General features: G+C 56.2%; 52 protein-coding genes, 1 tRNA gene and 1 pseudogene (1 of these 54 running past the window's edge). 24 read left to right on the top strand and 30 right to left on the bottom strand.

Annotated elements, in window-relative coordinates; all coding sequences use genetic code 11:
* The 5 genes from JWG43_RS12020 to JWG43_RS12000 all read right to left on the bottom strand — a co-directional run.
* Positions 1–584: the 5' portion of an ABC transporter permease gene (locus JWG43_RS12020; protein WP_205243178.1), read on the bottom strand. The gene continues 616 nt to the left of window position 1, outside the view; the window shows 584 of its 1200 coding nt (coding positions 1–584); the start codon lies at positions 582–584; its stop codon lies beyond the left edge, outside the window.
* A gap of 7 nt (positions 585–591) precedes the next feature.
* Complete coding sequence (locus JWG43_RS12015) at positions 592–1800, bottom strand: ABC transporter permease (RefSeq protein WP_205243177.1); 1209 nt, start codon at positions 1798–1800, stop codon at positions 592–594.
* Between the two features lie 4 nt (positions 1801–1804).
* Positions 1805–2482 carry an ABC transporter ATP-binding protein gene (locus tag JWG43_RS12010; protein WP_205243176.1) on the bottom strand — a complete coding sequence of 226 codons (678 nt, stop codon included), beginning with the start codon at positions 2480–2482 and terminating at the stop codon, positions 1805–1807.
* Complete coding sequence (locus JWG43_RS12005; RefSeq protein ID WP_338033263.1) at positions 2479–3642, bottom strand: efflux RND transporter periplasmic adaptor subunit; 1164 nt, start codon at positions 3640–3642, stop codon at positions 2479–2481. Before JWG43_RS12005 ends, JWG43_RS12010 begins: the two co-directional genes overlap by 4 nt.
* Before the next feature lie 81 nt (positions 3643–3723).
* A complete protein-coding gene (locus tag JWG43_RS12000; protein ID WP_205243175.1) occupies positions 3724–3867 on the bottom strand; it encodes a hypothetical protein in 144 nt (47 codons plus the stop codon).
* A 642-nt stretch (positions 3868–4509) separates the two neighbouring features.
* Between JWG43_RS12000 and JWG43_RS11995 the strand changes: the two genes are divergently transcribed.
* The 6 genes from JWG43_RS11995 (at position 4510) to JWG43_RS19930 (ending at position 10582) form a co-directional block, all read left to right on the top strand.
* Complete coding sequence (locus tag JWG43_RS11995) at positions 4510–7179, top strand: bifunctional acetate--CoA ligase family protein/GNAT family N-acetyltransferase (protein WP_205243174.1); 2670 nt, start codon at positions 4510–4512, stop codon at positions 7177–7179.
* Positions 7180–7263: 84 nt separating this feature from the next.
* Complete coding sequence (locus JWG43_RS11990) at positions 7264–7455, top strand: ferredoxin (RefSeq protein WP_205243173.1); 192 nt, start codon at positions 7264–7266, stop codon at positions 7453–7455.
* 262 nt (positions 7456–7717) lie between these two features.
* Positions 7718–7993 carry an Lrp/AsnC family transcriptional regulator gene (locus tag JWG43_RS11985; RefSeq protein WP_205243172.1) on the top strand — a complete coding sequence of 92 codons (276 nt, stop codon included), beginning with the start codon at positions 7718–7720 and terminating at the stop codon, positions 7991–7993.
* Between the two features lie 298 nt (positions 7994–8291).
* On the top strand, positions 8292–8468 hold the full coding sequence (locus JWG43_RS11980; protein WP_205243171.1) for a hypothetical protein: 177 nt from the start codon (positions 8292–8294) through the stop codon (positions 8466–8468).
* A gap of 24 nt (positions 8469–8492) precedes the next feature.
* On the top strand, positions 8493–9602 hold the full coding sequence (locus JWG43_RS11975) for a lytic transglycosylase domain-containing protein (RefSeq protein WP_205243170.1): 1110 nt from the start codon (positions 8493–8495) through the stop codon (positions 9600–9602).
* 398 nt (positions 9603–10000) lie between these two features.
* Positions 10001–10582 (top strand): ferredoxin-thioredoxin reductase catalytic domain-containing protein, encoded by a 582-nt coding sequence (locus JWG43_RS19930; protein WP_205243169.1) that lies wholly within the window; start codon positions 10001–10003, stop codon positions 10580–10582.
* 167 nt (positions 10583–10749) lie between these two features.
* Here the strand turns inward: JWG43_RS19930 and JWG43_RS11965 are convergent, their stop codons facing one another.
* Positions 10750–10941: a hypothetical protein gene (locus tag JWG43_RS11965; protein ID WP_205243168.1), complete on the bottom strand. Its 192-nt coding sequence runs from the start codon at positions 10939–10941 to the stop codon at positions 10750–10752.
* Positions 10942–11124: 183 nt separating this feature from the next.
* On the opposite strand from JWG43_RS11965, the gene JWG43_RS11960 reads away from it, so the two are divergent.
* The 6 genes from JWG43_RS11960 (at position 11125) to JWG43_RS11935 (ending at position 17731) form a co-directional block, all read left to right on the top strand.
* Positions 11125–12069: a YbgA family protein gene (locus JWG43_RS11960; protein WP_205243167.1), complete on the top strand. Its 945-nt coding sequence runs from the start codon at positions 11125–11127 to the stop codon at positions 12067–12069.
* Positions 12070–12235: 166 nt separating this feature from the next.
* Positions 12236–12652 (top strand): DUF2177 family protein, encoded by a 417-nt coding sequence (locus tag JWG43_RS11955; protein ID WP_205243166.1) that lies wholly within the window; start codon positions 12236–12238, stop codon positions 12650–12652.
* A gap of 208 nt (positions 12653–12860) precedes the next feature.
* Positions 12861–13679 carry a DUF1295 domain-containing protein gene (locus tag JWG43_RS11950; RefSeq protein ID WP_205243165.1) on the top strand — a complete coding sequence of 273 codons (819 nt, stop codon included), beginning with the start codon at positions 12861–12863 and terminating at the stop codon, positions 13677–13679.
* 226 nt (positions 13680–13905) lie between these two features.
* A complete protein-coding gene (locus JWG43_RS11945) occupies positions 13906–15180 on the top strand; it encodes an FAD-dependent oxidoreductase (RefSeq protein ID WP_205243164.1) in 1275 nt (424 codons plus the stop codon).
* The gene (locus JWG43_RS11940) at positions 15177–17156 is read left to right on the top strand and encodes a DUF1365 family protein (RefSeq protein WP_205243163.1); all 1980 of its coding nucleotides are present in this window, start codon (positions 15177–15179) and stop codon (positions 17154–17156) included. The genes JWG43_RS11945 and JWG43_RS11940 overlap by 4 nt, the downstream gene beginning before the upstream one ends.
* A 2-nt stretch (positions 17157–17158) precedes the next feature.
* Complete coding sequence (locus JWG43_RS11935) at positions 17159–17731, top strand: DUF2878 domain-containing protein (protein WP_205243162.1); 573 nt, start codon at positions 17159–17161, stop codon at positions 17729–17731.
* A gap of 128 nt (positions 17732–17859) precedes the next feature.
* On the opposite strand, the gene glmS is transcribed toward JWG43_RS11935, so the two are convergent.
* The gene (gene glmS, locus JWG43_RS11930) at positions 17860–19698 is read right to left on the bottom strand and encodes a glutamine--fructose-6-phosphate transaminase (isomerizing) (RefSeq protein ID WP_205243161.1); all 1839 of its coding nucleotides are present in this window, start codon (positions 19696–19698) and stop codon (positions 17860–17862) included.
* 414 nt (positions 19699–20112) lie between these two features.
* Here glmS and pyrE point away from each other — a divergent pair, with 414 nt between their 5' ends.
* The 3 genes from pyrE to JWG43_RS11915 are packed head-to-tail and all read left to right on the top strand — an operon-like array spanning position 20113 to position 21333.
* Entirely contained in the window at positions 20113–20679 is a 567-nt protein-coding gene (gene pyrE / locus JWG43_RS11925) for an orotate phosphoribosyltransferase (protein WP_205243160.1), read from the top strand.
* The gene (locus tag JWG43_RS11920) at positions 20676–20846 is read left to right on the top strand and encodes a dual CXXC motif small (seleno)protein (protein ID WP_205243159.1); all 171 of its coding nucleotides are present in this window, start codon (positions 20676–20678) and stop codon (positions 20844–20846) included. Before pyrE ends, JWG43_RS11920 begins: the two co-directional genes overlap by 4 nt.
* 10 nt (positions 20847–20856) lie before the next feature.
* A complete protein-coding gene (locus JWG43_RS11915; protein WP_205243158.1) occupies positions 20857–21333 on the top strand; it encodes a PilZ domain-containing protein in 477 nt (158 codons plus the stop codon).
* 63 nt (positions 21334–21396) lie between these two features.
* On the opposite strand, the gene hflX is transcribed toward JWG43_RS11915, so the two are convergent.
* The 7 genes from hflX to JWG43_RS11880 all read right to left on the bottom strand — a co-directional run bounded on the left by hflX (position 21397) and on the right by JWG43_RS11880 (position 29251).
* Positions 21397–23139, bottom strand: a complete 1743-nt coding sequence (gene hflX, locus JWG43_RS11910; RefSeq protein ID WP_338033262.1) for a GTPase HflX — start codon at positions 23137–23139, stop codon at positions 21397–21399.
* A complete protein-coding gene (asnS, locus tag JWG43_RS11905) occupies positions 23093–24466 on the bottom strand; it encodes an asparagine--tRNA ligase (protein WP_371925190.1) in 1374 nt (457 codons plus the stop codon). Before asnS ends, hflX begins: the two co-directional genes overlap by 47 nt.
* Positions 24467–24587: 121 nt before the next feature.
* Entirely contained in the window at positions 24588–25436 is an 849-nt protein-coding gene (locus tag JWG43_RS11900) for an LpxI family protein (RefSeq protein WP_205243156.1), read from the bottom strand.
* Complete coding sequence (lpxA, locus tag JWG43_RS11895; protein ID WP_240193548.1) at positions 25429–26316, bottom strand: acyl-ACP--UDP-N-acetylglucosamine O-acyltransferase; 888 nt, start codon at positions 26314–26316, stop codon at positions 25429–25431. Before lpxA ends, JWG43_RS11900 begins: the two co-directional genes overlap by 8 nt.
* 92 nt (positions 26317–26408) lie before the next feature.
* On the bottom strand, positions 26409–26861 hold the full coding sequence (fabZ, locus tag JWG43_RS11890) for a 3-hydroxyacyl-ACP dehydratase FabZ (protein ID WP_205243155.1): 453 nt from the start codon (positions 26859–26861) through the stop codon (positions 26409–26411).
* Positions 26858–27925, bottom strand: a complete 1068-nt coding sequence (gene lpxD, locus JWG43_RS11885; RefSeq protein WP_205243154.1) for a UDP-3-O-(3-hydroxymyristoyl)glucosamine N-acyltransferase — start codon at positions 27923–27925, stop codon at positions 26858–26860. Before lpxD ends, fabZ begins: the two co-directional genes overlap by 4 nt.
* Before the next feature lie 156 nt (positions 27926–28081).
* Positions 28082–29251, bottom strand: a complete 1170-nt coding sequence (locus JWG43_RS11880; protein ID WP_205243153.1) for an exo-beta-N-acetylmuramidase NamZ domain-containing protein — start codon at positions 29249–29251, stop codon at positions 28082–28084.
* 485 nt (positions 29252–29736) lie between these two features.
* Between JWG43_RS11880 and JWG43_RS11875 the strand changes: the two genes are divergently transcribed.
* The gene (locus JWG43_RS11875) at positions 29737–30504 is read left to right on the top strand and encodes an outer membrane protein (protein WP_205243152.1); all 768 of its coding nucleotides are present in this window, start codon (positions 29737–29739) and stop codon (positions 30502–30504) included.
* Between the two features lie 253 nt (positions 30505–30757).
* Here JWG43_RS11875 and JWG43_RS11870 read toward each other — a convergent pair whose 3' ends face one another.
* The 7 genes from JWG43_RS11870 to JWG43_RS11840 form a co-directional block, all read right to left on the bottom strand.
* Positions 30758–31234: a PilZ domain-containing protein gene (locus tag JWG43_RS11870; RefSeq protein WP_205243151.1), complete on the bottom strand. Its 477-nt coding sequence runs from the start codon at positions 31232–31234 to the stop codon at positions 30758–30760.
* 285 nt (positions 31235–31519) lie between these two features.
* Positions 31520–31816, bottom strand: a complete 297-nt coding sequence (locus JWG43_RS11865) for a DUF2332 family protein (RefSeq protein ID WP_205243150.1) — start codon at positions 31814–31816, stop codon at positions 31520–31522.
* The gene (locus JWG43_RS11860) at positions 31813–31956 is read right to left on the bottom strand and encodes a hypothetical protein (RefSeq protein WP_205243149.1); all 144 of its coding nucleotides are present in this window, start codon (positions 31954–31956) and stop codon (positions 31813–31815) included. The genes JWG43_RS11865 and JWG43_RS11860 overlap by 4 nt, the downstream gene beginning before the upstream one ends.
* A complete protein-coding gene (gene mtgA / locus JWG43_RS11855) occupies positions 31949–32716 on the bottom strand; it encodes a monofunctional biosynthetic peptidoglycan transglycosylase (protein WP_205243148.1) in 768 nt (255 codons plus the stop codon). Before mtgA ends, JWG43_RS11860 begins: the two co-directional genes overlap by 8 nt.
* A gap of 52 nt (positions 32717–32768) precedes the next feature.
* Entirely contained in the window at positions 32769–33767 is a 999-nt protein-coding gene (locus tag JWG43_RS11850) for a DUF4340 domain-containing protein (RefSeq protein ID WP_205243147.1), read from the bottom strand.
* Entirely contained in the window at positions 33764–36679 is a 2916-nt protein-coding gene (locus tag JWG43_RS11845) for a Gldg family protein (RefSeq protein ID WP_205243146.1), read from the bottom strand. The genes JWG43_RS11850 and JWG43_RS11845 overlap by 4 nt, the downstream gene beginning before the upstream one ends.
* Complete coding sequence (locus JWG43_RS11840) at positions 36676–37608, bottom strand: ABC transporter ATP-binding protein (RefSeq protein ID WP_205243145.1); 933 nt, start codon at positions 37606–37608, stop codon at positions 36676–36678. The genes JWG43_RS11845 and JWG43_RS11840 overlap by 4 nt, the downstream gene beginning before the upstream one ends.
* Before the next feature lie 387 nt (positions 37609–37995).
* On the opposite strand from JWG43_RS11840, the gene JWG43_RS11835 reads away from it, so the two are divergent.
* The 3 genes from JWG43_RS11835 to JWG43_RS11825 are packed head-to-tail and all read left to right on the top strand — an operon-like array spanning position 37996 to position 42980.
* Positions 37996–39195 (top strand): efflux RND transporter periplasmic adaptor subunit, encoded by a 1200-nt coding sequence (locus tag JWG43_RS11835; protein WP_205243144.1) that lies wholly within the window; start codon positions 37996–37998, stop codon positions 39193–39195.
* Between the two features lie 3 nt (positions 39196–39198).
* On the top strand, positions 39199–42345 hold the full coding sequence (locus JWG43_RS11830; protein WP_205243143.1) for an efflux RND transporter permease subunit: 3147 nt from the start codon (positions 39199–39201) through the stop codon (positions 42343–42345).
* On the top strand, positions 42345–42980 hold the full coding sequence (locus JWG43_RS11825) for a TetR family transcriptional regulator (RefSeq protein ID WP_205243142.1): 636 nt from the start codon (positions 42345–42347) through the stop codon (positions 42978–42980). The genes JWG43_RS11830 and JWG43_RS11825 overlap by 1 nt, the downstream gene beginning before the upstream one ends.
* 59 nt (positions 42981–43039) lie before the next feature.
* Here JWG43_RS11825 and JWG43_RS11820 read toward each other — a convergent pair whose 3' ends face one another.
* The 4 genes from JWG43_RS11820 to JWG43_RS11805 all read right to left on the bottom strand — a co-directional run bounded on the left by JWG43_RS11820 (position 43040) and on the right by JWG43_RS11805 (position 48631).
* Complete coding sequence (locus JWG43_RS11820; RefSeq protein ID WP_205243141.1) at positions 43040–44647, bottom strand: cation:proton antiporter domain-containing protein; 1608 nt, start codon at positions 44645–44647, stop codon at positions 43040–43042.
* 52 nt (positions 44648–44699) lie between these two features.
* Positions 44700–45275, bottom strand: a complete 576-nt coding sequence (locus JWG43_RS11815; protein ID WP_205243140.1) for a hypothetical protein — start codon at positions 45273–45275, stop codon at positions 44700–44702.
* Between the two features lie 54 nt (positions 45276–45329).
* A complete protein-coding gene (locus tag JWG43_RS11810; protein ID WP_205243139.1) occupies positions 45330–46178 on the bottom strand; it encodes an aldo/keto reductase family protein in 849 nt (282 codons plus the stop codon).
* A 290-nt stretch (positions 46179–46468) separates the two neighbouring features.
* Positions 46469–48631: an adenosylcobalamin-dependent ribonucleoside-diphosphate reductase gene (locus JWG43_RS11805; protein WP_205243138.1), complete on the bottom strand. Its 2163-nt coding sequence runs from the start codon at positions 48629–48631 to the stop codon at positions 46469–46471.
* Between the two features lie 718 nt (positions 48632–49349).
* Between JWG43_RS11805 and JWG43_RS11800 the strand changes: the two genes are divergently transcribed.
* From JWG43_RS11800 to JWG43_RS11785, 4 genes are all read left to right on the top strand, one after another.
* Positions 49350–50216, top strand: a complete 867-nt coding sequence (locus JWG43_RS11800; RefSeq protein WP_205243137.1) for a thioredoxin domain-containing protein — start codon at positions 49350–49352, stop codon at positions 50214–50216.
* Between the two features lies 1 nt (position 50217).
* Complete coding sequence (locus JWG43_RS11795) at positions 50218–51246, top strand: PhoH family protein (RefSeq protein WP_205243136.1); 1029 nt, start codon at positions 50218–50220, stop codon at positions 51244–51246.
* Between the two features lie 2 nt (positions 51247–51248).
* A complete protein-coding gene (locus tag JWG43_RS19925; protein WP_205243135.1) occupies positions 51249–52427 on the top strand; it encodes a pyridoxine 5'-phosphate synthase in 1179 nt (392 codons plus the stop codon).
* Positions 52428–52546: 119 nt separating this feature from the next.
* Positions 52547–52632, top strand: a tRNA-Leu gene (locus JWG43_RS11785).
* 597 nt (positions 52633–53229) lie between these two features.
* On the opposite strand, the gene JWG43_RS11780 is transcribed toward JWG43_RS11785, so the two are convergent.
* The 4 genes and pseudogenes from JWG43_RS11780 to JWG43_RS20255 form a co-directional block, all read right to left on the bottom strand.
* Positions 53230–53886, bottom strand: a complete 657-nt coding sequence (locus JWG43_RS11780; RefSeq protein WP_205243134.1) for an ABC transporter ATP-binding protein — start codon at positions 53884–53886, stop codon at positions 53230–53232.
* Positions 53883–55049 carry an ABC transporter permease gene (locus JWG43_RS11775; protein ID WP_205243133.1) on the bottom strand — a complete coding sequence of 389 codons (1167 nt, stop codon included), beginning with the start codon at positions 55047–55049 and terminating at the stop codon, positions 53883–53885. The genes JWG43_RS11780 and JWG43_RS11775 overlap by 4 nt, the downstream gene beginning before the upstream one ends.
* On the bottom strand, positions 55046–55408 hold the full coding sequence (locus JWG43_RS11770; protein WP_205243132.1) for a DNA-binding protein: 363 nt from the start codon (positions 55406–55408) through the stop codon (positions 55046–55048). Before JWG43_RS11770 ends, JWG43_RS11775 begins: the two co-directional genes overlap by 4 nt.
* A 703-nt stretch (positions 55409–56111) precedes the next feature.
* Positions 56112–56270 (bottom strand): annotated as a pseudogene (locus JWG43_RS20255) (type II toxin-antitoxin system HipA family toxin); the annotation flags it as partial.
* A 679-nt stretch (positions 56271–56949) separates the two neighbouring features.
* Here JWG43_RS20255 and JWG43_RS11760 point away from each other — a divergent pair.
* Positions 56950–57240: a hypothetical protein gene (locus JWG43_RS11760; RefSeq protein ID WP_205243130.1), complete on the top strand. Its 291-nt coding sequence runs from the start codon at positions 56950–56952 to the stop codon at positions 57238–57240.
* An 89-nt stretch (positions 57241–57329) separates the two neighbouring features.
* Here the strand turns inward: JWG43_RS11760 and JWG43_RS11755 are convergent.
* Positions 57330–57671: tetratricopeptide repeat protein (locus tag JWG43_RS11755; protein ID WP_205243129.1), on the bottom strand; the 342-nt coding region annotated here is incomplete at its 5' end.

The following is a 57671-nucleotide window of genomic DNA, read 5'->3' as shown; positions in this document are numbered from 1 at the left end:
ACCTGTCCCTTGGATTCCATCACTCCGATCACCCGGGCCGGTTGATTGCCTACCTGAATCCGCTCTCCCAGAGGATTGCGATCAGGAAAAAGTTCCTCCCGGACTTTATGGCCAAGAACGACAAAGGGCCGGGCGGTTCGCGGATCGTCCGGAGGCAGGAAACGACCGCTCTGTACCCGCATGCGAAAAGCCCGGTCCATCTCCGGGCCGACTCCGTATACCGTAATCCTTCGCGTACGACCTTCAGCCTTGACCTCGGCATTCCCCTGCACCACCGGCACCACCGCTTCCACGCCGGGAATCCGGCGTAGCGCTTCACTGTCCTCCAGAGTGAGTAAACGTTCCGAACCAATCACCCCCAGCGAAGTCCCCATGGTGGTCACTTTTCCCGGGGTAACAGCGATCAGGTTGGTACCGAACTGCGTGAACTCAGCGAGAACATAGCGCTGCAGCCCTTCGCCCATGGAGGTAAGCAGAATGACCGCGGCAATTCCCACCGCGATCCCTAACCCGGTGAGAAAAGAGTGCAGACGCTTGGCACGGATGGAGGTGGTGATGAACCTGATATGATCGATGATGTCCATGCGGATCTCAATGCCGCGCCAGGGCCTGAATCGGATCAAGCCGGGCCGCCCTTCGCGCCGGGAGCAGGGCGAAGACAAATCCCGTCCCCAGGGCCGTGCCCAGGGCAGCACCAATGGCCCAGAGCGGCGGGGTGGTCTGCAGGGCGGGATACAACTGCACCGTCAGCCAGGCACCGGCAAAACCGAGCCCGATACCGATCAGACCGCCAATGCTTGCAAGCAGCAGCGCTTCGGTCACCACAAGCACCATGATCTGGAGTTTCCCTGCTCCCAGGGCCTTGCATAGACCTATCTCGGCGGTACGCTGATTCACGGCCATGAGCATGACATTCATGACCAGGATACCGGCCACCACCAGGCTGATGGCAGCGATTCCGGCCACGGTGAGGGTTAGGACGGCAAAGATGGTATCAAAGGTGGCCAGGACCGCGTCCTGAGTGATAATGGTGACATCCTCCTCACCGTAATGCCGTTTGGCGATGGTCGTGGTGATGAAGCGCTGCAATCGGTCGATGGCGTCCATGTCCCTGGCTTCGATGAGAATACGGAACAAACCCTCGGTATTGAGCAGCATCTGGGCAAAGGCCACCGGCACGATCACCATTTCTTCGGTATCCAGTCCCAGAGAGCGACCCTCGGAACCAAGGATGCCAATCACCCGACAACGGAACCCGCCCAAGCGCACCAGTTCACCCAGAGCATTCTCCCGCCCGAACAGTTCCCGGTTGACCCTGGCCCCGATCACACAGACCGGGCGGGCGATTTCCATATCCTCGTCCGGCAGAAAAAAGCCCCGATCCATGCGCAGGTGATGAATTTCAAGCAGGGGGGCCGTAGAACCGATCACCGGCACCTGCCGTTCCCGTCCTCGCCAGCTGATACGCATCTCACCGATATTGATGGGAGCCAGTCGCCGGACCAGATCACCCCTTTCCAGAGCCCTGGCATCACCCAGAGTAAGGTCACGGGGTGTTTCCCCGACAATGGTCGCAGCAGTGCCTGATGCGGTCTCCGCCCGCCCCGGAATGACAATCACCAGATTGGTGCCCAGGGAGGCAAACTGATCAACTACGTAAAGCCGGGCGCCATTACCGACACCGGTGAGCAGAACGACAGCCGCCACCCCGATGCTCATGGCCAGAAGCATGAGCAGGGTGCGAACCCGGTTGCCATCCAGACTGATCAAAGCAAAAGCGATGGCATCCAGGGGCCGCATGGACCTACTCCCTGCCTGTATCGGCGGCTATCCGCCCGTCAACAACCCGGATACGTCTGCCGGCCCGGCCACCGATCTCCGGATCATGGGTGACAACAATCAGCGTCAACCCATTGCGGTTGAGCTCTTCCATCAATTGGACGATCTCTTCACCAGCGGTGCGATCCAGGTTGCCGGTGGGTTCATCGGCGAGCAGTACCGCGGGTTCGTTGATCACCGACCTGGCTATGGCGACCCGCTGGCGCTGACCTCCGGAAAGCTCGTCCGGGCGATGATGCTGTCTGCCCTCCAGGCCGAAAGCGGCGATCAGACGATCGCTTCGCCGGGACCGTTCCCGACGGGGCACCCCGGCCAGAAGCAGGGGCAATTCAATATTCTGCTGGGCTGTGAGACGGGGGATAAGATGAAAAAACTGGAAAATGAACCCGATCTTGCGGCCGCGAATGGCTGCCAGTTGGGTGTCATTGAGGCTGGTGACATCCTCGCCGTCCAGGAAATAGGTACCGCTGTTGGGAGTGTCAAGGAGACCGATAATGTTGAGCAGAGTTGACTTGCCCGATCCCGAAGGGCCCATTACTGACAGGTATTCTCCCGGCTCGATGATCAGTGAAACCTGATCCATAGCCCGCACTTCCTGTCCGCCCACCGAAAAAATACGGCTGACCTCGAGCAATTCAATCATCGCCCTGCCACTGCCAGACTGTGGTTCTCCACCTCCACCAGAACCCCTTCGGCAAGCCCTCGACGATCAATGGAGGTCACCACTAATTCACCAGGATCCAGGCCGGCAACAACCTCGGTAAACCTCCAGTTGAAAATGCCCGCCTCGATGCGGCGACGCTCGACCCGACGGGTTTCCGGACGGAGCACATACACAAAACCGTCCTGAAGAACCGCCTCGGTGGGAATGCGCACCACCTCGCCGCGGGCATCGAGAATGATTTCGACGTCGGCGCTGTAGCCGGCAAGGAGGTTGTCAGGAGCAGCATCTTCAAGAAACTCGGCTTCAACCTCGACTGTGCGAGCCTGCTTGGCTACTTCCAGGACATAGGGAGCGATACTCCGCACCCTCCCCGGGAAACTCTGCCGGGGAAAGGCATCCAGGCTGATGCGCACGTCCATGCCCTCCCGGACCTGAGCAGCGTCAATCTCGTCAATGGGAGCCGCAACATACAGCGCGTCCATACTGATGAGATCGACGGCCGGCAATGTGGCGATGCCCGGCGGTGACGGGGTCAGGTATTCACCGATCTCACCGTTCACTTCGGCGACTATTCCGGCAAAAGGAGCAATGAGAATGGTTCGCTCCAGGGTGGCCTCGGCAGCCGCCACCCTGGCAGCCGCCACCTCAATCCGGGCTGTAGCCGCCTCGCAGGCCGCCTTTTTTCCCTGAGCAGAGATCATTGCCTCATCGTAGGCGGATTCGGAGACAACACGATTGCGATGGAGAACGGCCTGACGGTCTGCCTGCCGTTCGGCCAGCTCGGCCATGCGACAGATTTCCCGAGCCGAAGCCTGGACCGCCGCTGCTTCCGCTGCAGCCAGTTGCCGTTCTGCCTGCAGATCCTTATTCCACAAGGTGAGCAGCACCTGTCCGGCTTCGACGATATCAGCCTTGCGGACATGCAGAGTATCGATCCGGCCGCCGATGGCCGGAGTCAGATTGGCCCGTTGACGCGCCTTGACCGAACCGGCACGGGTATTGGCCACCACAGCCTCCACTGGCCCGACAGCCACGGTCTCAACGGTGACATGGATCGGTTTTTCGGCGGTCAGAGAGCGATAGCCGAAGAACAGTCCGGCAGCCGCGACCACCATAAGGACAATATACGCTTTTTTCACGGAAATCCCGCAGTGAGAGGAATGCGCAGGATTCGGAACAGGGCCAGTGATCGTTCACAAACGGCTCTATCCCCCCCTGGTTCATTTCGTCACCTCGGCAACACCTCTGACCACGTCGATCATGGTTGCCCGGCCTTCCACCTCACCTGCCGTCTTTTCGTGCAGAAGCTGCCGCCGTGGACGAAAGACAAGGGAAAGATTAGCACCCTGGCCGCATTTTGTCATCTGAAGAGCGTACCAGGGTGTGCCTGGATCGCAACATCCTTTGTACCAAGGTGGCGGCATCAGGATCAAGGATAATGCCCCGAAGGGCGGCTGGTGAAAGGTATTGCTAAGGATTCCGCTGCAATTATAAGATGAATACAGCAAGATAAAGCCAAAACAAGATCCAGCCGTCACGGATTCAAGGTTCAGGAAAAAATCTGTAATGTACTTGTACTTCTGGAAAAAAAAGGGTAGTGAAATGTGCCGTCATTGACCTGCACAAATACCCGCCGCCTGACCCTGCAAGGTATCTCCTCACCCCCCTGATGAACGGTTCTGTCGTCAGCAAAGAGGGTCAGAACACCTGAGTGTTGACCAGCTCTTCATCTACGAAGGACAGGCTGCACTGCAGAGAATTGACATGTTGTCCGACGACTTGCTTATCGGTATATGAGGTACCGGCAAATGCCCCGAAGGGCGGCTAGTGAAGGTTATTATCAAGGATTCCGTTGCAATTATAAGCTGATGACAGCAAGATATATCCAAAACCAGAGTCCAGCCGTCACGGATTCAGGAAACGGTTCCAGTTTCCAGGTCAGGCAGCCGTTTGCTGGCCCCCGGTAAGATCGACAAAAGCACCATCAGATACGGACGAGGTCAGCCATGGATCATCTTTTCAACCCAAACAGCGTCGCGGTGATCGGTGCCAACGACAAGCCTGGCTCCATTGGCTCGGCGCTGATCAATAACCTGATCGAAGGTGGCTTTTCAGGAAAGATTCACCCGGTGAACCCCCACTATGAGCAGGTCCACGGCCTGAAAGCGTTCAGCACCATCGCCGAGATCGAACCGCCTCCGGATCTGGCCATTATCGCCACGCCCATAGCCACGGCCCCGGGCATTGTTCGCCAATGTGTCCGCTCAGGAACCCGAGGGGTGATCATCATCTCCGCCGGGGGCAGGGAATCGGGCGAGGCAGGAAGGCTGATTGAGGAGCAGATCCATGGCGCAGTGGAAGGTTCCGGGGTGCGGATCATTGGTCCCAACTGCCTGGGTGTCATCCGGCCGGCAAAACATCTCAACGCCACCTTTTCCGGCAGCATGCCGGCAAAAGGCAACCTGGCGGTTATCTCACAGAGTGGAGCTATCTGTACCTTCATTCTCGACCGGGCAGCCCAGGAAAACACCGGTTTCAGTCACTTCGTCTCCATTGGCTCCATGCTTGATGTCGATTTCGGCGACTTGATCGATTATCTGGGCAATGACGGCTCGGTACGATCGATCCTGCTCTACATGGAGAATTTGACCAATATCCGTAAATTCATGAGCGCGGCCCGTGCCGTTGCCCGCATTAAACCAATCATCGTGCTCAAGGCCGGAAAGAGTAAGGCCGGCGCCCGTGCTGCTTCCACCCATACCGGTGCCATGGCCGGCGAAGACGCGGTGTATGACGCTGCTTTCAAACGGGCGGGAATTGTCCGGGTACCCTCTCTGGCCCGTCTCTTCGACTGTGCCGAACTCCTGGCCAAACAGCCCCGTCCTCCGGGAAAGCGACTGGCTATCATCACCAACGGCGGTGGCCCCGGGGTCATGGCGGCGGACACCCTGGCTGAATACGGCCTGGAACCGGCGCCGATGCCCGAGGAGACCATGGCTCAGCTCAACGAGATTCTGCCATCCTACTGGAGCAGGGGCAACCCCATCGACATTCTCGGCAACGCCACTGTCGAACGGTTCAGTGCAGTTCTGGACATCTGTCTGGCGAGCAAAGCGTTTGACGGCGTGTTAATCATCATGGTGCCCCAGGCCCTGACCGACCCCGAGGAGGTCGCCAAAGCACTGACCCAAATGGTCCGGCGCAGACGTTTTCCAGTCTTTGCCTCCTGGATGGGCGGCAAACAGATGGCCGGCGCTATCGATATCCTCAACCAGGCCGATATCCCCACCTACGAAACTCCCGAACGAGCTGTACGCGCCTTTCTCTACATGGTGGAATACACCAGAAACCAGGAACTGCTCTCCCAGGTGCCGCCCAAGCTGAGCACAGACCTGTATTTTGACCGCGATTTTGTCTTTCGCACCATTTATGAATGTTTCGAGCAGCAGATCGACCTGCTCTCGGAGGTGCAAAGCAAAAAAATTCTCGCAGCTTACGGGATTCCTGTAAACGAAACCCTTCTCGCCACCTCTGCCGACGAGGCAGTGGCCATGGCACAAGAAATGGACATGCCGCTGGCCATGAAGCTGGTATCGCCGGATATCACCCATAAATCCGATGTCGGCGGCGTTCAGCTCGACCTGCGCAACGAAGAGGATCTCCGCCAGGCCTTTGCGCGGATCATGGACAAAGCCAGGGATCTGTATCCGCAAGCCCGAATCACCGGCGTCTCCCTGCAGCCCTATCTGGCCAACCCCGATTTCGAACTGCTCATCGGCAGCAATACCGACCCTGATTTCGGCCCGGTTCTCCTTTTTGGCTCTGGCGGCGTCTTTGCCGAGGTTCTCAACGACCGAGCCCTGGGGCTGCCGCCGCTTAACCGGCTGCTGGCGCGGCGGATGATGGAAGAAACCCGCATTCTTCCTCTGCTCAAAGGCTATCGCAGTCACCCGCCTGCCGATCTCGAAAAGCTTGAAGAATTGTTGATCCGACTTTCTCAACTGGTGATCGATTTCCCCGAAATCGTCGAGTTAGACATGAATCCAGTGATCGTCAAAAACGGCATCCCCTGCGCTGTTGATGCCCGGATCAAGCTGGCCCGATCAAAAAGCGGCACTTCAAATCTCCATCTTGTGATCAGTCCCTATCCTCAGCACCTGGAGCGGCACGATCTTACCGACCTGAAGAGACCGCTCTTTATCCGACCAATCAAACCGGAGGATGCCCCGCTTTTTGTTGAACTGTTCAACGTGCTCACTCCCACCAGCATCTACTACCGTTTCTTCAGCGTCGTTAAAACACTCTCACCGGAAATTCTCGCCCGCTTCACCCAGATTGACTACGACCGCGAAATCGCTTTTGTCGCTCTGGACGAACGCGAGGTCCAGGAACGGATGCTCGGAATCGCTAATATCGTTGGTGAACCGGATGGCAAACGGGGCGAGTTTTCAGTGCTGATCGGCGACCCGTGGCAAGGGACCGGCATTGGCGCCAAACTGCTGCTCCAGTGCCTGAGAATCGCCAGGGAGCGGGGCATGGAGATAGTCTGGGGGACCGTGCTGGCTGAAAACAGCTACATGATCGCCCTGAGCAAGAAGCTGGGATTCACTGTCCAGCAAGGTGAGGATTCTTCCGAATATAAGTTGACCATCGATTTAAAAAGTGCCAGATTATAACTCATGTCTCACCATGCAATCAGTTGCCATTCCGGAGAAAACGGATGACAACGTGTTCATACCAACCGAAAAAGGAGAACTCCCATGGCAAAACAAGTAGTCATTGACCAGGATGAATGTTTAGGCTGCGAAGTCTGTGTTGAGCTGTGTCCGGACATTTTTGGCTTTAATGCCGACGATGCCAAAGCATACGTGATTGACGCCGACAGTACGGATGCAGCGTGCATCGAAGAATCGATCGCCTCCTGTCCTGGAGAATGCATTAGCTACGAATGATGTCCGCGTCCAAAACCGCTGCCATCAGGCGGGCACCGGAAAGACCCGCATGACACCGCTGGCTGTATCTATCCCGACATGCGCCTGGATCCGTGAGCGGACGCCCCGAAGGACGGCTGGTGAAGGGTCTTGTCAAGAATTCCGCTGCAATTACAATCTGAGTACAGCAAGATATATCCAACAAAAGAGTCCAGCCGTCACGGATTCAGGATGCGGTATTGCTTTCTAAGCCGGTGCCAACTCATCAATGTAAGGTGCATGAATGGTCACTTCCATTATTCTCATCAATGCGGAACGCAACAAAATCAATACGTTGGCCGAACAGTTACGGGAAATAGCAGGCATATCGGAAGTCTATTCAGTGAGCGGCAAGTATGATCTGGTTGCCATTATCCGGGTGAAAACCAACGAGGATCTGGCTGATCTGGTCACCAAAAAAATGCTGCTGCTTGAAGGTATTATCAAAACCGAAACCATGCTGGCCTTTCAGGCCTATTCCCGTCACGACCTCGAGGCCATGTTCGCAGTCGGCATGTGAGGGTGTTCGGAACAATCTTCCAGCCGAAAAGCCCACCCAGATGCGTCATCGTTGACCAAGCCCTGGATCCGTGAGCCTTCGTCCGTGCGTCAGCTGTATTGGCTGTGACCGTTTGATGAAAGGAGACTTTTATCAGACGGGTACGGGCAATGAAGATGGTGTGCGGATGAAGGCCCCGAAGGGCGGCTGGTGAAAGGTATTGCCAAGGATTCAGCTGCAATTATAACCTGATTACAGCAAAATATCCAAAAAAGCGTCCAGCCGTCACGGATTCAGACACGTCTAAGCACAGGACTGCATGGCCTGGAAACATGCAGCGCTGACTTCCATTGCTTTTGCGGATCTTATTCCGGCACTCTCCGTGAAAAAGCGTGCCTGCCTGGCCACGAAAGCGCATACCGGGCAGCGGGATCAATCCGGTGATCATTACCCCCGCTGCCTGCAGTATTTACAGCAGCACCATGCCCGTAGGTGAGCGTACAACCTAGCAACTCGTTCGATGAATAATACACCGGTCGCCCTTTCCAAATCTTCGCCCGCAAAACAACCGGCTCCGACTGATCCAGAAAACCGGGCCAAGCGACCACCTCGGGCCACAGGAAAAAAAAAGAGGATTAAAGGACCACGAACAAAAAAGAAACCCGGCAACACCCGGCAGCTTCTGCTGTTCACCAGCCTGGAAATGGTCGGCCTGGTCAGCACGGCACTCATCGCTATAATGGTGCTCCTGGGCTATTGGGCCGACAGGTTTTCCGGGACCCGGTTTCTTACCAGCCAACTGCCGTTCGCCTTTGGCATACTGGCCCTTGCCGTATCAGCGATCCTGTTCACCAGTCTCTGGCAACGATTGCGCAGGTGGCTGCTTGCCAGATCGCTGATGTTGCCGGCGGCCCTTGCCCTGGGCATTGCTCTGGTGGCGGGAACTTTTGTCATCCAGGGGCACTTCTTTCACGCCTTCGGCCATTTCCGTACCCTGGTCGGCGGCAAGGAGGAGGCCAGCCGGAGGACACTGGCACATCAGGTCTATGCCACCTACCGCCGTCACGACAGCAGCCAACTGCAATTGCTCATTGACCGGTCCATGCCCTATAGCGAGGATATCGAACAGGCCGCCCGGGCCTTTGGCCTTGACCCCGACCTTCTCTTGGGAATTGCCGCCGCCGAATCCTCCTTTCTGCCGCGGCCAAGCAGCGATGGCGGTCAGGGACTTTTTCAGATCACCCGGGTGCCGGAGGTGGTGATGATCCAGGCGGGCAGGCACCTCGGAGTCGCCTCCCCCTCGGTGATGGATCATCGCCATAACGGCTTTATTGCCGCCGCAACCTTCAAGTATTACCTGGGTCAGATGAAAAACGATCTCTTCCTTGGTCTGCTCGCCTATAATATCGGTCCGGCCAACGGTGGATTGCGCTTCATCATGCAACAGTATGGTGCCACCGATTTTGTCACCATCCAGCCCTACCTGCAGACACTCCCCCGCGACTACCCTATCCGGGTTCTGTCCTACGCTCTTGCCTTTCGCCTCTATCGCCAGGAAGGCTCTCTGCCGGCCTATGAAGAAGGCCTCAACGCGATCCGCATCCAGCATATCGGCATTCCCGGTTTTTAATATACCCCCACCTGGTTCCGTAAGCGGCTAGTGCAGGGTATTATCAAGGATTCCACTGCAATTATAATCTGACTACAGCAAGATATATCCCAAAAAAGAGTCCAGCCGTCACGGATTCAGGTCCCGTGGATGGTCTCCACAGACCAATTCGACCGTACAGGCTGCGATGTGGTGAACCCGGAGAAAAAACTTCGCTGGGCGTGATATTCTTGACTTTTGCAACAACAGAAAGTAGCTGTGCACTATGGCATACTTGATGAAAACCAGGATAACGGACCATTGCTTGGCACACCATCCGCTCCGGTGAATCCATTCTTTCTGATCTTTTTTCGAGACAAACCGGGGGCCGGTTTTCCCCAAGTCGATTCACACCCCAATCATTGAATCAAGGCTGCTTTATGACAACCAAAAAAATCAAGCTCTACAGCCTCACTACCTGTGCCTATTGCCAGGCCATTAAAAAAATGCTGAATGACCTTAAGGTGGCATATGAATATGTCGATGCCGACCTGTTGACCGGCAACGAGCAGGAAGCCTTGCTGGTGGAATTAGGTCGAGTCAATCCTCGTCGCTCCTTTCCGACCATTGTTGTTGATGGTGCCCCCATCACCGGGTACAAGATACAAAAAATCAAGGAGGCTATCGGGGTACGCACCGCGGTGGACGAGCTGTACGACCGGTTGCGAGCCGTACAGGAGCCCAAAGGGTACTTTTTCCATCCCGACCGGGAGAGAACCTTTGATCTTCTGCGCGGACTGTTGACCAACAAGGACCGGTACGGCTACATGGCCTGTCCGTGCCGTCTGGCCAGCGGCAATCGCCAGAAGGATGCGGACATCCTCTGCCCCTGTGTCTATCGGCAAGCGGATGTGGCGGAATTCGGGGCCTGCTACTGCCAGCTCTATGTGTCCCCGGACTGGAACGAGGCGGAAACCCATCCCGAATTCATTCCGGAACGAAGGCCGCCACAGGACCTCTGATCACAGGGCAATGCCTCAATCCGTGACGGCTGGACGCTTGTTGCGGGGATATCTTGCTGTAATCAGATTGCCATTGCAGTTCATTTCCTTGCACGCCATGGTCAAAAAACACAAAGGCCTGCCCCCTTGCGGGGGCAGGCCTTTATACTGCCGATATTTCAGAATGCTTACCAGCGCTCAGTGCCAACAATCTGGCTGACATCCATGCATTTGGATTTTTCTTCTTCCGTCAATTCTTCCTTTGCCTTGATCCCTTTCACATCCTTGAGATAGCAGGCATACTCCTTGCCGTCCTTGTCGCGAATCCATACCATAGACTCATATCCATAGCCAGAGGTGTCCATCTTTTCTTCAGTCATGGTTGTTCTCCTTTTTGTTTGTGTATTTGTGTTACTGGTCTTGCCGATTGCTATGCGTGTCATTTTATGTATAATGGGAAAAATTTCAAGATCCAAATAACACTTTTTATCATAACCGAAAGATAACCGAAAGCTGATTCCCCTCCATAATCTTGGAAAAACAAAACCATAGCAAAGAAAAAGATGGATCCTTTGAAAATCGGTGTCAGTGCCTGCCTGCTTGGTGAAAATGTCCGCTACAACGGCGGGCATCAGCTCAATCACTTCATCCGTGATATCCTCGGTCAATACATGCAGTTTGTTCCGGTCTGCCCGGAGGTGGAATGCGGCCTGCCCATTCCCCGGGAAACCATGCGCCTGGTCGGCGATCCCGACAACCCGCGCCTGTTAACCAGCCGCTCCGGTATTGATCACACCGAGCAGATGCAATCCTGGATTGAAGACAAACTGCAGGAACTGGCCCAGGAAAAGCTCTGCGGTTTTATTTTCAAGAAAGACTCCCCCAGCAGCGGTCTGTATCGGGTCAAGGTCTATTCGGATAAGGGCATGCCCCAACGAAGCGGCAGCGGTTTTTTTGCCCGGGCCTTCACCCGTTTTTTTCCCCTTCTTCCCGTGGAAGAGGATGGCCGTCTCAATGATCCGCGACTCCGGGAAAATTTCATCGAAAGCGTCTTTGTCTACAAGCACTTCCAAGATCTCCTGTCCGCACCGCGCAGCCGAGGAGCCCTGGTCGACTTCCACACCCGCCACAAACTGCTTTTTCTTGCCCGCAGCCAGGACCTCTATCGCCGCATGGGGCGCTTCATCGCCAACCTGCCCGAATCTCTCGAGGCAGCCTATGACGACTACGGCCAACTCATGGCCGAGACCCTGAGGGTTCGGACCACGATGAAAAAACACTGTAATGTCCTGCACCATGTGCTCGGTTACTTCAAAAAGCAGCTCTCAGCCGACGAAAAACAGGAAATCCTGGAGCTCATCGAGGCCTACCACCGCGGTGATGTCCCTCTGATCGTCCCCATCACTCTGCTCAACCATTATGTCCGCAAATACGAGCAACCCTATCTGCAAGGCCAGTATTATCTCCACCCCCATCCCCTGGACCTGCGCCTGCGCAGCCAAAGTTAATGCTCACCGGCCTCGACCCCTTTCCCAGGGAAGAATGAATGACGAGTCGCTTGTTTTTCCACTACTCTCACCTTATTGTCCGATCATGTGTTGAGAGCTGTTTCTCTTCGGCCGATCAACAAACCAGCCTTGGAAACCGTTTTGCTGCGATAGAGGAGGCATGACCATGAGCGGCTTTTTCTGGATCAAACTCTACCTGCTGACCATCCCTGTTTTTTTTGCCATCGACATGCTCTGGCTGGGCTATGTGGCCCGGAATTTCTACAAGAATCAACTTCATGCCTTTCTCAGCCCCGAGGTCAACTGGACCGCCGCCTTTCTCTTTTATTTCATCTACATTGCCGGCATCCTCTTTTTTGCCGTCCGCCCGGCCCTGGAAGTTGGCTCACTGGCCAGGGCCTGCCTGCTCGGCGCCCTGTTCGGCTTTTTCACCTACGCAACTTATGACCTCACCAATCTGGCCACCCTCCGTGACTGGCCCATTACGGTTGTCGTGGTCGATATTGCCTGGGGCACGTTGCTTTGCACCCTGGTGGGAGGTTCCGCCTACCTTATCGGCTCATGGCTTCTGTCAGGGGTGTGAAAAAGCTGCTTAAACTGCTCAAACTGCTGATGAGTACTGTGATTTGGCGCCAATTCAAAAACGGCTCTCATTCCCTGACTTCCTGGCACTCTGTCCACTCTACTTTACGGAAGAATAGGCATATACCCGTGGTTCAATTCGTCAGCCGTCACGGATCCAGGAAATTAATTCATATTCGGATAGCCACTATTCAGAGAGGAATGTGATCATGACCGCTGTTTTCATCACCGCTGCCCTGCTGCTTCTTGCCACCATGAGCTGCATGTACCTGGTGGGTCTGCTGGCCAGGGACAACAGCCTGGTGGACATTGCCTATGGGCCGGCCTTTATCATTGCCTGTTGGGGCGCCTGGCTGCTCACTGATGCGACGGGACATTTCCGATCCCTGTTGCTGCTGATCCTCATCACTCTCTGGGGCCTGCGCCTCGGCCTCCATATCGGGTACCGCCATCGGGGCCGGGGAGAGGATTACCGTTACCGTAATTTTCGCGAACAATGGGGAACAACCCTCCCCTGGCGTGCCTTCCTGCAGATCTACATGCTTCAGGGGACAGTAGTGCTGCTCATCGCCACTCCAGTTCTGTTGACCATTGCCGATCCCGGTTCCGATCTCCGCTGGAGCGATTTTCTTGGTCTTGCGCTCTTTGCCGTCGGCTTTTTGTTCGAAGCGATAGGTGACTGGCAATTACTGCGTTTCAAACAAAATCCGGCCAACCGCGGTCGGATCATCGAGGAAGGATTGTGGCGTTACACCCGGCATCCCAATTATTTCGGTGAAGTCGTGCTCTGGTGGGGAATATTTTTCATCGGCCTGGGTGCACCAGCCGGCTTCTGGGGGCTGATCAGTCCGCTGTTGATCGCTTTTCTGCTCCTCAAGGTCTCCGGCATCCCCATGCTCGAGGCTAAATATGAGGGGAACCCTGAATTTGAAGCGTATAAAGCACGAACCAATGCCTTTTTCCCCTGGAAACCGCGTCCGCATCAGGATGTTTTTCCTTCTCCCCATACCCCGGACCGGGATTCGTGAGCCTTGGCCGGAACACCAGCTGTGCTGTCTGCAACCGTTCGATGAAAGGACCCTTTATCGGACGGGTACGGGCTGGATGCAGCTAGAAGATTGCCTAGGAACGAACGTCCCGAAGGGCGGCGGGTGAAAATTCTCTTTAAGAATTCTGCTGAAATTATGATATAATTACAGCAAGGTATACACAAAAAATCGTCCAACCGTCACGGATTCAGTCGGAGGTTCAACGGTGTCAACCCACCAGGAAAACAAAGCAAACATCGCTGTGATCGGCGGTGGCGTCGCCGGAATCGTCGCAGCCCATCTTCTCCAGGACAGCTATGAAGTTACCCTGTTTGAACAAAACGAGTACCTGGGCGGCCATACCCACACCATCACCATTACCGATGGCCCGGATGCCGGCACGCCGGTGGATACCGGCTTCATCGTTTTCAACCAGGCCACCTATCCACTTTTCATCAGTTTTCTCCATGACCTGAAGGTGTCATCCCGGGAGACCGAGATGTCTTTTTGCCTCGATTGCCGGCAAACCGGCCTGGTTTATGCAGGCAACAACCTCAATGGACTTTTTGCCCAGCGGGCCAATCTATTCAGGCCCCGATTTTATCGTTTCCTGCTTGAAATCGGCCGCTTCAGTCGCCTGGCTCTGGCTGATCTCGCCAGCCAGGAAGATCTCGGCACCCTGGAAGAGTATGTCCATCACCACCGCTTCATGCCCTTTATGGTGGAGAACTATCTCAAACCCATGGCCGCGGCTATCTGGTCGACACCTGCCGGTCAGGTAACGGCTTTCCCGGCCCGCTCTTTTCTCCTCTTCTTCAAAAACCACGGGCTGCTCTCCCTGCGCAACCGACCGGCCTGGCGAACAGTCAGTGGCGGCAGCCACAGCTACGTCAAGGCCTTTACGGATCGTTTCACCGGCACCATCCGTCTCAACAGCGGGATCCGCCGGATCCATCGTTCCGCCGAAGGGGTGGATGTGGAGTGTGCCGACCATACCCAGCGCTTTGATCGGGTTGTCGTCGCCACCCATGCTGATCAAGCGCTGCGGATGCTGGCCGACCCCTCCGAGAACGAAAAACGATTGCTCGGCGCCTGGGAATACGAAAGCAACACCACAGTCCTCCATACCGACACCTCAATCCTGCCCCCCTTGCCCCGGGCCTGGTCCTGCTGGAATTTCCGCAGGGAGGCCGATCATGGCGGGCAACAATCGGTCTACGTGACCTACCATATGAACCTGCTCCAGGGCCTGAAAACCCATAACCAGTACCTGGTGACCCTGAACCGGCCTGACGGGTACGATGATTCCCGGGTCATCGCCACCATGCTCTACCACCATCCCACCTACACCAGGACCTCCATGGCAACTCAGGAAGCCCTGCCGTCCCTCAACGGTGAGCGCAACACCTGGTTCTGCGGCAGTTACTTCGGCTATGGATTCCACGAAGACGCCGTCCGTTCCAGTTATCAGACGGTGGCACATCTACTGGCAAAACGATGAACGCGCACCTCTATACCGGTCAGTTACGGCACACCCGTACCCATGCGGCTGAGCACGATTTCACCTATCGGCTCCATCTCTACGCCCTTGACCTGGCTGATCTGGACCAGCTCGATGACAATTCCTTCTGGTTCGGCCACAACAAGATACGGCCCCTGGCCCTCCACGACAAAGACTACCTTTTTCCCGGTCAGGAATCGCTGACGGCCAAGGTGGAACGGGCCCTGCGGGAAAACGGGATGGCTGCCTCCCCTGCCCGCACTGTTCTGGTGACGGCCCTGCGCCAGTTCCATTATATTTTCAACCCGGTCAGTTTCTTTTACTGCTACGATACCGGGGACCAACTGTTCGCTGTCCTGGTGCAGGTCAACAACACTTTTGGCGAAAGCCATCTCTATGTGCTGCGGCCCACCGCGGATGGACAGCCCCTGCAGACCGATAAAACTTTTCACGTCTCCCCTTTTTTTCCCCGCACCGGCCAGTACCGATTCCGGCTCTCTCCCCCAGGGGACAAGGAACTGAGACTGGAAATAAGCTATTATCTCCAGGGACAGCAGGCCCTGGTGGCCACCTTCACCGGCACAGCCATCCCCCTGACCCCGGCTGTCCTCGCCCGCACAATCCTGCTTCACCCGCTGCGGGCAGTGAGCACTTTTCCCCGCATCCTCTGGCAGGCTGCGCGTCTTTCCCTGCAGAAAAAACTCACCGTCTATCCCAAACCCGACCCCAGCTCGCCCCTGACCATTCGCCAGGCACCCCCCTCTCGCCTGGAGCGGCTGGCAACCTGGGTCGTGACCCGATTTTTCAGCCAGCTTGACCATGGCAGGATGACCCTGATCGATCCGCAGGGACAGCGCTTGACTTTCGGTACTGCCGATGGCCAACCGCAGGTGACCATGGTCGTCCATCGTCATCGATTCTTCACCCGGGCCATGCTGGCGGCGGATATCGGCTTTGGCGAGGCCTATACCGACGGCGATTGGAGCAGTCCGGATCTGGTGGCTCTGCTCACTCTGCTTTCCCTCAGGGAAGAAGCGGTCAACGACCGTCGCCTGTGGCCTGCTCTGGTCGGCAGGATGGTCAATTTTCTCCTCCACCTCCGCAGGAAAAACTCACCCAGTGGCAGCCGCCGCAACATCAGCGATCACTATGATCTTGGCAATGCCTTCTACAAGATCTTTCTCGACCCGACCATGTGCTACTCGAGCGGGATCTTCAAGACGGACAACGACAATCTCCATCAGGCCCAGATCAATAAAATCGAGACAATCCTTGCCAGGGCCGGAATCGGTCCGGAGGATCATGTGCTTGAAATCGGCTGCGGCTGGGGAGGGTTTGCCCTGGAAGCGGTCCGTCGAACCGGTTGTCGCCTGCTGGCCATCACGGTTTCGCGCGAGCAGTTCGATTGGGTCTGCCAACGGGTGCGGGAAGAGCAGTTGGAGGAGAGGATCGAGGTGCAACTCACCGATTACCGCCATGTCGAGGGGCGACAGTTCAGCAAAATCATCTCCATTGAAATGATCGAGGCGGTGGGCCATCGGTACCTTCCGGAGTATTTCGCCGCGCTCGATCGGCTGCTGGCCCCCGGAGGTCGGATTGTCCTCCAGGCCATTACCATGCCGGACCAGAAATACCGCGCCTATCGCCTGGGTTCGGACTGGATCCGCAAGCACATCTTTCCCGGCGGCCACCTGCCCTCCCTGGGGGCAATGACCGCAGCCATGGCCAGGAACACCCGTCTCAACATCGTTGCCATGGAGGACATAGGTTTTCACTATGTCCGCACCCTGGCCCTGTGGCGTGAAGCGTTGCTTGCAGAGCGTTCACGGGTGCTGGAACTGGGATTCGATGAAAACTTTCTCCGTAAATGGGAGTATTACTTCAGTTATTGCCAAGCCGGTTTTTATAACCGTCTGGTGCGCAACTACCACCTGACCCTGGCCAGGATGGGAGAACAGGGAGCAGCAAAGATCTGACCATGAATCGCAGCACGGTAACCTCACTGATCAATTACAGTCTTTTTCAGACCGGCTGGTTTGCCTGCGTGCTGGGAGCGGCCGCCGGATGGCCCTGGACGGCAGCCGGAGCCGGACTCCTCCTGGCTCTGGTCCATCTGGCCCTGGCCCGCCGCCCCGGGCAGGAAGTGAGGCTTCTTGCCTTCAGCCTGACCCTTGGCCTGGCCGTGGATACCTTTCATGTCCAGACAGGCGTACTGGTCTTTGCCGGCGGCATTATCCATCCAGCCCTGCCTCCGGGGTGGATTCTGGTGCTGTGGCTGCTGGTCGCAACCACCCTCCATTACTCACTGTCCTGGCTCAACAATCGCTACACCTTCGGTGCCATCCTCGGTGCCGTGTCCGGTGCGCTAGCCTACTGGGCCGGTGTCCGCCTCGGCGCCGCCACGTTTGGCGCTGACCTTGTCCCCAGCCTGGTGCAGATCGGCCTCAGTTGGGCCGTGGCCATGCCGCTTCTGCTCCTCATCGCCACCCGAACAGCCGCCGATGGCAAAGCAGCCGGGTACCGTCTGTTCACAAAGCACCTGAATCCGTGACGGCTGGACGCTTGTTTTAGATATATCTTGCTGTAATCATGTTTTAATTGTAATGAAATCTTTGGCAATAAATTTCACCAGCCGCCCTTCGGGGTATCCGCTCACGGATCCAGGCTCTTGGCCTGACCCTACTCGACGGTGACGCTCTTGGCGAGATTCCGCGGCTGATCGACATCACACCCCCGGCGGTGGGCAATCTCGTAGGCCAGCAACTGCGCCGGAATGGTATACAACAGCGGATTCAGATCCTCCAGCACCTCGGGAAGATAGAGAACATCCTCGGTGAGCGAGGTCAGGTGGGTGTCGCCGGCGGTGCCGACCAGCACCAGACGCCCCTGCCGGGCCTTGATTTCCTCGATATTGGACACCGATTTCAAGTAGGTGCTGTCTTTGGGCACCAGGGCCACCACCGGCATATCGCGATCAATCAGGGCAATGGGACCGTGCTTGAGTTCTCCGGCGGCATACCCCTCGGCATGGATATAGGAAATCTCCTTGAGTTTCAGGGCGCCCTCCAAGGCAATGGGGAAGTTGAGCCCTCTGCCGACAAAGAGAAAATCCCGGGCGTCGTAGTAGCGCTCGATAAGATCCCTGATCTCCTCCTGCAGACGCGGCAGCTCCGCGTTGATCACCCCGGCGATGTCGATCAGGCCACCGCCCAGATATCTACGGGTCGCCGGATCAATGGTCCCACGGAGCTGACCCAGATACAGGGTGAGCAGAAACAGGGCGGTCAACTGGCAGGTAAAGGCCTTGGTGGATGCCACCCCGATTTCCGGGCCGGCATGGGTATAGAGGACACCGTCCGCTTCCCGGGTCATGGTGGAACCGACCACGTTGCAGATGGTCAGCACCTTGGAGCCGAGCTGGGTCGCCCGGCGGATACCGGCCAGGGTGTCGGCGGTTTCCCCGGACTGCGAGATGGCAATGGTCAACACCCGCTCATTGACCAGCAGGTGGCGATACCGGAATTCGGAAGCGATATCCACCTCCACCGGAATACCCGCCCACTTCTCTATCCAGTATTTGGCGACCAGAGCCGCATGCCAGGAGGTACCGCAGGCCACCAGAGCTATCCGCTCGACAGCCTTGAGCGCCTGGTGATCCAGGCCGATTTCCGGCAGATCAACCACCCCGGTGTCGGCAATGATCCGACCGCTGATGGTGTTGAGAATGGCCTGGGGCTGTTCGAAAATCTCCTTGAGCATGAAATGACGGTATCCGGCCTTTTCCGCCATGGCGGCATTCCAGTCAATGGTGGTGACCGGTTTGACCAGTTTGGCCCCGTCATCGACCTGCAGGATGGTGTACTCGCCTTTGCCCAGGACCACCAGCTCTCGATCATCGAGAAAAATGACTTCCCGGGTATAGGGCAACAGGGCGGGAATGTCCGAGGCGATGAAACAGGCATCCTCGGTGACGCCCATGACCAGGGGACTCTGGTTGCGAGCGGCCACCAGCAAATCAGGCCGGCCAGCCCAGAGCACCCCAACGGCGTAGGAACCTTCAACCCGGGACAGCGCCTCCCGCACCGCCGCCACCAGATCGTCCGTCAAGGCATCTTCAATCAGGTGGGCCAGGACTTCGGTATCGGTTTCCGAGGTGAAGAGGTGCCCTTTTGCCTGTAATTCAGCTTTAAGGGCACTGTAGTTTTCGAGAATACCATTGTGAACCACGACCAGGTCACCGCTGCAATCTGTGTGGGGATGGGCGTTGTCTTCGGTGGGCGCACCGTGGGTTGCCCAGCGGGTATGCCCCAGCCCGGTACTGCTGGCCGCGCCGACATGCTCATCCACCACGGCTTCCAGATTCGCCAGTTTTCCCTTGGCCCGGTACCGGACCAGACGGTTATTGAGGTGATACACAAGCCCGGCGGAATCATAGCCGCGATATTCGAGACGACGCAACCCCTCAAGAAGAATGGGCACCACTCTTCTGTTTCCGACATAACCGACTATTCCGCACATATCGAAATCCTCAATAGTATTCCAGTGAAAAAAGGGACCAAGGCTAATTTCAGTATCCACGAGCCGCCAGGAAAATGCAAGCCGGAACACTCTCCAAATTATTCTCCTGCCGACAGGAACCGAGGCCGATTATTCCGCCCCCCAAAAATTCCGGGTTTTGTATAAGCATAGGCCTGAATCCGTGACGGCTGGACGCTTGTTTTGGGTATATACTGCTGTAATCATTTTATAATTGCAGCAGAACCCTTAGAGATAACCTTCACCAGCCGCTCTTCGGGGCGTCCGCTCACGGATCCAGGATAGGGAAAAAACAGCTCGTCCTTTCATACCAATTGCAAAATCGTTTTGCCAAACCCGGAAAAAAGGGTATTTTATTACTATATTATTAAGACATAAGACAGGCATGAAAATAACATGAACGAACGACAACGGTTGCGAGAACTGCTTATCCAAAAATCCTACCGTCAGGGGACCTTCACCCTTACCTCGGGGGCAACCTCGGATTTTTATGTGGACGGTAAACAGACCACCCTGGACGCTGAAGGAGGCTATCTCTGCGGCCGGCTCCTTTTTGATCTGATCCGCCGGCACCCACGGCCAATTTGCGGGGTCGGCGGCATGACTTTGGGGGCCGACCCGCTGGTGACCGCGGTCTCCCTGGTCAGTTATCTGGAAAAAGCACCCATTCCGGCCTTCATCGTTCGCAAGGAAGCCAAAGGTCATGGCACCGGCAAGTACATTGAAGGAAAAAACAACCTCGTTCCAGGCAGCCTGGTCGCGCTGGTGGAAGATGTGGTCACCACCGGCGGCACCCTGCTTAAAGTGATCGAACGGGTGGAAAATGAGGGCCTCAAGGTCGGGCTGGTCGCCACCATTGTCGACCGGCAGGAAGGAGGAGCCGACACCCTTGCCGCCCATGGCTATCCCCTGCAGGCGGTGTTTACCCGGGAACAACTCATCGGCAAGGAGCAACAGCAGTGAAGTGCGGAAAGTGCAGTGAAGTACTCGTCGTCCAACGCCGCTGTCGTCAGATCCGTCTGCAATGCACTGGATGCAGGCGGGAGTACCAGATCCACGAAGTCGCCGCCGACCTTGATCCGCAAACCGAAGCGGAACTGGAACGCTACACCTGCATCATCTACGACTGATCGGCAGCTGATGACGATTTCCGCTCTCAAAGCCCATGTGCGCACCAATGGCACGGCAACTCTCATCTGCCCCGCCTGCGGGGCAGTGCGCAATGTCTCCGCGGAACGATTCCGCCATGGCCGCCATGTCATCACCGCCCGTTGCCGTTGCCGGCACGTGTACAACATTCTGCTTGATTTTCGCCGCCACTACCGAAAAAAGACGAACCTGCCCGGCACTTACGAGATTCTCAGTGAAGGCGGGGTTGGCGGCGGCATCATCCACATCATCAACATCTCCCGCGGCGGCTTGGGATTCACTGTCTCAGGTCTGCATCGGATCGAGAAAGACCAGCTCCTCCTGGTCGAATTTCAGCTCAACGATAAAAAACAAAGTGTCCTGAAAAAACGAGCGACTGTGAAATCTGTCCAGCAGAACGTTATCGGCTGTCAGTTCATGGAGGATGCCGCCATGGAAAAAGCCCTGGGTTTTTTCCTCCAGACCTGATTAATCCAGACTCCCGCTCACCTCATCCCATCCGCGCCGGTGTTCCTGGGGTCGCTCTCCTTTTCATTCCCGCCGGTCCACTGACTCCCGCAACATGGTCCATGCTCTGGTTAACAACGGAGTCAGCGTTTCAGCCCGCAGAGCACTGACCACCACCCCTTCCTCGTTGCTCGGTAATTGTCCGTAATCCTCGGGATCGACCAGATCAAGCTTATTGAACACTTTGAGACAGGGAATGGTATCCAGTTCCAGTTTGGTCAGCAGCGACTCCACCACCTCCACCTGACGCGGCCAGGCCGGGTTGGATACATCGATGACATGAAGCAACAGGTCGGCTTCGAGCAATTCCTCCAGTGTTGATTCAAAAGCCTTGAGCAGATCAGCGGGCAGATGACGGATGAAGCCAACGGTATCGGTGATGATCACTTCCATGTCCTGGGGAAAACGCAGCCGCCTGCTGGTGGGATCCAAGGTGGCGAACAGCAGATCCTCAGCCTGGATATCACTTTTGGTCAGGGTGTTGAGGAGCGTGGACTTGCCGGCATTGGTGTAACCCACCAGAGAGATCACCGGTACATCACGCTTTCGCCGTCGACTTCGTCGGTGGTAGCGCTGATTCCCCACACCCTTCAGTTCCTTGCTCAGGCGGGCAATGCGGTCATTGATCCGCCGCCGGTCGATCTCCAGGCGGGTCTCCCCCGGTCCGCGGGCACCGATACCGCCGGTCAGACGGGAAAGGGCGTCGTCACGGGTGGTCAATTTGGGCAGCATGTATTTGAGCTGGGCCATTTCGACCTGGAGCTTTCCTTCCCGGGAGCGGGCCCGACTGGCAAAAATATCGAGAATCAACTGCGTCCGATCGATCACCCGCAGATCGGTATGATCGGTGACTGAACGAATCTGGGATGGGCTGAGTTCCTGATCGAAAAGGAGCAGATTAGCCCCCATACGCAAACTCATCAGCATGATCTCCACCAGCTTGCCGCGACCAAGGATAAAGCGGGGATGCATTTGCTTCCGTCGCTGCAGCACCTGCCCGAGCACCTCGACCCCGGCGGAGCGGGCCAGTTCGACCAACTCGGCCAGGGATTCCTCAGCCTCGCTCCTCGAGCCGGTGGTGACCGAGACAAGAATGGCGCGATCCTTCCCCTGGTCGACATCGAGCACCGGCCGTTCCCGGACGAATTCCTCCTCAAGGGCCTCGATGAGGCTGAGGCAGGATTGCTGCACATTGGCCGGATGAACCGGAGGCAACGTGGTCCAGTCGCGGCCGTCAATCTGACGGGGAATGAGATGCACCGTGTGCAGCAGGTCCGGCAACCCTTCCCTGATGGTCAGGGATGCCATCAGATCGAGCCGCAGGCAGGCCAGATCCATAATGTCTTCTTCACTCACCGCCGCGGCCCGGCCCAGCACGGTATGCACGCAACGCAGGCCGCGCAGTCGTCCACCGGCGGCTCCGACACCGGCCAGGGCGGGTATGGTGATCCGGTCGTAATCACCGACGATGACCGTTTCTATACGCCCGGACCGATGGATGAGGAGCCCGACCCGCCGGTTCAACTCCGTGGAAATCTCCGCCAGAGCACGGGCAACCTCACGGCCGATAATGTCCTCGGGCCGCATTTTTTTCTGAGCCAGCCGCTCGAGATCCCGCAGCTGTTTGGGCTTCAGCCCATTGATGTGACCAGTGATTCCCGCGATGGCAAGCCTCCTTGTTATCCCGCAACCTTTCCCTGCACCTCCACGCCAGGGCCAGTCAGCAAGGAGCGCTGCCCGGCGTACGCGGAAAGGGAATAACGTCACGGATATTGCTCATTCCGGTGACAAACTGGACCAATCGTTCAAACCCCAGGCCATACCCGGCATGGGGCACGGAACCATAGCGGCGCAGGTCCAGATACCAGCTATACTGATCGAGGTCGAGCCCAGCCTCAGTCATCCGCTGGGCGAGCAGGTCATACCGCTCCTCCCGCTGACTGCCACCGACCAGCTCTCCGATACCGGCCACCAGAATATCCATGGCCGCCACGGTATGACCGTCATCATCGAGACGCATATAAAAGGGTTTGATCTTTTTGGGATAATTGGTGACGATCACTGGTGCCTGAGCCACCTCTTCACAAAGATAGCGCTCATGCTCAGCCTGCAGATCAAGGCCCCACTGGACCGGAAAGTCGAACCTGCGGCTCGACCGTTCCAACTCGGCAATGGCCTCGGTATAGGTCAGACGAACAAAGGGACGATCACTGAGCCGGGTCAATTTCTTGTGTACCCCCCTGGCGATAAATCGGTCAAACAGCTCAAGGTCCTCCGCACATTCGGCAAGGACCGCCTTGACCAGATACTTGATCATGACCTCGGCCATCTCCATATTACCATTCAGATCGCAGAAGGCCATCTCCGGCTCCAACATCCAGAACTCTGCCAGATGGCGGCTGGTATTGGAATTCTCCGCCCGGAATGTCGGCCCGAAGGTATACACGCGGCTATGGCTCAAGGCAAAAATCTCGGCTTGTAGCTGACCACTGACCGTCAATCCCGCCCGCCTGCCGAAAAAATCCCCGGAAAAGGGGGCCGACCCTTGCATTTGGGCAGGTTCCAGCGAAGTCACCGTGAACATTTCCCCCGCGCCTTCACAATCAGAGGTGGTGATGACCGGCGTGTGGACCTGGAGAAACCCCTGCTCATGAAAAAAGCGATGGATAGCGAAACTGAGGGTACTACGGACCCTGGCAACTGCCCCCAGGGCATTGGTCCGGGAACGAAGATGGCTGATCGAACGGAGATATTCGAAGCTGTGACGTTTTTTCTGCAGCGGGTAGGTTTCGGGATCGGCCCAGCCGATCACGGTGATGGTTGTCGCCTGCACCTCCACGTCCTGCCCCTTGGCCGGCGAAGCGACCAGCACACCCTGGATCCGGAGCGAGCAGCCCGTGGTGAGTCGGGAAACTTCAGTGGCATAATTGGCAAGGCTTTCCTCGGCCACCACCTGCAAACCGGCAAGACAGGACCCGTCGTTGATCTCCAGAAAAGAAAGAGCACCCGAGTCGCGACGGGTCCGCAGCCAGCCGCACACCTCAATGGTCTCACCCACCGGTTGCTGGTTGAGGAGATCAACGATCCGTATCATGTTCCGCATACCCATACTCTCCCTATCCGTCTCTTATGTCTGTCAATTTCGTAACGGGCTGTTTGTTCAGCCTGAATCCGTGAGCGTTCGTCAGACCAGCCGTCACGGATTCAGGTTCAGGTCAACAGCGTAAATCCCCCTGTTCATCCTCTCCCAGCCCGACGACAACGATCCCGGCGCGATCAGCGGCCCGGACCATGGCTTCACGGTCAAAAAGCAAAGATTCTCCAGCCTCCACAGCCAGGACCGCCCCTTTGACAGCTACCAGGGTTTCGATAGTCCCAACACCGGTTGCCGGCAGATCGAAACGGAAATCCTGCCCGGGTTTTCTCACCTTGACCACTACCGCCCCGGATCCGGCCAGCTCTCCTCCCCGGCGGATAGCGGCATCGGTTCCCTCAATAGCCTCCACTGCCAGCACACTGCGATCGCGAACCACCACACATTGACCGATGTCAAGACTGCCCACTGCCCGGGCAATGGACCAGCCGAAACGAATATCCTCCATCTGGGCTGCTGAAGGTTTTTTACGGCTCAGCACTCCCCGAGGAAAGAACAGGTGATCCAGATAACAGGTGGAGGCCAGCACCTGGATACCTTCTTCCTCGAGCGTGGCAGCCACAGCGCGGAGAATGGCGTCGTCAAGGCGGGTATCGATCTTGCTCCACAGGGTGAGCCCTTTTAAATCGGGAAGCACATCATGAAAGATGCGTGTCTTGGTGATGGTGCCGGCAAAAACGGTCTCCTCGACCTGCTCGCTGCGAAAATAACGGATGATTTTTCCCAGTTGTCCCAATTTGACCCAATAAATAACATCAGCATGGTCTTTGAGTTCGGTCAGGGTTTCGTTCGTATGGGCAATGGCCACAACCCTGCGACCTCGCTTGCGTGCCGCCTCGGCAAAAAGCAAGGGAAACTGACCACCACCAGCGATCAGACCAATGGCCGGCCTCGAGGCATTCTCAGTCATCGATGGTCCGCTTGACCACACCGCGTTTGCTGGAATGAAAAAAATCAACCATCAACTGGACCTCAGGGCAATCCTTCATTTCCGTTTCCAGAAACGCCAGTGAATCCCTGAGGAGGAGATGGGGAGAACGAAACAGGATTTTGAAAGCTTCTTCAAGATTTTTGATAGTGCCCCGATCCATGCCGGAACGGCGCAGGCCAATCTTGTTGATACCGGCGATGCGCATCTGATTCCGGGTCCCCTCCATGATCACATAGGGCGGGACATCAAGACCGATGCCGGACATGCCGCCGACATAGGAATAATCACCGATCCGGCAAAACTGATGGATCGCCACCAACCCACCGAGGTTGGCATGATTGCCGATCTCCACATGGCCGGCCAGGGTGGCCACATTGGCCATAATCACATGATCGGCAATGGTGCAGTCATGGGCGACGTGGCAATAGGCCATAATCATATTCCGATTGCCGATGAGAGTCCTGCCCTTCCCTTTTGCCGTGCCCCGATGGATGGAGACATATTCACGGATCAGATTATCATCACCTATGGTCAGTTCAGTAGGCTCCCCTTTGTAATGGATGTCCTGGGGCGGCGCACCGATGGAACAGAAAGAGCCGATGGTGTTCCGGGCACCGATGGTGGTCTGTCCGGAAATCACCGTATGGGAACCGATCCTGGATTGGGAACCGATCCGTACTGGTCCGTCGATAACAGCATAGGCTTCAACGGTCACCGCTTCGGCAAGTTGCGCTCTGGTGTCGATGACCGCAGTGGGGTGGATGTTCATGGGTGCAGTATCCTGAAAAAAAGAGACGCAACGGCTATACTGCCGTTGCTCAATATATCGAATTCGTTCATCGGGTACAAAGTAAGACATAGTCCTGGATCCGTGAGCGTTCGTCCGTCACGGATTCAGGATAGTTGCATCGGATGGCTGATCCAGCGTATCAGCCCCCTATCCGCGGATAATCAGGCAAAGGTCGCCATCATTTCAGCTTCCGTTGTCAGCTGGTCATCAACATAAGCCCTGCCCGACATTTTACTGACCTTGCCTTTCTGCTTGATCATTTCCAGTTTGAACACCAACTGATCACCTGGACGAACCACCCTGCGGAACCTGGCCTTGTCGATTCCGGTGAAATACACCAGCCTGCCGATCAGCTCCGGACTGGACAGAGAAGAAAGGACTCCCCCGGTCTGGGCCAGGCCCTCGAGTATCATAACCCCGGGCATGACCGGTTCACCGGGAAAATGGCCCTGAAAAAAAGGCTCGTTCATGGACACGTTCTTTACGCCGGTGATACGGACCCCCATTTCCAATTCCACGATCCGATCAACCATGAGGAATGGGTATCGGTGCGGCAGAATTTCCATGATCCCCTTAATATCGATGGGCAGTTGCACATCCCGCTCTCTGGTCATTGTTCTTCACTCCGTTGATCTTCTGTTCGGGCAAGGAGTTCGCTGAGCCGTTCCACTTCTTTACGCAAGCGCCGCAGCTCCCTGGCCATTTCCGGCAAACGGCTGTAGACGGCGGTCGCCTTGCCCCATTGTTTAATTTCAAAGGCGGGAGCGCCACCGACCTTGGCCCCTTGCGGCTGATTGTTGTGGATTCCGCTCATGGCTGCGGCCATGACCCGGTCTCCCAGGCGGAGATGTCCAGCAACTCCGGCCTTGGCTCCAAGGACAACATTTCGCCCCAGAGTGGTGCTGCCGGCAATACCGGCCTGAGCCACCAGGATTGAATGTTCACCCACCACCACGTTATGGCCAACCATAACCAGGTTGTCGATCTGTGCTCCGGCTTTGATCCAGGTGGTGCCAAAGGCAGCCCGATCCACGCAGGCATTGGCCCCGATGGCGACATCATCATCAATGCGGACCGTACCGACCTGTGGCTTTTTATAATGACAGCCGCTCATGTCGGTGGCAAAACCAAAACCATCGCTGCCAATCACCGCGCCATGGTGGATCATAACCCGTTTGCCGATGGTGCAGTGCTCCGCGATGGTGACATTGGCGTGGATGACACTCTCCTCACCAATGACCGTGCCCGCACCAATGACGACACCGGCCCCGATGGTCACCCGCTCCCCCAGAGCCACGCCATCTCCCAGGCAGACCAGCGGACCGATGGTCACCTCCGAGGGGATGCGGCACTCCTTGCCGATCACCGCCGAGGGATGGACCCCCCTGGTGATAAAAGGCCGGGCAAGGAGATGGGTATGGATCCGGGCGGCTGCCACCGAAGGCTGATCACTGACAATGGTGGCGATGTCCAGGGGACCGGCACCCTCGGGGACGATACAGGCGGCAGCCTTGCAGCCTGCCGGCAGAGGCAGTTGCTTTGTGCTGAGGACAAAAGTCAGTTCATTGGGACCGGCATATTCCATGCCGTTCAATCCTCGTACGGACAACTGCGGATCACCCTCCACCCTGCCCCCCACCAGGTCAGCCAGTTGTTGCAGAGTATATTCGCGGGTCACAGGACAGACTCCAGAAAGAAAAAAAGGTTCAATGTGTCAGGCATACGAGAAACACCGGAACGACCGCATTCTAACCCCCTGTGCTGATGCCGTTTCTCTTCTACTGCACCTGTGTCGACCGGAAGGGTCAGACCTTACTGCAATTTCCTTCAATCTTCAATCGTAAAGAAAAAGAGTGCTGCTGCGCTGCCGATAGGTCTGCAGTTCAGTCTGCCATTCCCGCTCCAGTTCCTCAATGAGCACCCCATCCTCCACAGCCAGGCGCACAGACCGGTCACCAAGAATGAGGTCCATGGGCAGCCGCTGGTATTCATACTCATAGGGCGGTTCTTTATAAGCAAAATGGTCCGGGTAGAGACTGCGGACCGCCTGGAGCAGTGCAAGACTGGTCCGATAGGGCTGGAACACTTCGGGATCGGTGACATGAATTTGAAATCCATTGCACCCCTGACCCGCCCATTTCCCGGAGGTCGGTTCAAATCGCAACGGTCGCAGCCGGCACCCGGGCAAAGCTGTCCTGGCCAGCATTGTCAGTATTTCCTCCTGATGAAAAAACGGCGCCCCAAAGAGCTCAAAAGGCAGAGTGGTTCCCCTGCCCTCGGAAATATTGGTACCCTCCCAAAGCACCTGACCAGGATAGACAAGAGCCGTGGCGGGGGAAGGCATGTTGGGCGAGGGGAACACCCAGGGGTAGCCGGTGGCTGGAAACATCATGTGCCGTTTCCAACCTGCCATGGGGATCACGTCGAGATCAGCGTTGATCTGCATCTCCCGGTTGCAGAACAGGGCTAATTCACCGATGGTCAGTCCATGGCGCATGGGAATTGGGCAACGGCCGACAAAAGAAGCGCAGTCCTCACGAAGCAGATTGCCTTCAACCAGATGACCGCCAATGGGATTGGGCCGATCGAGAATCACAACCTTGACGTCCGTGGCCACGGCTGTTTCCAGGCAATGGACCACGGTCCAGATGAAGGTATAGACTCTTGTGCCCACATCGATGAGATCAACTAGGAGGACATCGATGTCGGCAAACATGGACGGGTATGGTTTGCGCGTTTCGCCGTAAAGAGAATACACCGGCAGCCCGCTCACCTGATCGATACTGTGATCAGACTCGATCATATTGTCCTGCTTTTCGCTGAAAAAACCGTGCTGCGGCGAGAACAGGGCGGTCAACCGACCGGGGAACGCCCGGCAAAGCAGATCGCGAGCATGATGGTATCCGTGGTCGGTGGAGGCCTGGTTGGACAACAATCCCAGCCGTCGCCCTTCAGGGATTTTTTCCGGGGATCCGCATATTTGTTCCAAGCCTGTTCGTATCACAACACCTCCTTACGTACCTTACCCTTGCAGTACTCAGCGTATACTTGCAGCGGAATCCTCGAAACAGAGCCACTATATCCACGGGAACATTTCTCAGCACACCTCGATGGACAACAGAGTGTCTCGTTTCTGATCAGACACTCTCTAGCTGATACGCCTGCCCTTCGTCAAGATCTGATCGAAAAGTGTTGCTGAGAATTACCTGTGATCTATTTTTTGAACTTTTTTCCTTTGCAAAAACAATCAGCTGAAAAAAACCTGGCACTTTCGTTCAAAATTTTGTATTTTTATGCAAACAATATTGCCAGCGATCATTGTCTTTGTTATATTAGTCAGCAAGCGTGAAGAGGACACTATGCTGCAGTCCACATCTCCTGAGCAGACTCTTCGTGATCAGGCAAAAGAATGCGTATCAAGTCTTGAGGGTTTTTTCGGGCAATAACGCCCAGATGGTCATAAAGTCTCATCACAGTGGGGTAGATGGTATGAAAAAAATAATGAGTGTCTTGGCTGTTTCGGCGTTCATGTTGACAGCAAATTCCGTGCTTGCAGGCGGCCCGGGCAAACAAATGATCTATGATGATGGTTGTCCGGATGAGTGCCAGCAGCAAATCGACGATCTGCAATCTTCACAGGCGCAGCAGAATGAGCTGCTTTCCGCCCATGGTTCTCAGCTCGAAGACCATGAACAGAGAATCACCAGACTGGAAGAGCCACCGTGGAATCCCTGGTATGTCCGCGCCGGCGTGAAACTGGTCTGGCCCAAGCAGCAGGACTTCCTCAGCAGATATATCGATACCGATATGGGCTGGGGTGTGCAGCTTGCCGTTGGTAAAGTCATCAACATGGAAGTCGGCGCCTTCAGGGTCGAAGTTGAATTCGCCGATCAAAAAGCGGATATGTCCGATACCGACGGCGATGTCAAATTGCGGACCTATATGGTCAATGGTACTTACGAGTTCCCCGTGGTGGATATGGTCTCCGTCTATGCAACGGTGGGTGCCGGATACGGTCGCTATGATCTGAATGCCCCCTTGGTTGATAATTTCACCGGCGGAACCTCCTGGGTCAACCATTCCGAAAGCGTCTTTGCCTATAAAGGCGGCTTAGGTGTTACCTTCAATCTCGACGAACAGATGGCCATTGACTTGGGATACGAGTACCTTGGCAATTCCCACGCGGTCATCAATGGTGCGGAAATCAACAATCCGCACAGCCACAACATCGTCACATCCTTCCGTTTCATGTTCTAAGCAGCAACAGATCAGCATCACCACAAAACAGACAGCCTTGCGGAGATTCCGCAAGGCTGTCTGTTTTTTATGCAACCATGCACTGGGGAGGCCGTTTCGTGATTGACCACGCCCCTCCCCTTGCAAGCGGTCATGGCTGCCCCTCCGACGTATCCGAAACTGACTGCTCGCCATCACCCCATCACGCGGGTAGCCGTGGCAGTGCAAAAAGAGGGTACCTCTGATGCACTTAGCCTTTCATTCTTGTTGCCAATTACAAATAAAAAGTGAGCACTTCGTCCCGAGACGGGTCATCCGGATCGACGAATTCTCCGCCGAATCTTTTTTCGGGATCAACATGCCGCACTTTAACCGCCGTATCAATTCGCCGCTGATGCCGGTCATCCAGCTTGAAGGTGACAATCAGTTCGTCATCCACCTGAATCGTGGTGTCATGTTCGATTTTGATACCGAGACCGCCGACGGAAATATTCCGCACCACACATGATCGTTCAACGTCCTCAACTTCGTCTCTTTTTCTGTACCCACCGGCAATATGCACATCTTTTCGATACGAACGTCTGAATTCGATATCGATGGCAAAGGTGTTGGTACAAGGACACTGCACTTTGAGGTTGCGCGACTTTCCCTTCAGTCCGGCAACCGAAAAGGATCGTGACTTGTTACAGGCAAGGCAACGGACGGTAATGGTATCGCTCTTGTTGACATAATATTTCTGGTTGGATGTCATTAACGGAGTCTCCCATGCCAGGACTTGCAAAAAACGAGACTCATGCAAGCAGGATAGGCGGACAACAACTCTCTATGCCCACCCACGTGACCAGTTGCACTCTTGTAATTGCATTGTACAACGGTCGTGTTCATTAATACAAGGCCTTTTCTTTCGGTTTTGTTGCAAACGGAAAACAAGTGCCAAAACCTGAGGCCCCTGGAGTGAAAGGGACATCGCCAGTTTGTCGGGTTCATCCTCTCCCGGGAACAGCGGATCTGTTCCCCCGCTCTCAGTTGACAACCGCTACCGGACAGCAACAGGGGACCGGTGATCGTTTGCAAACCGTTTCAGGTCAGGAAGCCATTGTATCCGGGTCCCATGCGGGTGCACCCAGGCCAGCTGCCCATGCCAATGATACCCTTCCTGCCAGAGGTCGGCGATCCAGCCAACCCAACCGAACTCGGGTGGTCCCGGTTGCCCACGCAGGGGTTCCCATTGCAGCCAGAGGACCGGCTCCCGCCGCTGTCGTGCCCAGGTATCAAGATGCGCGCCCAGGGAAATTCCCTTATCATGAAGATAGGTGGCAAGATAGGTATTCATACGGCCAGAGGATCCCGGTCACCGGCTGCCAGCCAGTCGGCCACCAACCCGAGCATGCGGGCGGACAGGGGAGAAGAGGCAGCGGCAAAAACCTGCTGCCTGCGAAATCTCCGGATCAAGCGAATGCGCAAATCATCCATGCCCAGGCTGCGCCCAGATTCGATCGACAAAGCGGGTACCGCCAAGTCGATTCATATTGGTTTGAATCCATCGAACTCGGGACTGCAGATAGGACGAAGGTCGATCCGCGTGCAATCGCCGAGGACTGGGCAGCACAGCGGCGAGCAGGGCGGCTTCACGGCGGGTCAGCTGGTCAGGTTTTTTGTTGAAAAAATGAGCCGATGCGGCATGCACACCATAGATACCGTTGCCGAACTCGGCAATATTCAGATACACTTCAAGAATCCTGCCCTTCGGCCACAACAATTCCAGATACAGGGTCAACCACGCCTCGATTCCTTTGCGCAGGTAGCTGCGCCCACCCCAGAGAAACAGGTTCTTGGCGGTCTGCTGCGAAAGGGTACTTGCCCCCCGCAGTCTTGTGGACCGGGTATTTTGTTCCATTGCCTGCCTGATGGCAATAAAATCAAAGCCTCGATGCTCGGGAAAACGCTGATCTTCGGAGGCAAGAACCGCCAGGGCCATGTACGGACTGATCTGATCACGGGAAACCCAGGTATAACGAACAGGCGGCACTTCCTGGCTGCTTGTCAGCCTTTCGAAATGGTGCATCACCATGAAGGCACTGGTCGGTGGTGGTACCCAGCGCAGACACAAGACAATCACTGCCGGCACAGCCAGCCCTGTCCCCACGACAAACAGCAGGAAACGAAAAGCCTGACGCCGCCATTTCCGGTGAGATTTCCTGCCCGAGCGGGAGAGAAGCGAGGCAAACTTCACAGGATCACCCCCATACCTGGTTGCAAAGCCGGCGGCATGGTCGCCACTGCACCTAGAGCCCTGACGGATCCAGTACTTCCATGGCCGGCAAAGCATTGCCTTCACCCTGAGGCTGCACCAGATCGTTCCGGCTGATCCCGGCAATGTCCTCCACCTGCCAGGCCGCCACCCGGAACAGCTGTTCAGAGCCGGAAATCCGGAGCACAGGGCTGGTCTCCGCCAGCAATGCTTCTTCTTCCGGTTCCGCGGTCACAGGTCGATACCAGACATAGTCCTGGGCACTACCATCTTGCAAAACCAGGCGATACGAAAAAAAAGAATCGTCCAGGGCCAACCCAGCTCTACTCTCCAAGTCGACAACGCCGATGACACTCAAGCGAGTCAGGTGGTGGATCAAGGAGTCGAGCCGATCTTTCCTCACCTCCTCTCCCTGGTCCAGGTCGATGGGCTGGAGTGTTTCGTTCCGCCGCTCCAGGGTCAGCCCGGGCAGCTCCACTCGCTTGACCTGTTCGGCCTCGAGATGGAGAAGGCTCGGCTCGATCCAGGCATCGGCCAGGGCCTCCAGTTCATAGCCCAGCAGCTGCAGAGAATAAATTTCCGGATCACCGTCTACCCGGACATACATCCGCCGTATCCCGGGAGACACGCCAAAATACCACACCTGCCGGGTTCCGTCTTCACCATGCAGGGTCAGTTTCCGTTCAAAATGATCGGCGGCCACTCTGAAGCGAACTGCTGCTTCCACGGTGGTGGCTTCGGGCCATCCCCGCTGCACGGATCCGATCCGTTCAAGCAGCTGCTGAATTCGGAGGCCATCGGCGGGAAGATCAGCCGATGCAGGAAGACGCCACAGGCCCTGTTCCTTGTTGAACACCAGTGACCGTCCATCACGGTCTTCAAGCTCCAAAAGCTCTATGCCCTCCAGATCCACAGTGAGCAGCGGTCCTGTCGGCAATGCCGGCCCCTCTTCCCGACCTCTCTGATACACCAGTATAATCAAAACGAGCTGGACAACAACCAGCACCGAGCAGATGATCAGTCCCTTTTTCATTCTTCACTCTCTCCAGCAAGCAAGGCTCGATACCGCCGCCGCGATCGCACCATGAGCAGGCGCTGCACTCCCCACACCATCAGCAGACCAAGACCGGCAAGCCCGTAATTAACATACTCCCAGGCAGCTCGCTGCTGACTGCTCATGGGCAGCAGCGTCCTGGCAAAATGACTACGCCCGCGGATGCCGAGCAGTTCCCGGTCTTCCAGGGACCAATCGATGCAGTTGGCCACCAGCTGCAGGGGATTGAGGTAGCGTGACCCACTGGCTCCGGAGGCCAGTTCGAGACTGATGTCGGCGAGAAAGCTGCTGGAGGCAAGCAGGATGATACGGGCGGAATCCGGGGAATGAAGCAGCACCTGGTCGATCACCGGGGGCATTTCATCCCCGGCCTCATCCATGCTGGCAGAACCCGGCTGGGTCGATTGATCCCGCCGGGTTTGCGCGGCTGCCACCAATGGTGAAGCCCTGTCCGCGAACCAGGAGGTGAACACGCCCTCAACCATCACCGCCACAAGCTGCCGACCTGTTTCTTGACCGACAGAAAAGCCGGTCGCGCCGTAGCGCTCGAAATCGGGATGAACAGCAACCGAATCCGATAGCCAGGATCCGGGTGAGCTTTCCAGCAAGTGCACCAGCCGCCTGTCTCTGTTCAGCTCCGGATCAATAAGGATCGGTGAAGCCCAGGTCATGGCAATCTGATCGATGCCGGTGGTCAGGCCGCTGTCCCGATCCATGCCATCGCTACGGATGTCGATAAAATAGGGATAATTGATCAGATGCGTTTCCTCCACGATATGGGAGCCCACATGACGTTCCACCGGAACCGGAAATGCGGCATTTTGCGGGTCAAGCACCATGGCATGGGTCAGGGAGAGACCATGGCTGCTCAGCCAGGCGGTCAACCCGCTCTCCTTGGCCCGGACCTGGAGGCCGTCGGTCAAGGCAAGGTCAAAGGGAGAGGTGGCCAGCACCACCGTCCCACCCTGCATCAGAAACTGATCCACGGCAAAGACCTGGACCTCGGTCAGTTGTTCCGGTGCCACCAGCACAAGGATATCGACATCGAGCGCGACCTGCCCTTCATCGAGATCCACCATCCGTACCCGATGTTCCAGTTCAATGAACTGCTGCAGCAGCTGATAGGTCGCGCCCTGGCTCATCATGCCAAACGGGGCCATGGACGATGACATATCTGTCGGCACAGACAAACCCACCGTCTTCAGCATGCCACTGGAAAAGCGTTTCAGGCCGGCCTCGACAGCTGTCTTCAAACCGACTCGATCCAGAGCAGACGGCAACGCCACCTGCACCACCTGATCATCGCTTGCAAGGATCAGGTAAAACCAGAACGTTTCCGAAGACAGAGGATCGGCGACCATGGGCTGCATGCCATACTCCTCGGTCAGTTGGCGGGCCACTGCCCCGCCGTCGGCTTCCGGATCGATAAAGTGAAACGAAAAGAAACCGCCCGCCTGGTCCTCCATATCCGCCAGCACCATCTCCAGGCTGTCTTTGAGTTCAACCAGTGGCTGCGGCAGCCTGTGCTCGGCGGAAAAATACCCATAAAAAACCACGGCACTGTCGAGGCCGGCAAACAGATCACCCTCTCCCTGATAACTGTACAACACTTTTTTGACGGCTCTGGTGATGTCATGTTCAGGATTGCGCAACGCTACCTCGAGTTGGGTGTCCCCCTCGCTCTTCACCTCGATCAGGTCCTGAAAACCAAGAGTGACAAATGCATCCCCGTATTTGATCAGCACATCGAAATAACTGTTGGTGACCGCGGTCTGATGACGGGAGGCCGTCTGAAAAGGGACCGGGCGAATGCCATATTTTTCGCCGGCCTCCTGCTCCAGCTCCGGCCTCTGCTGGGGGTCGATGAACTCGACCCGCACCTTGCCACCGCCGGCCACTTGATATTCCCGCAGCAGATCGCGCAGCTGGGGCTGTAAGGGTGCCAGCAGGGGGTGCGTCTGCGCGGAAAAATAGCCGCGGATCAACAGGGGCTCCTGCAATCTTTCCAGGTAGGAACGGGTCGCGGTGGAAATCGAATAGATCCGCCCTTCAGTCAGATCGGCCCGGAGACTGCCGATGGGGGCAAGCCAGATATTGACCAGGAGAAAATTGAGGATCAGCAGACTGGTGAGCACTCCCCAGCGCCGGTGCGCGGCATTGGCCGGATTGCCCGCCCAGCGCCGCCGCTCCAGACCATACAGGTTCAGAGTGAGAAAAATGCCGCAGAGGCTGAGATAATAGACAATATCCCGTAGATCGATGACTCCGCGGGTGATGGCTTCAAAACGTGAGCCGGCTCCCAGCAGTTTGAGCACTTCTCCGCCCCGGTTACTGAAAAAGCCGGTCAGGGTATCGGAGCCGAGCAGGTAGAGCAGACCGCAGACCAGCGTCGTGCCAATCAGGCTGACAATCTGACTGTTGCACCGGGCACTGATGAACAGACCAATGGCGATATAGGTGGCGGCGAGGATCAGGCTGGCCAGGTAGCCGCCGAACACCGGGCCCCAGTCAAGCTGACCAAGCAGACTGACCGTCACCGGCAGAGGAAAGGTGAGAACCAGGCCGATGGCAACCAGCGCCAGACAGGCAAGGAACTTGCCAAGGACCAGCGTGGAGGGCCTCACCGGCGCGGTCAACAGTGATTCCAGGGTGCCGGTTCGATGCTCCTCGGACCAGACCCGCATGGTAATGGCCGCGACCAGAAAGATGAGCAGGAGCGGCATCCAGGCAAACAATGGCCGGACATCGGCGATGTTTCGGCTGAAAAACGTCTCCACCCAGAAAAAGACAAACAGCGTGACCCCGATAAAGGCGGCCAAAAAAATAAACGCGGCCGGAGTGGCAAAAAAAGCGGCCAGCTCTCTACGGACAACCTGATGCAGCGTACTCACTGATCCCTCCCGGAGATCGTATTGATTTCTCGAAAAATTTTCTCGAGACTGGGCGTTTCCGTCTCCAGGCGATAGAGCCGCAGACCTCGTTTGACAACTGCGGTGGCGATCATCGGCGCCAATTCTTCGGGGGCCATGGTACCACTCAGGGCCAGACGAAGCCGACCCTTGGCCGACCCCTGCCTTTCGACCATAGTTACGCCCTGCAGTCCGGCCAGAAAGGCAGCTGGATCGTCCTGGTCTTCAATGGTCACCAGCAGTCGTTTGCCGGCACGCAGCGCATCGAGCCGGGTGTCGATCACCTTGCGTCCCTGCTGGATAATGATGACCCGATCGCACACCGCCTCAACTTCCTGGAGGATATGGGTGGAGATGATCAGGGTCGATTCCCTGGCCAATTCCCGCAGCAGGGAGCGCATATGCTGAATCTGTGCGGGATCGAGCCCGTTGGTGGGTTCGTCGAGGATCAGAATCCGGGGCTGGTGCAGAATGGCCTGGGCCACACCGACCCGCTGGCGGTATCCCCGGGACAGGGTGCCGATCTGCTGTTCGGCCTTGTCCACCAGGGCAGTCCGCTCCAGGGCCAAACGCAGCAGTCCGCCCAACCGGTCGGCGGCCACGCCGTGCAGTGCAGCCAGATAGGCCAGATAGGCTACCACCGTCATGTCTGGATACAGGGGACAGTTTTCCGCAAGATAGCCCATGCGGGCCTGGATGGCCCGCCGGTCCAGGACCATCTGCAGGTGTTCGATAGTGATACTGCCGCTGGTCGGTTCAAGAAAACCGGTCATCATCTTCATGATGGTGGTCTTGCCGGCGCCATTGTGGCCCAGCAAGCCGACAATTTCACCGGGCTGGACCAAAAAGGAGACATCGTCGACTGCTTTCAGCGACCCATAGCTCCTGGTCAGACTCTCAACGTGGATCATGGGCAATCTCCTCAAAAATGCACGAGCCTCGGCGGGCGATGGCCGGCACCAGCACCCGGTGTCTCATGCAGGCTCTCATGCAGGCTCTCATGCAGGCATATGATAGGACAAGACCGGCCCATGTCAACCAGGAAGCCGTCCTCCCAGCCCATTGCGGAGCAGACACTTACCCCTTGTGGTCCACGTTCACCAGGTGCGGGCAAAAGGCTGCCTGACCTGAGAACTGGCCCCCTGTCCTCTTCAGGAAAAAAGTCGACCGCGTTCACATTCTCCTTGCATACATTCACGCATGTATGTATAAATCGTGCCGTCGTCCCTGCCTCGGCGACACTCTCTGGCCCGGACCACCCATGCTCCGGGTGTCGATCATCGCGCAAGGAACCTGTTATGAAAAAAACAACGCCCTGTCTTCCTCTGTTTTTGCTGGTCCTCGCTGGAATGACCATCCTGGCCGGCTGCCGCGGACAAGAGCAGATGCCCATGGCCGCACCCGGCCCGGTCGAGGTCGATGTCCATATCGTCACCACTGAACCAGTCAACCTGAGCGTCGAACTGCCGGGCCGCACCGCCGCCTACCGCATCGCCGAAGTTCGCCCCCAGGTGAGCGGTATCGTCCAGAAACGCCTGTTCACCGAGGGCAGCGAGGTCCAGGCCGGCGAACTGCTCTACCAGATCGATCCCGCCACGTACCAGGCCAGCCTGGACAGCGCCAAAGCCGCCCTGGCCAGAGCCGAGGCGCGGGAGCACTCGGCCCGGCTCAAGGCTGAACGATACCGAAATCTGGTCCGGACCAAGGCGGTGAGCGAACAGGACCAGATCGAGATGGAAGCGGCCTGGAAAGAAGCGGAGGCTGATGTGGCTGCCGCTCGCGCCGCCCTGGACAACGCCCGCATTCTTCTTGATTTTACAGAAATCACCGCCCCGATCACCGGTCGCATCGGTAAATCGATGGTCTCGGAAGGCGCTCTGGTCACTGCTCAGCAGACCAGCGCCCTGGCGGTTATCCAACAACTCGACCCCCTGTTCGTTGATGTCAACCAGTCCAGCACCGAGTTGCTGCGCCTCAGACGGGAGATCGCTGCCGGCCAGCCCGAAGGCGAGGACTATCCCCGCTCCGAGGTCACAGTTTTGTTGGACGACGGCTCGACCCACGACCAGACCGGTCTACTGGAATTCTCCGATGTCACCGTCAACCAGTCCACGGGCACGGTCACCCTGCGGGCCATTGTCGCCAACCCCCGCCAGAAACTGCTGCCGGGCATGTTCGTCCGGGCCCGCATTGCCAAAGGCTCTCTGCCGGATGCTGTTCTGATTCCGGCCGCCGCCATCAGCCGTACCAACAAGGGCGAGGCCATGGTCATGGTGGTCGATGAGCAGTCCCTGGTGGCAACGAGAATGATCGAGGTCGGGCAGAGTTTCGGAGAACGGACCCTGATCACCACCGGATTGAACGCCGGTGACCGGGTGATAGTGGCTGGATTGCAGAAAATCAGGCCGGGGGTGCCGGTAACCGCCGCTGCCCTGACGCCGCCGGAACCCGAACAGGCTGCCGGGGCAACTCCGGTCACCCCCTCTGCGACGGAGTAGGTCATGCCCAGATTTTTCATTGATCGACCCATTTTTGCCCTGGTCATTGCCATCGTTATCATGCTGGCCGGGATCCTGGCGATCAAAAACCTGCCTGTATCCCAGTACCCGGAAATCGCCCCCCCGGCGGTGCAGATCACCACCCGCTATCCCGGCGCCTCGGCGCAGGTCATTGAGAACTCTGTCACCCAGATCATCGAACAGAACATGACCGGCCTGGACAATTTCCTCTACATGCGCTCGGAAAGTTCCGCCGCGGGCAATGTCAACATCACACTGACCTTCGAAACCGGCACCGATCCCGACATCGCCCAGGTTCAGGTCCAGAACAAGCTGCAGCAGGCCCTGAGCCTCCTCCCCCAGGAAGTCCAGCAGGAGGGGGTACGGGTCAATAAATCCAACACCACCTTCCTCATGGTGGTCGGGCTGATTTCCACCGACGGCAGCATGGACAATTTTGATCTGTCCGATTACATGGTCTCCACCCTCCGCGAACCGCTCAGCCGGACCCCCGGCGTCGGCAGCATCCAGGTTTTCGGCAGTCAGTATGCCATGCGCATCTGGCTGGACCCCCACAAACTCAACAGCTTCCAGCTCACCCCCGCCGATGTCAGGGCCGCCATCCGGGCGCAGAACAGCCAGATAGCCGTCGGGAGTCTGGGCGGTCTGCCTGCCGTGCCCGGGCAGCAGATCAGTGCCAGCATCACGGCCCAGACCATGATGCAAACTCCAGAAGAATTTTCCCGAATTCTACTCAGAGTGAACAGCGACGGTTCCCAGATCCGTCTCAGGGATGTGGCCCGGGTCGAAATCGGCGGCGAAAACTACACCACCATCGGCACCTTTAACGGCCAGCCGGCCAGCGGCATGGCCATCATGCTGGCCACCGGCGCCAACGCCCTGGACACCGCCGCCGCCGTTCGGGCCAGGCTGGCTGAGCTGCAGCCCAACTTCCCGGAAAACCTGGAGGTCATTTATCCCTATGACACCACCACCTTTATCAGGATTTCCATCAAAGAAGTCACGTTAGTCCTGATCAAGGCCTTTATTCTGGTCTTTCTGGTAATCTATCTCTTTCTCCAGAATTTCCGGGCCACCCTGATTCCCGCCACCGCTGTTCCCGTGGTTCTCCTGGGGACCTTTGCCATCATGACCGTCTTTGGCTTTTCCATCAACACCCTGACCATGTTCGGCCTGGTGCTGGCCATCGGCCTGCTGGTGGATGATGCCATTGTCGTGGTTGAAAACGTGGAGCGGATCATGGCCGAGGAGGGCCTGCCGGCCCTGGAGGCGACCCGCAAGTCCATGGACCAGATCACCGGAGCCCTGATCGGTATCGTCCTGGTCATTTCCGCGGTATTCGTGCCCATGGCCTTTTTCAGCGGCTCCACCGGCGCAATTTACCGGCAGTTTTCCCTGACTATTGTGTCCGCAATGGCCCTGTCGCTTTTAGTGGCCATGACCCTGACGCCGGCTCTCTGCGCCACCCTGCTCAAACCGGTGAGCAAGGAAGCGCATCTGCGAAAACGCGGTTTCTTTGGCTGGTTCAACCGCTTCTTTGACCGGAACGCCAACCGCTATCAGAATAGCGTCCGCTACATCCTGCAACGCACCGTCCGCTTCGGTCTCATTTACCTGCTTATCCTGGGCGTGGCTGCCTTTTTATTCACCAAGCTGCCGACATCATTCATTCCCGAAGAAGACCAGGGGGTTTTCCTCGGCATGGTTATGCTTCCCGCCGGAGCCACTTTGGAGCGGACCCAGGAAGTGCTCGACAAGGCTCGGGAACATTTTCTGGTCAATGAAAAAGAGAACGTCAATTCGGCTTTTACCGTTGCCGGATTCAGCTTCGCCGGTCAGGGGCAGAACATGGGGCTGATGTTCCTGCAGCTCAAGGATTGGAGCCAGCGGAAAACACCGGAACAATCGGTACAGGGGATCATTGGCCGAGCCATGGGCCCACTCTCCCAGATCAAGGAAGGTATGGTCTTTGTTTTCAACATTCCCCCGATTCCGGCCCTGGGCACCTCGACGGGATTCAACTTCTTTCTCCAGGACCAGGCGGGGCTTGGCCATGAGCAACTGCTCGCCGCCCGCAACCAATTACTCGGCATGGCGGCTCAGGATCCGAGGCTGACCCGGGTCCGCCCCAATGGGATGGAAGACACCCCTCAGTACCATATCAATATCGACTATGAAAAAGCCATGGCCCTCGGGGTGACGGTCAATGACATCAACTCCACCCTGGCCATTGCCTGGGGGTCGAGCTATGTCAATGACTTCCTCCACCAGGGCCGGGTGAAAAAAGTCTTTCTCCAGGCTGATGCCCCGTACCGCATGGAGGGAGAGGACCTCAATCTCTGGTACGTGCGCAACTATCACGGCGAAATGGTCCCTTTTTCCGCCTTTGCCTCCGGGTCCTGGAGTTTCGGGTCACCGCGCCTGGAGCGCTACAACGGCAATCCGGCCATGGAAATCGTCGGCGAGGCCGCGCCCGGCATGTCCAGTGGCGATGCCATGCAGATCATCGATGAAATGGTGGCGCAACTCCCTGCTGGCATCGGCTACGAATGGACCGGAGCCTCCTTTCAGGAGGTACGGGCCGGGGCCAATACCATGGCCCTGTATACCATCTCCATCCTGGTGATTTTTCTCTGCCTGGCTGCACTCTATGAGAACTGGTCCGTGCCGTTTTCGGTGATGCTTGCCGTCCCCATCGGCATACTCGGGGCCCTGCTGGCGGCCTATTTTCGCGGTCTGGACAACGACGTTTTTTTTCAGGTCGGTCTCCTGACCACCATTGGCCTCTCGGCCCGCAATGCCATTCTCATTGTCGAATTCGCCAAACGACGCTATGACAAGGGCCGTGATCTGGTCGAGGCGACCATCAGGGCCTGCCGCCTGCGCCTGCGACCTATTCTCATGACCTCGCTGACCTTTATTTTCGGCGTCCTGCCCCTGGCGATCAGCACCGGGGCCGGAGCCAACAGCCGCATCGCCATCGGTACCGGTGTCATGGGCGGCATGTTTTCGGCGACAGCCCTGGCCATTTTCTTTATTCCCCTCTTTTTTGTGATGGTCATGCGTCTGGTCGCGTCCCGCCGCGGTGCTCAAACGGCTCCGGCGATCACGGATTCAGAGAAAGGATAATGGCGAGAAAAACCAAGGAAGAGGCGCAGGCCACCCGGGCCGCCATTCTCGATGCCGCTGTCCGGGTCTTCTCGATACGAGGCGTTTCCCGGGCCTCCCTGGCGGACATCGCCAGGGAGGCCGGCGTTACCCGGGGCGCCATTTACTGGCACTTCACCAACAAGGCGGACCTGCATAATGCCCTCTGGGACGAGGTGCTGTTACCGTACGAGCCCATTGCGCGGGCGAGTGAAAATCCGGACGAGCCAGATCCACTGGGCAGGATGAGAGAATTGTTTGTCTTTCTTTTCAGCAATTTAAGCGAGGATTCGCGCCGGCAACGGCTCTTTCGGATCCTGCTGGATAAACACGATGGCGGCGAAGAGGCCAGCGCCATTCATATTCGCCACATTCAAACCCATGTCGAAGGTTTCCGCCGCATTGAAACCGTGCTCAAAAACGCCATCACCAAGGGACAGCTGCCACAGCACCTTGATATCCGCCTGGGAGCAATCCTGGTTATCTCTTCCATCGATGGTCTGGTGGCCAACTGGCTGAGAATACCCGAGCTCTTTGACCTCAACTCCGAAGCCCCGGTCATGGTCGAGGCCATGATCGAGATGCTGCGCTCCTGGCCGAAGGAAAGGGATGACTGATGGGGATTAGAGCCCTGCTGTCACGAATCCAGGTGATCAATGCCCAGCAAGGAATACCATCATTGGCCGTCCCGCGTTCCTTGCTCGCGCCAGGCATCGAGCCGACACCCTTCCAGGGCACTGTGCACCAGACCGGAGCCAGCCTGTTCATACATATTGTAGGCAGCGCAGACCCCCATGGCGGCAAGTTCTTCAACCTCTTCCGGATACCTGGCAATGGCTGCCACCTGACATTTAAAATTGTGATTACGCAGCTGCTTGACCGCATACAGGTTCCCTTGATGATTGGGCATGGCCAGGACCACGAGTTCCAGGTTAATATCCTTGCGTAACTTCAACCAGAATTCCGTATCACAGGCATCGGCGAGAATCACCTTGCGCCCCTGGCTGCGGTTGTAATCAACCCGCTCCGGCGCATGCTCCACGCCGCATATCTCCTTACCGTAGATTTTCCCCAGTTCATCATACGCTCCGGAACCGATCCGCCCCATCCCCAGGACCACGGCACGCACCGATCCCAGATCTATGGGTGCGTCGTGGGGATGACAGAAGCCCCGTTCAAATCGGCACAACCAGTTCAGTGTCCGCCGGTACACAGACTCGGCATTAGTGCTGAAGGGTGCGGACACGGCAAAACTGAGACTGATGGTCATGGCCATGACCAGAAGCCATTCCGGGGAAAGCAGTCCCTGACCCACGGCAATGGCCGCAACGATCAACCCGAATTCCGAGTAATTGGCCAGCGACAACGAGGCAAACAGACTCGTCCGGGCCCGCAGCCCGAATTGATTGACGATCAGATGGTAGATGCCGGTCTTGATCGGCAGCAGCAGGCAGAGCAGTGTCGCGGCAATGAACATTTCCCAGGTCGGCAGCCCCTTCATGCCGATGGAGAGGAAGAATCCCACCAGCATCAATTCCTTGAAACTGAACAAGGCCTTGGACAACTCCGATGCCCGGGGATGACTGGCAATGAGCACCCCCACCACCAGGGCACCCAGATCCGGTTTCAACCCGACCAGGGCAAACCCTTCCGCACCCACGCCCAGGGCTATGAACAGGCCGCAAAGAACGAACAACTCACCGCGGCCGGCCATATCGAGCAGGCGAAACAGCACGGGACGGAGCAGGGGCAGGGCCAGCACACTCAAAGCCCAGATGCTGGGCAGTTTGCCCTCCGAGGCACTGAGAAAGAGCACCGCGAACAGGTCCTGCATGATGAGAATGCCGATGGCGACCCGACCATAAAAGGCGGTCAGGTCACCTTTTTCCTCCAGAACCTTGACTGCGTACACCGTGCTGGAAAAAGCCAGGGCGAATCCCAGGATCACAAGGGTCTGCAGGGACATGTCCATGAGTGGCACTGGAAACATTTTCTGCCCCAGCAGCAGCACCCCGCACATAAAGCCGGTGGTGAGCAGCATCTGGGCGGTGGCGCTGACCCAGATCTCGGCCTTGATCAGACCGCGCAGGTCCAACTTGAGGCCGATGGAGAACAACAGCAGGGTGATACCGAGATCAGCGACAAGCTCCAGGCCCACCGGCTTGGCAAGCCCCGCCATGTTGTAGACAAATCCAGCCACCAGGAACCCGACCATGGGCGGCAGGCCGATCCGGCTCAAGGCAAGTCCGAAACCAAAGGCAAAGCTGACTAAAATAACCAGCATGATATCTTCCTCGCTTTATTTGCAGAGCAAGGGCTGCAGAGTAGCAACAAGATCAAGACTGAGGGAGCTGCCGAACGGTAACCACCCGCTCTTCGTAGACCGACATCAGAAACACCACCGCGATCGGGGTCAAAAACAGAGAGACAATGGCGATTATTCCACCAATGGCCTGGATGGCATAGAAAATAAGGACCACAACCAGATTTTCACCGACATTCCCCTTGAACACCATGTTCATGCTTTCCTTGAGGGCATCCATCAGTGCCATATTCCGGTCTGTCATCAGCGGCAGCATGTAGACCGTACCCATGGCAAGGAACAGAAGCAGGGCCAGTCCCGGCAGAACCAGAAGCGCAAAACCCAGGGAAATGGCCACCGCAGCCAGCAGAAAGAAGACCAGCAAGGGCAGAAACAGCCGTATCCAGGCAAACAGGTCACCGATCTTCGGCTCCCGTCCCTGACGAACGATCAGCAGCACCGCGTGCATGTACCCGGCCATCAACACCGGCGCCAGAATCCCCAGGGTCAAGAAGGTCAGCGCAAACATGATCAGGGTCATCAGCACCAGGGGCACTATATGCTGCAGGGTCAGTTCCCAGGACACGAGCAGATGTTTTTTAAAATCCATGGGGTATCCTTGCTTGGTAGCGTATAAAAGTCACAAGATCTCCGCGGCTGTCTATCAGCCGACCAAGGTTTCAATGGTGTGGAGGTCATCGGTGCTCAGTTCCAGTTCAAGACTGGCCAGGTCTTCAGCCATGTGGACCGGGTCTGTGGTTCCGGTCAGCGGCAGGATGCCGATGCCAAGGGCAAAAGCAAAGACAATCTGAGCCGGGGTCACGCCTGTCCGTTTGACAATGGCTATAAAGTCAGGATGTTGAAAAATTTCGGGGTTGGCCGTCAACAAAGAGAAACCCTGGTAGATGATCCCGCGCTCCAGGCAGAACTGGCGAACCGGACGATCCCATCCGGTACGGGCAAAGCAACGGTTCTGGACGAAGGTCGGCCCAATCTCCGCCTGGACGCACAAAGCCTGCAATTGTTCGAGGCTGACATTGCTTACCCCTAAAAAGAGCGTTTTCCCCCTGGCATGGCAACTCTCCATCGCTTTCCAGATATCCTGGTCGAGCTGATGCCAACCGTATGGCGAGGTGGGCCCGTGCAGTATGTAGGAATCAAGATAATCGACTCCAAGATGCATCAAGGAGGAATCCAACGATTGCTGCACCTGTTCGGCGGCGGCAGCTTCGGGGTCATAGGGCAGACGATGATCCTGTCCTCGCCGTTCGGTGAATTTGGACTGAAGAAACAGATCGCCTCTGCGCAATGCACCGCGCCGAAAAATTGCCTGCAGTGCCTCGCCCACCCCTTGTTCAAAGTAGTGTTTCCGTTGATTGGCGGTGTCTATGCCACGAAATCCGGCCGTAACCGCCTGCTCAACACATCCGGCGGTTCGCTCTTCTTTCCAGGCCGTGCCATAAAGAAAAGCCGGAAATGGTTTGTGCCTGTCGGTTTGTTCAAAGGGCTGCATCGCTGTGTCTCCTCCGCGGTAACTGCATGGCTTATTCAGGATCGGTGACCGCTGCCGTTTACATTGTATCCTGAATCCGTGAGCGGGCGCCCCGAAGGGCGGTTGGTGAAGGTTGCCAACAAGGGCACCATTGCAATTATACTGTGATGACAGTAAGATACATCTAAAACAAGCGTCCAGCCGTCACGGATTCAGATATATTGTACTGTAATCACCGTCTCCATGCAGAAAAATTTTACCAATACGCCCGCACCCGTCGCCTTTCCGGGGCGTTATCTCAAGGATCCAGGTTATGAGCATTTCGAATAGCCGCAATCGCGACAGACCTCGCAGCCCTCTTCAAAGGCCAGCTTGCCACCGCATTCCGGACAGATCGAGGCAAACCCGTGCTGGGTGCCGGCCATGAAGGACTTGAGCAGCTTGCCCAACTGGGCCGGCAGATCGAGCAGATGCCCGCTGGAGCGATCAAGCTGCTTGATGATTTCATCCATGGGGATCTGATAGCGCAGGGCCAGGGACACCAGGCGGCAGGTGGTGGTCCACATGGTGGATTTATCCTTGAGATCCACCCGGTTGTCAAAGGGAAACTTGGCAAAGACCTCCATGGGATTTTCATTTTCATCAAAACAGACGATTAAATAGATGGTCTCCTGATTGATATCCTTGAGGCGGTAGCGTTTGGCACTGAGCACATCGGGCAGAATCGCCTTCTGAACCAGGCCTTCCGTGGAGGTCACCGCGGTCTTGTCGGCCATGGTGTTGAGCACCTGATGATCACGGGAACCATCGCGGTACACGGTCAGGCCTTTACAGCCCAACTCATACCCGAGCATGTAGGAAGTGCGGACATCCTCAGGTGTGGCTGAAAAAGGCAGGTTGATGGTCTTGCTGATGGAAGAATCAACCCCGTTCTGCTGGAGAATACCCTGCATGCGAATGTGCTGCTCCGGGGTGATATCCTGGGCAGTACGGAAAATTTCCTGCCAGCGCAGCGGTATATCAGCATGACCGACCACCGTACCGCTGGTGGCGACCTTTTCCATGACCTCCACCGAATAGAAGCCCTCGGCCCGGGCGACCCGCTCGAAATACTTGTTGACCATGAGCAGACGGTCGCCATCCATGACATTTTTGATCATGACAATGGAAAAATAGGGCTCGCATCCCGAGGCGCAGTCAGCGATCATCGACACCGTTCCGGTGGGCTGGATCGAGGTCAGGGCCGCATTACGGCGGGCCGGGTAGGTATTGATCCGTTCATCATAGGCCGGGAAAGGTCCTTTGCGGGCCGCCAGGTCGATCGAGGCCACCTCCGCCTCTTTGCGGATAAAAGCCATGATTTGAGCGGCCAACTGGCGGCCTTCCTCGCTGCCGTAGGCCAGTTCCATCTGGATGAGCAGGTCATGCAATCCCATGATTCCCAGACCGACCTTGCGGGTTTTCTGGGTCATTTCGGCGATCTCAGGAATAGGAAAGCGGTTGCAGTCGATGACGTTGTCAAGAAAACGGATTGCCAGTCTCGCCGTCTCCCCCAACCGCTCCCAGTCCACAGCACCGTCCTTGACGTACCGGGCCAGATTGATAGAACCGAGATTGCAGGACTCATAGGGCAGCAGCCATTGCTCGCCGCAGGGATTGGTGGCCTCGAACTGCCCCAACTGGGGGGTGGTGTTGTCGCGGTTGGCGGCATCAATGAACAGGACACCGGGTTCGCCGTTGTGCCAGGCCAGATCGATGATTTTTTCAAGCACATCGCGAGCCCGCAGGGTATCGACAACCTGACGGTTGGACGGGTCGATGAGATCATATTCAAGATCATCCCGTACCGCTTCCATGAACAGATCGGTGATGGCCACACTGAAATTAAAATTAGTGTAGCGGGTCTGATCCTGCTTGGCGACGATAAATTCCATGATGTCGGGATGATCGACCCGGAGAACACCCATGTTGGCGCCGCGCCGCTTGCCGCCCTGCTTGATGGTTTCCGTGGCGGCATCAAAGACCGCGGCAAAACTCAATGGGCCGGAAGCCACACCCTGGGTCGACTGCACCGCCGAATTTTTCGGGCGCAGCCGGGAAAAAGAATACCCGGTCCCGCCGCCGGTCTTATGCACCAGAGCCCCGTTACGGATGGAGGTGAAAATACCGTCCATGGAATCCTCGATCGGGAGGACAAAGCAGGCGGACAACTGGCCGAGATCGGTGCCGGCATTCATGAGGCAAGGCGAGTTGGGCAGAAAGTCGAGGTAGTAGATCATATTGAAAAAATGATCACCCAACTCTTGATAATCCTCCATATCCCGATCAACGACCGCCACGGCGTTTGCCACCCGGCGGCAGAGCGTCTCCCAGTTTTCCAGTGCTTTCCCCTGTTCATCCTTGAGATAGTAGCGGCGCTCCAAAACCGTTTCCGCGGTATCGGTCAGTGCCTGCCGTGGTATGCTTCTGGTCATAATTGCCTCACCTCGCTTGAATTCATCTCCTCTTCCCGTCCCCATGCTTTTCCTGTCGACAATGCCCTGGCCACAAGGCGCCAAGCACCCGTCCCATCCTCCCCTGGCACTCTCCAGGGGGCAGCCGCGGCCAGGTACTGTCCATAGTGGTAAATCACATCGCCGGCGGCAACTTATCACAACATATAGAGAGCATCAAGGATAAAATATGCAATATATAGTATCTTACAAAATATCCTGTTTTCAACAAGTTCAGTCAGGCATGGGGTTTTCTGCCCCGTAAAATTCACCCATGAACACCAGCCCCCAGCCAACAAACACCCCCGCAGGAGCCAACCTTTATCGACGATGCTTGCATTCTTCGGGTCATACATTTCTATAACTCAGAGGGTCGGGCTGCTTCAAAGGCAGGCCGTGAACCTTGTTTTGCTGCCGGAAGGATCGCCCTCCTCGCCCTTCCAGGCAAATTACGTTTTTGTTGCTTGCGCATTATCACAACCCTCAGTATATTATCCGCTCTATGATCACGGAAGACACTGAATTGGGGACAGAATCCCTCTGTCCACCTCTCGAAAGCCCGTTGGCTGGAGATGAACCGTCGACCCGAAACACACTTAAGGGACACATGCACCGGGTGCAGGCACAGGGCTGCATGACCCGGGAATTGTGACCGGTGACCATTTTCCATTTTTTTATTGCCCAAAAAGGACACATCATCATGCTCAAACATCTTCTCATCTGCGCCTTGCTCCTGGTCCCGATCAGCCTGCAGGCGCAGGGATCCAGCGAAAACCAACCCGAAAACGACCTCAACTGGACCGTGCTGACCTCTTGGGCCCTACCGACCCAACCCCTTGATTTTACTCAGTCGCTGGACAACAAACTTGTTTTTATCCTCGGTGCCGACCAGAAAGTCCATATCTTCGCTGCAGATGGCAAAAAATTAGGTGAAATGCCGGTCGATCCAGGCACCTCCGCCATCGACATCGCCCCCAGAGGCGAATTCCTGTTCCTGGTCAACGAGAAAACCAATGTGTATACGGCCATAGACATCAGCTTCAATAAAAAAATTGACATCAGTGGCGCCCCGATCCTGGGCAATGAAGATGCCCCGGTCACCCTGATCGTCTTTTCCGATTTTGAATGCCCGCATTGCAGCAAGGTCAAACCCCTGCTCGATCAACTGCTGACCACCAATGAGGACAAGCTGCGCATCGCCTTCAAGCACCTGCCGCTGCGGATGCACTCCTACGCGGAATCCGCTGCCCTGTCTGCCATCGCCGCCCAGAATCAGGGCAAATTCTGGCAGATGCATGACGCCCTTTTCGCCATTACCAACTGGACCCCGACTATCATCGAAGAGACCGCCAAGGTTATCGGCCTGGATATGGATAAGTTCAGAGCCGACCGGGACAGCATGGAAACGAGGATGCGCCTGGCCAAGGATGTCAATGATGCGCAGATGGCCGATATATCGGCAACGCCATCCCTCTTTGTCAACAGTCGCCCGGTGCGGGATCGCTCCCTGCCGGCCTTGCAGCAGATGATCAACGAAGCTCTGGACGCTACGGGGGGAACACGGTGAATTGAAACCCTCAGCCGCTTTGAATTCGGAAATATCCCGGGACCTTGTTTTCGCCGACAACACCATCGCTCAAATGCTCTTCGGTGACCTCAACCGCAATCTCCACACTATTGAGCAGGCTACCGGGGTGGTGATCAAGGCCAGGGGCAACAGCCTGCTGATCAATGGCCGGGCCCATGCCGTCGAACTGGCTGCCGCCACCCTGCAGCAGATGTACGGCCTGCTGGTCAAAGGCTATCCGGTTTTCAGTCAGGACATCGCCTTCGGCGTCAAGATCCTCGAATCCTCGCCGCAGGCAAAGCTGGAAGAAATTTTTCTCGACAAGGTCTGTATAACCGCGCGCAAACGGATCATCTCACCGAAGTCGGTCAACCAGAAGCACTATATCGAGGCCATCCGCGGCAATGATATTGTCTTCGGCATTGGCCCGGCCGGTACCGGCAAGACCTACCTGGCCGTGGCCATGGCTGTTGCCGCCCTGGCCAGGGAGCAGGTTGCCAGGATCATCCTGACCCGGCCGGCGGTGGAGGCGGGAGAAAAGCTGGGCTTTCTCCCCGGCGACATGGCCCAGAAGGTCGATCCTTACCTGCGGCCGCTCACCGACGCCATCAATGACATGATGGGCCAGGACAAATCCCAGGAACTGACCGAACGTGGGGTCATTGAGGTGGCACCCCTGGCCTTTATGCGCGGCCGGACCCTCAATAATGCCTTCATTATTCTCGATGAAGCCCAGAACACCACCCGGGAGCAGATGAAAATGTTCCTCACCCGCATCGGTTTCGACTCCCGGGCGGTGATCACCGGCGATGTGACCCAGATTGATCTGCCCGGGACTCAGAAATCCGGCCTCATCCAGGCCGAACATATCCTCACCGGTATCAAGGGAATCGCCTTCTGTCACTTCACCAAGGCCGATGTGGTCCGCCACCCTCTTGTCCAGGAAATTATCCATGCCTACGAGCAGCAGGATGCGGCCCGCCAGACCAACCGCCATGCCGGCGCAAATCCAGCCGAGCGGGCCAGCTGATCATGGCCGTTTATCTCGACCTCTCCACCGCCATAAGCCGGGCAGCGCTGAACCAGCGATTTCTCCAAGCCCGCTGCGACCAGCTCCTCTCGTTGCTGAACCTGCACAACGCTCAGGTCAGCGTGGTCCTGATGGATGATGCCGAGATAGCCGCCTATAACGAGCAATTTCGTAATAAACCAGGGGCAACCAATGTCCTCGCCTTTCCAGCCACCGGGGCCAGCGACGGTTTTCCCGTGCCGGAAACGGAACTCGGTGATATTCTCATCTCCGTCGAGACCGCCCGGCGCGAAGCCCGGGAGCTGGGCCACAGCCTCCATCACCGCCTCACTGAACTGATCGTTCACGGCATGCTCCACCTCATCGGATACGACCATGAACGTTCGGATCAGGAGGCCCTGCGCATGCAGGAGGAAGAAAGAAAAATACTGCAACACCTGCAAACAGCAAGGAGTCCCATCATGCCCTATCTTGCCATCAATGTTGACCATGTCGCCACCATCAGGCAGGCCCGCGGCGGTGTCGAGCCCGACCCGGTGCTGGCCGCCGGTATCTGTGAGCTGGCGGGCGCCGACGGTATCGTCGTCCATCTCCGCGAGGACCGCCGGCACATTCAGGACCGGGATGTGCACCTCCTGCGCCAGACCGTCAAGACCAAACTCAATCTGGAAATGGCGGTGACCGCCGAAATGGTCGATATCGCTCTGGAGGTCCTCCCGGATATGGTGACCCTGGTCCCGGAAAAACGCAAGGAGCTGACCACGGAAGGCGGCCTCGATGTGCTCGACAACAGTAAAAAAATCACCAAGGCCATTACCAAGCTAAACAAGGCGGGCATACCGGTCTCGATCTTTGTCGATCCCGACGCCACCCAGGTCCAGGCATCCCTGGATGCGGGCGCGGTCTTCGTCGAACTGCATACCGGTCGCTACTGCGAGGCCCGCACCCGGGAAGAACAGGAGCAAGAATACCGTCTGATCGAGCAGACAGCGGAAATGGCCTTTGAATCCGGCCTGCGGGTCAATGCCGGTCACGGTCTCGATTACCGCAACACCCCTCCCATTGCTGCCCTGCCCTTTATCGAGGAATTGAGCATCGGCCACGCCGTTGTCAGCCGGGCAGTACTGGTGGGCCTTGATCAGGCTGTGCGGGAAATGACGGCGATCGTCAAATCAGTCTGACGCCAATCAGCTCCATAATAACCGGCAGACCGCATTCGACATCCGCCCGCCGGAACACCACAAACCTGTCCGAGAAGGAGTTTGACAAATTTTCTGAGCAATTGTATAAAACTCACCTAGCCCGGATGGCGGAACTGGTAGACGCAAGGGACTTAAAATCCCTCGGCCTTAGGCTGTACGAGTTCGATTCTCGTTCCGGGTACCAACAAAAAAACAAGGGGTTACAGCTTACCAGCTGGCACCCCTTTTTTTGTTTTTTCTTGCCAGTGTAATACCTGTGTAATCATGCCAGAAGTTTTACATGAGTCATTAGCGCTCCAGCCTTGGCCTGGGGGTATATAAAATATTCCTTTTTCCAGGTCGATATACTCAATTGAATGGAAAATTTTACAGAGATGGAACGGGAAAAATTAATGGATTCGGCCTGAAAGTATTTTCCTAAAATAGCGAAAGCCCTCTTGGTAGTCCAAGAAGCCAGACGCCGACCGGGTAGTCCCAATCCATTTGTCTTATATTACTGGTTTTGATGACTTGAATGTCAAGCAAAAGATGAGCAACCGCCAGATTGAAAAACTGATTATCAATTCTCCCTTCGAGGAGCCAACCTGTTACTGGCAGTATGTGCGGGACACTTTCATTGGGCTGCTTGAGAGTTCATTCAATATCTCTATCGTAAGGCAGACAGGTTGAAAATAGGGCAGCAGATAGGGGTACGCTAAGCTGAAGTCAATGTAGTGAGTGTGCGAGGTGGTCAACGGAACACTCCATGGTGCCATCTACATCTGTTGTTAAGGATAATATTTCAGGTGCAGATCATTCCGTCCTTGATTTTGACGGTACGCTCTGCGCGGGCAGCAAGTTCCTGATTGTGGGTAATCATGATTGTTGTCAACCCCTCATCACTGAGCCGGCGCAAAACAGCATAGATTTTTTCGCTGTTTTCTGTATCCAGGTTCCCCGTTGGTTCATCCGCCAGCAGCACTGCCGGATCATTGACCAGCCCACGGGCGATGGCGGTACGCTGCATCTCGCCACCGCTCAACTGCGCTGGGGCATGATTGAGGCGATGTTCGAGGCCAACCATTTCCGCCAGCTTTTCGATCTTTTTACGGTCGGCCGGTTTTTTACTGAAGAGCAATGGCAGGGCGATATTGTCAAAAACACTTAATCCGGGGATCAGATAGAACTGTTGAAAAACAAAACCAATTTTCTCCCTGCGGATTTTTACCAGTTGCGACTCGGGCATGCCGGCGGTATTAACCCCATCAAGAAAAACATCACCCTTTGTTGGTTGATCAAGGCAGCCAAGGATGTGCAGCAAGGTGGTTTTACCGGCACCGGAAGGGCCAACGATGGCGATCGTCTCCCCAGCGTCGATAGTCAAATCAACGTCACGTAAGGCGCGAACATTTTCGACTCCGCGACGATAGGTCTTTTCGATATTTTTTAATTCAATCATCCCTTGATTGCCTCTACCGGATTAATATTAGATGCTTTGACCGCAGGATACATTCCAGCACAGAGCCCGATAATAAAGATAAAGGTTACGCTTCCGAGCGCCACGACCGGATCAAAGCTGATCAGTTTACCAGAGGGCACAAAAGGCATGACTGAGCGGACAAAGGCTTCAATCAAACGTGCGCCGAGGGTGGAAAGCACAATGCCGACAACACCACCACAAAGGGCGAGAATCGTTGTTTCACTTATGATAATGCGGAAGATATCCCAGCGTGACGCGCCGACCGCACGCATCATGCCGATCTCCTGGGTGCGCTCGAACACCGCCATCAGAATCGAATTCATTACCCCGACTGCGCTGATCAAAATTGCAATCAGCACGATAGACAGACTCAATGCCCGTGCTGCAGCTGCAAGATTGCTCACGGAATTCATAACTTCGCCCATGGTGACAATCTGGATGCCGGGTACCTTTGATGTCAGTGCCTCGGTAATGGCACCAATGCGGATCGGGTCGTCGACCTTGACGCCGATGGCGGTTGCGGCTTGTGGATAGCCTATCAGGCTCTGGGCTGTTTTAATCGGCAGGTAGACAAAGGCATCGTCCTGACTGCCGGAATATCCTACGATTCCTGCAACCACCAGATCAACGCCCTCGGTTGGCGAAGAGAAGTGATCGCCCGGCTTGAGATTGTCGTGCTTGGCAACCTCGTACCCCAACAACACCTCGTGCTCATGGCGCGGAATCGTACCAGTGATTTTCCAAGCCGGCTTAATCGCCTCCAGCACCGCCATATCGATACCGTAGATCAGATCGATCTTGCCGCGCTGTTGATCCGGCAACTGGGCCACCAGAATAGGTGTTGCCAGATCAATACCTTCAGTACGCCCCACATGTTCCATTACCCCGGTATCGAGAAACTTGGGGATAACCGCTCCGTGTAAAACCAGAGCCGCCACCTCATGTGCACATCCGGATGGCACAATCATAAAGTGGAGACCGGTACGCTCCAATTCAAGCACGAGGCCTTCAGTAAATCCTTTATTGAAGGATAAAACGGCAAACAGCACACCAACCGATGCAGAGATACCGAGCATGGTTAAAACGCTGCGGGTACGATGACGCAGGATGTTTTTTGCGGCAAGTTTCAAATAGCTGGTCATTTGACTTCAACTCCGGTGGCAATCAACAAAAAAGCCTGCTGGCTTCTGGCTACCGTACCACTGGCAATGACCGTTTTGTTCGGCAGCGAGGGCAACTCGAATCCATTGCGCGACAGGTCGACATAGACCTGACCGGTTTCGTCCTGCAGATAAAACCAGCACCCATTTGATGCACACTGACTGACTACGCGACCTTCCAGGGTGACCTTTTTACCCATCAAATCAGACCGCATAAATATGTCCTTGACCTGAACTTTGGGCGTACCTGTATCGACGCCGGCGCCGTATTGTGCACCGCCGTTGCAGGCAACCAGAAAAAAAGGAACAACAAGGGCATACCCCAGCAACAGTATTTTCATCGTTACAACTCCTGATCGTCAGACTTATCTTAATCTGTCTAGTAGTGGATAGATCTCTGCCACCACGTACGACGTTCCCTCTATTCTTCAAACCTGACCCTGTCACCAATTGTTAATGCGCCAGGAACCGTCGGGTCATCAACTTGGCACACCAATAGCAACTGCTTCAATTACAGCGCTTGCGGAAATGTCACCGTTGCTGAACCGTATCCAGTTTCAGATTCAGAACTGGTTCAGGAAATGAAACCAGGGATTCCATATTTGCTGATCAAAGCTGGTCAATACCATCCTTGCTCAGTGCAACACCTTTTAACACATGTACCACATTGTGTCACTAAACATCGCAGGTCCGCGCTTCAGGGTTGCATACGCTTACTATTTTTGCAAAATGGTAATGGTACAGCCTCACGGATTGAGCCTGTTCTCTATAAATGATGGCCAACTTTCCTGTTAAAACGATGGGCATCATGCAAGGGCAGGCCGTACCGGGGCTCTGCCCCGGACCCCCGAGTTTTTTTTAGGCATGGGGGCAACGAATTGATCAAGGAGACCGCGAGCGCAAAAAAATGGGGAGCCCGAAGGCTCCCCGAGCATAGCAAGGGTCAGGTCTTGAAATATCACTTTTTTACCTTTCCTCTCGCCACCTTGCTGACTGTTGTATAATTAATACCGAGACAATCCCCAATTTCTTTTAGGAATATATAAACACCAGCCGGCCATAACGCTCTTTGAGGGTTTCTTTTGGTTGCGTAAAGCGATGGCGGATGATTTCCGCAAGGTCTGCATAACTGGCATAACGTGCCATCATCTCATGTAAGCCGATCATGGTCAGGGCGGAAACCATAAATTTTCGAGCCCATCCGGAATCAAGCGCACCAATGCGATCAAAAAAGATTAGGGACACAAACACTTCCCCTATTTTTATGAACTGTAAAAAATTAGGTAAAAAATTAGGGACACTTCCCCTATTTTTATGCACTTTGAAATATATGTCCGTATTACCTCACGAAAATAGGGGAAGTGTCCCTAATTTTCCCTAATTTTCCTGGGCGGAGGGCAAGGAACACCTCATCACAGCCCCTGGTTACGAATATTGATGGTGGTGGTCAGCAAGCAGCGCCGCCGGAAATTATCGTTGAATCCATCCCAGACAGTCCCACCGTCGGGGTCAAGCACACCCAGGCATCGGGGAGCGGCAAGGTGAACGTGACCTCGGCCGGTGGCGTCCGATCCAAAAAAATTAGGGACACTTCCCTTATTTTTACAAACCAAGAAACCCCAGCAACGCAAACGGCTGCTCCGACCATGACGGTTGGGCAGCCGTTTATTTTTTGGCGGTTTGAGGGATCAAGAAAAAGGGGAGAAACACATGGCCTTCGGCCAAGAAAGAAGAAACCGCGTGATGGAAGAAACGAAAAAACTGGAAAATCTAAGCGATAAAGGTCATTTATTGGGCCTGCGATAAGGCTGATGATCTGCAAAGAAGCACGGATGAACCGGCTATTAAGAATTTCCTCTGTCGTCGGTAGCGATGATAGGCTTTGAGTCGTTTTAATGGAAAAAACACTTGCTGCCCGGTTGCACCATTCCTGGTCTCTTTGCTTTTGTATTCGATCGACTTATGGTATTTTGAACCAATGAAAAAGACCTCCTTAGTCTCAACGAATGTCTATCTCAAGGACCGCACCATCAGGGACAAACTCCTGCGCAAAACGGTCTTGTCTTCAAGTGCCGTGGAGGGAGTGGGCAAAGCCGGTGAGAGGGCGCTTGCCCTTCCCGAAGGGACCGAGTCTCCTCCTTCTGCCGAAGCGTTCGCTGCAAAACAGCCCTGAAGTTCACCCGCCGGCACTTTCCTAGCCATCCATAGATGTGGCCCAGCCAAGCCTCATCATTTCAACCGAAAACCACATTTTGAACAATTTCAACGGATGCTTTTGCGCTCCAGACGCGCTTCCTGGCATAGACGCAAATTCTCTCGCGCAAGTTCATCCGAGGGGTCCATAGCAACCGCCCTCAACAAGACTTCTTCAGCCTCCTCAAGCCGCCCCATTTCGAACAGAGACCATCCAAGATCGTTGGTAAGGTCCTGCCGATCAGGTTCAAGATTTAGTGCCCTCTGCGACACCTCCAAGGCTAGGTCGTACAGCCCTTGATGGCCAGCACAACAACCCACCCCCTGGTAAAAAACGACCCGTCCGGGAAACATCTCAAGCGCTGCCTGGTAAAGCTCCAGGCCTTCCGCGTACCTTTTCTGTTGAATCAA

The organism is Desulfobulbus alkaliphilus (assembly GCF_016918545.1).
In the GTDB taxonomy this organism is placed as follows: Bacteria; Desulfobacterota; Desulfobulbia; order Desulfobulbales; family Desulfobulbaceae; genus Desulfobulbus; species Desulfobulbus alkaliphilus.
Note: the sequence above shows the minus strand (reverse complement) of the source record. Positions and strands in the feature narration are given on the sequence as shown.

What these genes read in the sequence shown, in the direction of transcription:
- JWG43_RS11960 (WP_205243167.1), top strand. Translation starts at nt 11,125, where the DNA reads ATGGATCCTTTGAAAATCGGTGTCAGTGCCTGCCTGCTTGGTGAAAAT.
- JWG43_RS11835 (WP_205243144.1), top strand. Translation starts at nt 37,996, where the DNA reads ATGAAAAAAACAACGCCCTGTCTTCCTCTGTTTTTGCTGGTCCTCGCT.
- JWG43_RS12015 (WP_205243177.1), bottom strand. Translation starts at nt 1,800, where the DNA reads ATGCGGCCCCTGGATGCCATCGCTTTTGCTTTGATCAGTCTGGATGGC.
- JWG43_RS19930 (WP_205243169.1), top strand. Translation starts at nt 10,001, where the DNA reads ATGACAACCAAAAAAATCAAGCTCTACAGCCTCACTACCTGTGCCTAT.
- JWG43_RS11915 (WP_205243158.1), top strand. Translation starts at nt 20,857, where the DNA reads ATGACGATTTCCGCTCTCAAAGCCCATGTGCGCACCAATGGCACGGCA.
- JWG43_RS11840 (WP_205243145.1), bottom strand. Translation starts at nt 37,608, where the DNA reads ATGATCCACGTTGAGAGTCTGACCAGGAGCTATGGGTCGCTGAAAGCA.
- JWG43_RS11780 (WP_205243134.1), bottom strand. Translation starts at nt 53,886, where the DNA reads ATGATTGAATTAAAAAATATCGAAAAGACCTATCGTCGCGGAGTCGAA.
- JWG43_RS11980 (WP_205243171.1), top strand. Translation starts at nt 8,292, where the DNA reads ATGGCCTGGAAACATGCAGCGCTGACTTCCATTGCTTTTGCGGATCTT.
- JWG43_RS12010 (WP_205243176.1), bottom strand. Translation starts at nt 2,482, where the DNA reads ATGATTGAATTGCTCGAGGTCAGCCGTATTTTTTCGGTGGGCGGACAG.
- JWG43_RS11950 (WP_205243165.1), top strand. Translation starts at nt 12,861, where the DNA reads ATGACCGCTGTTTTCATCACCGCTGCCCTGCTGCTTCTTGCCACCATG.
- pyrE (WP_205243160.1), top strand. Translation starts at nt 20,113, where the DNA reads ATGAACGAACGACAACGGTTGCGAGAACTGCTTATCCAAAAATCCTAC.
- JWG43_RS11875 (WP_205243152.1), top strand. Translation starts at nt 29,737, where the DNA reads ATGAAAAAAATAATGAGTGTCTTGGCTGTTTCGGCGTTCATGTTGACA.
- JWG43_RS11850 (WP_205243147.1), bottom strand. Translation starts at nt 33,767, where the DNA reads ATGAAAAAGGGACTGATCATCTGCTCGGTGCTGGTTGTTGTCCAGCTC.
- JWG43_RS11810 (WP_205243139.1), bottom strand. Translation starts at nt 46,178, where the DNA reads ATGCAGCCCTTTGAACAAACCGACAGGCACAAACCATTTCCGGCTTTT.
- JWG43_RS11990 (WP_205243173.1), top strand. Translation starts at nt 7,264, where the DNA reads ATGGCAAAACAAGTAGTCATTGACCAGGATGAATGTTTAGGCTGCGAA.
- fabZ (WP_205243155.1), bottom strand. Translation starts at nt 26,861, where the DNA reads ATGACCAGAGAGCGGGATGTGCAACTGCCCATCGATATTAAGGGGATC.
- JWG43_RS11805 (WP_205243138.1), bottom strand. Translation starts at nt 48,631, where the DNA reads ATGACCAGAAGCATACCACGGCAGGCACTGACCGATACCGCGGAAACG.
- JWG43_RS11985 (WP_205243172.1), top strand. Translation starts at nt 7,718, where the DNA reads ATGGTCACTTCCATTATTCTCATCAATGCGGAACGCAACAAAATCAAT.
- JWG43_RS11955 (WP_205243166.1), top strand. Translation starts at nt 12,236, where the DNA reads ATGAGCGGCTTTTTCTGGATCAAACTCTACCTGCTGACCATCCCTGTT.
- JWG43_RS11860 (WP_205243149.1), bottom strand. Translation starts at nt 31,956, where the DNA reads ATGGATGATTTGCGCATTCGCTTGATCCGGAGATTTCGCAGGCAGCAG.
- JWG43_RS11940 (WP_205243163.1), top strand. Translation starts at nt 15,177, where the DNA reads ATGAACGCGCACCTCTATACCGGTCAGTTACGGCACACCCGTACCCAT.
- JWG43_RS11770 (WP_205243132.1), bottom strand. Translation starts at nt 55,408, where the DNA reads ATGAAAATACTGTTGCTGGGGTATGCCCTTGTTGTTCCTTTTTTTCTG.
- JWG43_RS11965 (WP_205243168.1), bottom strand. Translation starts at nt 10,941, where the DNA reads ATGACTGAAGAAAAGATGGACACCTCTGGCTATGGATATGAGTCTATG.
- JWG43_RS11830 (WP_205243143.1), top strand. Translation starts at nt 39,199, where the DNA reads ATGCCCAGATTTTTCATTGATCGACCCATTTTTGCCCTGGTCATTGCC.
- JWG43_RS19925 (WP_205243135.1), top strand. Translation starts at nt 51,249, where the DNA reads ATGGCCGTTTATCTCGACCTCTCCACCGCCATAAGCCGGGCAGCGCTG.
- JWG43_RS11865 (WP_205243150.1), bottom strand. Translation starts at nt 31,816, where the DNA reads ATGAATACCTATCTTGCCACCTATCTTCATGATAAGGGAATTTCCCTG.
- JWG43_RS11995 (WP_205243174.1), top strand. Translation starts at nt 4,510, where the DNA reads ATGGATCATCTTTTCAACCCAAACAGCGTCGCGGTGATCGGTGCCAAC.
- JWG43_RS11820 (WP_205243141.1), bottom strand. Translation starts at nt 44,647, where the DNA reads ATGCTGGTTATTTTAGTCAGCTTTGCCTTTGGTTTCGGACTTGCCTTG.
- JWG43_RS11825 (WP_205243142.1), top strand. Translation starts at nt 42,345, where the DNA reads ATGGCGAGAAAAACCAAGGAAGAGGCGCAGGCCACCCGGGCCGCCATT.
- JWG43_RS11800 (WP_205243137.1), top strand. Translation starts at nt 49,350, where the DNA reads ATGCTCAAACATCTTCTCATCTGCGCCTTGCTCCTGGTCCCGATCAGC.
- JWG43_RS12000 (WP_205243175.1), bottom strand. Translation starts at nt 3,867, where the DNA reads ATGACAAAATGCGGCCAGGGTGCTAATCTTTCCCTTGTCTTTCGTCCA.
- JWG43_RS11870 (WP_205243151.1), bottom strand. Translation starts at nt 31,234, where the DNA reads ATGACATCCAACCAGAAATATTATGTCAACAAGAGCGATACCATTACC.
- glmS (WP_205243161.1), bottom strand. Translation starts at nt 19,698, where the DNA reads ATGTGCGGAATAGTCGGTTATGTCGGAAACAGAAGAGTGGTGCCCATT.
- JWG43_RS11815 (WP_205243140.1), bottom strand. Translation starts at nt 45,275, where the DNA reads ATGGATTTTAAAAAACATCTGCTCGTGTCCTGGGAACTGACCCTGCAG.
- JWG43_RS11900 (WP_205243156.1), bottom strand. Translation starts at nt 25,436, where the DNA reads ATGACTGAGAATGCCTCGAGGCCGGCCATTGGTCTGATCGCTGGTGGT.
- lpxA (WP_240193548.1), bottom strand. Translation starts at nt 26,316, where the DNA reads ATGTCTTACTTTGTACCCGATGAACGAATTCGATATATTGAGCAACGG.
- JWG43_RS11935 (WP_205243162.1), top strand. Translation starts at nt 17,159, where the DNA reads ATGAATCGCAGCACGGTAACCTCACTGATCAATTACAGTCTTTTTCAG.
- JWG43_RS11775 (WP_205243133.1), bottom strand. Translation starts at nt 55,049, where the DNA reads ATGACCAGCTATTTGAAACTTGCCGCAAAAAACATCCTGCGTCATCGT.
- JWG43_RS11975 (WP_205243170.1), top strand. Translation starts at nt 8,493, where the DNA reads ATGAATAATACACCGGTCGCCCTTTCCAAATCTTCGCCCGCAAAACAA.
- asnS (WP_371925190.1), bottom strand. Translation starts at nt 24,466, where the DNA reads ATGATACGGATCGTTGATCTCCTCAACCAGCAACCGGTGGGTGAGACC.